Origin of the sequence: Streptomyces sp. NPDC079167, assembly GCF_040686735.1 — a bacterium.
Taxonomy (GTDB): Bacteria; Actinomycetota; Actinomycetes; order Streptomycetales; family Streptomycetaceae; genus Streptomyces.
This window is the reverse complement of sequence record NZ_JBFBLO010000028.1, coordinates 1-52,700: the sequence shown is the minus strand read 5'-3', so window position 1 is coordinate 52,700 and position 52,700 is coordinate 1. Positions and strand designations below refer to the sequence as shown.

Here is a 52,700-nt window from a genome sequence, read left to right as displayed (position 1 = left end):
TCCCACCTCCCCTCCCCCCTCCCGTCCTCTTCTGTGCTGCGGGCTGCCGGGTGGTGGTGGGGGGGGCCCCCCCCCCCCGCCGCGCCGCCGCGCCCCCCCCCCCCCCCCCCCCCCGCCGCTGTCCGGCGGGTCGGGGAGCGGATCCCGAGCCCGGCCGGGCGGATGCAACGAGCGGGTCAGCCCTGTGCGGCCCGGGCGGCCATACGGGCCTTGCGGGTCGCCAGCTTCTCGTCGAACTTCGCGGCCTCGCTGTCCAGGCCGTTCATGTACAGCCCGAGCTCCTCCTGCGCCTTCAGGCCCTCCGGGCCCAGGCCGTCGATGTCGAGGACCTTCAGGTAGCGCAGGACGGGCTGGATCACGTCGTCGTGGTGGATCCGCATGTTGTAGATCTCGCCGATCGCCATCTGCGCGGCGGCCCGCTCGAAGCCGGGCATGCCGTGTCCGGGCATCCGGAAGTTGACGACGACGTCGCGCACGGACTGCATCGTGAGGTCCGGGGCGAGCTCGAAGGCCGCGCCCAGCAGGTTGCGGTAGAAGACCATGTGCAGGTTCTCGTCGGTCGCGATCCGCGCCAGCATCCGGTCGCAGACGGGGTCGCCCGACTGGTGGCCGGTGTTGCGGTGCGAGACGCGGGTCGCGAGCTCCTGGAAGGCCACGTACGCCACGGAGTGCAGCATGGAGTGGCGGTTGTCGGACTCGAAGCCCTCCGCCATGTGCGCCATGCGGAACTGCTCCAGCTTGTCCGGGTCCACGGCGCGCGAGGTGAGCAGGTAGTCGCGCATCACGATGCCGTGCCTGCCCTCCTCGGCGGTCCAGCGGTGCACCCACGTACCCCAGGCGCCGTCGCGCCCGAAGAGGGAGGCGATCTCGTGGTGGTAGCTGGGAAGGTTGTCCTCGGTCAGCAGGTTCACGACGAGGGCGATGCGTCCGATGTCGGTGACCTTGGACTGGCCGGTCTCCCACGCCTCCCCGTCCTCGAAGAGGCCGGGGAAGTTACGGCCGTCGGAGAACGGCACGTACTCGTGGGGCATCCAGTCCTTGGCGACCTTGAGATGGCGGTTGAGTTCCTTCTCCACCACCTCTTCCAGCGCGTACAGCAGCTGGGCGTCGGTCCACGCCTTCGAACTGCCTGTGTGGGGAGAGGTGATCGTCACGGGGTGCTCCTGGGGACGGGAGAATTACCTACGGCTTCGTAGGTTACGTGACCGTAGGTTAAGGCGGCAGTAAGGCCGCGGCCAAGCCCGGTCCTCGCGGTATGCGCTCACACACCGTTATCCATGCAGGTCATGATGGTCTATGAGGGGACAAGTCAGGCGCCCGCGCTCCCGAATCCCGGCAGCTGCCCGGGAGTGGTGTCCCGGAGCCCGTTCTCGTCCAGCAGCAGCGACCGGGTGATCCCCAGCGACTTCAGGAACGCCATGTCGTGGCTCGCCACGATCAGCGCTCCCTGGTACGCCGCCAGCGCCGAGGTCAGACGGCGCACACCGGAGAGATCGAGGCTGTTCGTCGGCTCGTCCAGCATCAGCAGCCGGGGCGCAGGGTCGGCCAGCAGCAGCGCCGCCAGCGTCGCCCGGAGACGTTCGCCGCCCGAGAGCGTCCCGGCGGGACGGTCCGCGCGCCCGCCCTTGAAGAGGAAGTGTGCCAGCCGGGCCCGGATGCCGTTGTCCGTGGTGCGGGGCGAGAAGCGCGCCACGTTGTCCACCAGCGACAGGGCGTCGTCGAGGACGTCGAGACGCTGCGGCAGGAATCCCACGGGGACCTGGGCGGTGGCCTCACCCGACACCGGGTCCAGCTCGCCCGCGATCGTACGCAGCAACGTAGTCTTCCCCGCCCCGTTGCGGCCGACCAGCGCGATCCGTTCCGGGCCGCGGAGCTCCCACTCGCCCGGCACCCGCGCGCCGTGAGCGAGTTCGAGCTCGCGCAGCAACAGCACGTCGCTGCCCGGATGCACCGTTGTGTGCGGCAACTCGATCCGGATCGCCTCGTCGTCCCGCACCGCGTCGACCGCCTCGTCGAGGCGTTCCTCCGCCTCCGCCAGCCGTTCGGTGTGCATGATGCGGTGCTTGCCGGCCGACTCCTGGGCGGTCTGCTTGCGCTGGCCCATCACGGCCTTCGGCTCGCGCTTGGTGTCCCACATCTTCTGCCCGTACCGCCTGCGCCTGGCCAGTTTGACGTGGGCGTCGGCGAGTTCGCGCCGCTGCCGCCGTACGTCGGCCTCCGCGACCCGCACCATGCGCTTGGCCGCCTCCTGCTCCACGGCCAGCGCCCGCTCGTACGCCGACAGGCTGCCGCCGTACCAGGTGACCGCGCCGTCGCGGAGATCCGCGATCCGGTCCACCCGCTCCAGCAGTTCCCGGTCATGACTGACCACTACCAGCACACCGGTCCAGGCGTCGACCGCGTCGTACAGCTGCCCGCGGGCGTACAGATCGAGGTTGTTGGTCGGTTCGTCCAGCAGCAGGACGGCAGGGCGCGCCAGCAGCAGGGCGGCCAGGCGCAGCAGCACGCACTCGCCCCCGGACAGCTCGCCCACGGTGCGGTCGAGACCGACGGCGGACAGGCCAAGCTGGTCGAGTACGGCCCGTGCGCGCTCCTCGACGTCCCAGTCGTCCCCCACCGCGGCGAAGTGCTCCTCCCGGGCATCGCCCGCCTCGATGGCGTGGAGCGCCGCCCGCGTCGCGGAGACACCCAGGACCTCGTCCACCCGCAGAGCCACGTCCAGGACGAGGTCCTGCGGGAGGTAGCCGATGTCGCCGGCCGTGCCGATGTGTCCGGCCGTCGGCGTGAGCTCACCGGCTATCAGCCGCAACAGAGTGGATTTCCCGCAGCCGTTGAGACCGATCAGCCCGGTCCGGCCGGGGCCTACGGCCAGTTGGAAGTCATCGAAGACCTCGCTCCCGTCGGGCCAGGCGAACGAGAGTGAGGTGCAGTGAATATGCGTGGTGGATGCAGGCACAATGGCCTCCCGGCTGCGTCGAGAAAACACGGAGAACGGCTCGGACACCGGATGTCACGCAGGGCACGCGTGCGGCAGGGCACGCGGCGCGGAACGCGACACCTCAGATGTGGAGCAACGTCCTTCTCCGATCCGACGACAACAGGGCCGTCGACGACGCTACGAGCCCGCCGGGGGCCACGCAACCGAATACCGGAGGCGCTCCGGGAGACCGAAACGCTGTCTCAGGCGGACCCGCCCAGCAGATCGCTCAGATCGCCGTCCAGGTCCAAGAAGCGGTACTCGTCCCCCTCGGGGACCAGCTCCTGCGCCCGCTTCAGGAAGCGCCGCAGCTCGGACGTCCGGACATGGACCATGGCGATGCCCTCGACCGCGTGGAACTCCAGCACCGTACGGTCGTAACCGAACGGCCGGACCCGGACGTCACCGAGGCCGGCCGGCGTGTCCATGCCGGTGGCGAGCAGCTCACGCGAGAACTCCCAGGACACCTCGGTACCTTCGAGGGTCGCGGGTGCCGGGAACGCCATGCGGACGGCGAACGGGTCCTTGCGGTCGTAGTGCAGTGTGGCGGGCAGAGTCTCCATACGCGGCGCGGACGCGACCATACGGGCCTGCACGGACTGCTCGATAACGCTGGACAAGACCTGCTCCCTCTCGCCTCGGACAACGGTTCCCGGCACTGGAGTAGACGACGGAACGCCTCCATCCGTGCACCGGGGGGCGGCGTGAGCTGCGTCACCGCCCTGTCCCTCCCTGATCGACTGCCCCGTTCGGGGCGGCGCACCCTGGACGCGCGTCCGCCGGTGGGTTAGCTTCCAGCGCCATGAGGCCCTTGGGGAAGACGAGACGGCTGATCGCACCGCTTCTGTGCGGGGCGGCGGTGACCGCCGCACTGGCAGCGCCTGTGGCGCAGGCCACGCCGGCCGGTCACGGGGAACGGAAGCCCGAATGGGCGCTCACCACGACGGGCACGGACGCGCGCTTCCGCGGTCTCGCCGCCGTGGGCCGTGACACCGCCTGGGCCGCGGGCTCCGGGGGCACGGTGCTGCGCACCACGGACGGCGGGCGGCACTGGCGCGATGTCTCGCCGGACGACGCCGCCGGACTGGAGTTCCGGGACATCGAGGCTTTCGACAGGCGGCGGGCGGTGGCCCTGGCCATCGGCGAGGGCGAGGCGTCCCGTGTCTTCCGCACCGAGGACGGGGGCGCGACCTGGTCCGAGTCCTTCCGCAACACCGACGCCCGCGCCTTCTACGACTGTCTGACCTTCTTCGACAGCCGTCACGGTCTCGCGATGAGCGACCCTGTGGACGGGAAGTTCCGCATCCTGTCGACCTCGGACGGCGGGCGCAACTGGCGGGTCCTGCCCGATGCCGGGATGCCCGCGGCGCAGCCCGGTGAGGCCGGATTCGCGGCGAGCGGCCAGTGCCTCGTCAGCTCGGGCCGCACGGACGTCTGGCTCGCCACCGGCGGCGCGGCCGCCGCCCGGGTGCTGCACTCCGCCGACCGCGGCCTGACCTGGACGGAAGCCGGGGCGCGGATCCCGGCGGGTGACCCGGCGCGAGGCGTGTTCGGCCTCGCCTTCCGGGACCGTACGCACGGCATCGCGGTCGGCGGCGACTACCGGGCGGACCAGGCGTCGCCGGACGCCGCGTCCGCCACCGGGGACGGCGGCCGGAGCTGGCGGAGCGCGGCCACCCCGCCGACCGCCTACCGCTCAGGAGTTGCCTGGCTGCCCCGCAGCCGGGGCTCGGCACTCGCCGTGGGGCCGACCGGCACCGACCTCACCAGGGACGGCGGGCGCACCTGGCGGACCGTGGACACCGGCTCGTACGACACGGTCGACTGCGCCCCGGACGGCGGCTGCTGGGCCGCGGGCGAGCAGGGCCGGGTCGCGAGGCTGCGATAGCCGCCACGACGCGGCCGCCGTGGCCATCCTCCATGGGCGGCGACGTCATGGTCACTCCCGGCGAGCCTGGCCGGGCAGTTGCTGCCGGTACGGCGCCAGCGCGTCGGCGGTCTTCGTCGCGAGGAACTCCGTGATCCGGTAGGCGCACACCCCGTGTTCCGCGAAGGGGTCGGAAGCCGCGATCCTCTCGATCCCGGCGCGGTCCTCGCCCACCGCCAGGATCACACCGCCGTCGCGGGGATTCTTGCGCCCCGAGGCGATGAACACCCCGGCCGCGTACTGCGTGTCCAGCCAGGCCACATGCTCCGTCATGAGGGCGTCGACACGCTCGACCGGGGCTGTGTAGGTCAACTCGAGTACGAACATGCCGGCAGGCTACCGGCTGCCTAGACTGACCGGTCATGACGACTTTCCGGACGCCCGCCGACGAGGCCGAAGCCCGTGCCGTGCAGGACGCGTTGCGGGCGCGAGTGGTGCTGGACGAGCCGGGACCGCCGCCCGGCGGCGGCCGGGTCACCGGGGTCGACGTCGCGTACGACGACGAGCGCGACCTCGTCGTGGCGGCCGCCGTCGTCCTGGACGCGTCGACCCTGGAGGTGATCGCCCGCTCCACCGCGAAGGGCACGGTGACGTTTCCGTACGTCCCCGGACTTCTCGCCTTCCGTGAGATACCGGCTGTCCTCGCGGCACTGGAGGGGCTGCCGGTGGACCCGGGGCTCGTCGTCTGCGACGGCTACGGGCGGGCGCACCCGCGCAGATTCGGGCTGGCCAGCCATCTCGGCGTCCTCACCGGACTGCCGGTCATCGGCGTGGCGAAGAACCCCTTCACCTTCCGCTACGACCAACCCGGCCCCCGGCGCGGTGACTTCACCCCGCTCATGGACGGGGACGAGGAGGTGGGCAGGGCCCTGCGCACACAGGACGGCACGAAACCCGTCTTCGTCTCCGTCGGTCACCGCACCGGGCTGGACAACGCCTGCGCCCATACGCTCGCGCTGGCACGTGACTTCCGCCAGCCGGAGACCACGCGCAGGGCTGACGCCCTCTGCCGGGCCGCCCTGAAGGAAGCGATCGGCTGACGGAGGTCCCCGCCCGGGGACTGTTGCCGACTGAGTACAAATACGGATGTTGTTTGTCGAACATCAGGGGCAGGCTGGTACACATGATCGACCACCACGCACCTCAGATGAGCACCGGAACCGTACGTCTCTCCCAGCGCGGCGTCGCCGTGGGCATGACCCTGGGCGTCCTCGCGGGCGCCGGCTGGACCGTGTCCATGGTCGTCACACTGGCGTCCTGGATGCTCTGACTCACGTACGCGTGCCCGCCGGGGCTCAGCGCACCGCCGCGACCCGGAAGCGCAGCCCGGCGGCCGTCAGCCGCTCCAGCAGTGCGTCACCCATCGCCACGGCCGTCGTGACCTGACCCGACGTCGCCGGCAGGTCGTCGAGGGCGAGCGCCAGAGCCGCTTCGGCCAGCATCTTCGCCGTCTCGTCGTAGCCCGGGTCGCCGCCCGACACCTCCGTGCAGACCTGTCGGCCGCCGCCCTCCCCGATGAAGCGGACGGTGAACCAGCTCCGCTTCCTGCGCTGTTCGCCGGGTCCGGTGCCCGGCTCGACCCGGGCCGAGAGCCAGTCGCGCGCGGCGGGGATCTGGGCGGCCCCGGCCAGCAGGACCGTCGCCGCCGTGCCGCCGAGCGCCACCGGCAGGTGCTTCACCGAGGCGAAGTGCCGGTAGCGGAAGTCGGGGCCGTAGCGCTCCAGCCCTCGTGCGGACCGCTCCACCACACGGGGGTCCAGGGTCGGCAGCGGCAGCGCCCAGGTGCCGGTCTTCGGGCTGAAGTGCGGTGCCCCCTGCGGGGCGCGGGCCCTGCGGCCGACCAGGCGCGGCTCGTGCAGGCGCCGTTCACGCGCCGCCCGCGCCATCTGCGGGCCGCGGCCCATGGCGGTGAGCGCCGAGGCGAACGTACCGCCGGAGAAGACCGCGTTGGTGCGGACATAGCCGTCGACGGTGAGCGGCACTCCCTCGGGAAGCTGCTGGACCGTGAAGTAGGCGCCGAGGTCGTGCGGTACGGAGTCGAAGCCGCAGGCATGCACCAGGCGTGCCCCCGTCTCGCGGGCACGGGCGTCGTGTTCCAGGTACATCCGGTCGACGAACTCGGCCTCTCCGGTGAGGTCGGTGTAGTCGGTCCCGGCCTCCGCACAGGCGGCGACCAGCTTCTCGCCGTGCCAGAGATAAGGCCCGACCGTGGACGCCACCACGTGTGTGGACCCGGCGAGTTCGCGCAGGGCGTCGGCGTCGTCCGCGTCGGCCGTCAGCAGTGGCAGGTCCGCGCAGCGCGGGTGCTGTCCGGCGAGGCGCTCACGCAGCTGTTCCAGCTTGCCGCGGCTGCGGCCCGCCAGGGCCCAGCGGCAGCCGGCCGGCGCGTGCGCCGCGAGATATTCGGCCGTGAGCGCCCCGACGAAGCCGGTGGCTCCGAAAAGGACCACGTCATAGGGGCGTTCCGCCCCGTTCTGCCTGTTCATGAGTGCCTCCGTCTGCGCCGGCGCCGCTGTGGCAGCCAGAGGGTAGCCGAGGCGTTTGTCGTGCCGCGCGGCCGGGCGGGCTTCGATGCGAGAGGATCCGGAGGCAAAGACTAAGCGCTTGCTCGGCCAAAAGGGTTGTGCGGAGTGCGGTCGGTTCTTAGCATCATCGATGTTACATCAGTTGTGTCACACCGCTGGGGGCTTGATGGCAACGACAGGACACAGGCCGCAGGGCCCGCTGACCGGCGTGCGCGTCGTCGAACTGGCGGGCATCGGCCCCGGCCCGTTCGCCGCGATGCTCCTCGCCGACCTCGGTGCCGACGTGGTGCGCGTCGACCGGCCCGGAGGCTCGGTCATCGGCATCGAGCCCGCCTTCGACCTCACCAACCGCAACAAGCGGTCGGTCCTCGTCGATCTGAAGGACGAGGGCGGAGCCGGGCAGGTCCTCGACCTCGTCGAGCGCGCCGACGTCCTGATCGAGGGCTACCGGCCGGGCGTCGCCGAACGCCTCGGCGTCGGCCCGGACGCCTGTCTGGAACGCAATCCGCAACTCGTCTACGGACGGATGACCGGCTGGGGCCAGGACGGGCCGCTGGCCGGGCGGGCAGGGCACGACATCGGCTACATCGCCCTCACCGGGACCCTGTCCATGATCGGCAGATCCGGCGAACCGCCCACGGTCCCCGCCAACCTGGTCGGCGACTACGCGGGCGGATCGCTCTACCTCGTCGTCGGTGTGCTCGCCGCCCTCCAGCACGCCCGTACGCCGGGCGGGACAGGGCAGGTCGTCGACGCGGCCATCGTCGACGGCGCGGCCCATCTCGCCACGATGATCCACGGCATGCTGGCGGCCGGCAGCTGGCAGGACCGGCGCGGCTCCAACCTCCTCGACGGCGGTTGCCCCTTCTACGGCTCCTACGAGACCTCCGACGGCGGGTACATGGCGGTCGGGGCCCTGGAACCACGCTTCTACGAGGAGTTCGCCGGGCTTCTGGGACTCGGTGACGAGGCCCCCGACCGCAACGACCCCGGCCGCTGGGAGGAACTGCGCGCCGTGGTCGCCTCCCGTTTCAGCACCCGTACACGCGCCGAGTGGACCGAGGTCTTCGAGGGGACGGACGCCTGTGTGGCTCCCGTCCTCTCGCTCCGCGAGGCACCCCGCCACTCCCACCTCGCCGCCCGCTCCACCTACGTGGAGCACAGCGGTCTCACCCAGCCCGCCCCCGCGCCCCGCTTCTCCGCGACTCCCGTCTCCGTGCGCAGCGCACCCGCGCTGCCCGGAGCGGACACCGAGGCCGTCGCGGCGGACTGGGGTCTGCCGGGCCTGCTGACCACCGGGAAGGAAAAGACCGGCTGATGGAACTCTCCCTGCCGCTGAACTACGCGGGCGACCCGCGCGCCGCCTGCGACGAGGTCGCCGCGCTGGAGTCCGCCGGGCTCGACGCCGTATGGGTCGCCGAGGCGTACGGCTTCGACTCGCCCACCCTCATGGGCTATCTCGCCGCCCGCACCGAACGCCTGAAGATCGGCGCGGCGATCCTCAACGTCTACTCCCGGACCCCCGCCCTCATCGCCCAGACCGGCGCCGGGCTCGACGCCGTGTCCGGCGGGCGCGCCCTGCTCGGCCTCGGCGCCTCGGGTCCGCAGGTCGTGGAAGGCTGGCACGGCAAGCCCTACGACAAACCGCTCGGACGGACCCGCGAGACCGTCGAGCTCTGCCGCCGGATCTGGCGCCGTGAGGTCATCGACCACCACGGCATCACCGACATGCCCCTGCCGAAGGAGAAGGGCGGCAAGCTCGGCAAGCCGCTGAAGATCCTCACCCGGCCGGTGCGCGACACCATTCCCCTCTACGTCGCCTCGCTGGGCCCGGCCAACGTCCGGCTGACCGCCGAGGTCGCCGACGGCTGGCTGCCCACCCTCTACATCCCGGAGAAGGCCCAGCAGGTCTGGGGCACGGCACTCGCCGAGGGCAAGGCGAAGCGCGACCCCTCGCTCGGCCCCCTGCAGACCGTGGCGGGCGGCCTGCTGGCCATCGGTGACGACGCCGCCGCCGTCCGGGACCTCGCCCGGCCGCAGATCGCGCTGTACGTGGGCGGCATGGGAGCGCCCGGCAAGAACTTCTACAACGACCTCGCCGTCGCCTACGGCTACGAGAAGGAGGCCGCCACCATCCAGGAGCTCTACCTCTCCGGGAGGAAGAAGGAGGCCGAGGCGGCCGTCCCGGAGGAGTTCTGCGAGCTCATGACGCTCTGCGGCCCCGAGGGGTACGTACGGGACCGCATCGAGGCGTTCCGTGAGGCCGGCGTCACCATGCTCAACGTCACCCCTGTCGGCCCCGAGCCGGCGCGGCTGATCTCCACCGTCAAGAACTGGCTCCAGGGGGCTTGAAGTGCAGCGGCAGATCTTCACCGAAGAGCACGACGCGTTCCGCGAGACCGTCCGCACCTTCCTCGCCAAGGAGGTGCTCCCGCACTACGAGCAGTGGGAGAAGGACGGCATCGTCTCCCGCGAGGTCTGGCTCGCCGCAGGCCGCCAGGGGCTGCTCGGCCTCGCCGTCCCCGAGGAGTACGGGGGCGGCGGCAACGCGGACTTCCGTTACAGCGCCGTACTGGCCGAGGAGTTCACCCGGGCCGGGGTGTCCGGGCTGGCGCTCGGCCTGCACAACGACATCATCGGCCCCTACCTCACCGGCCTCGCCACCGAGGAGCAGAAGCGGCGCTGGCTGCCCGGCTTCTGCAGCGGCGAGACCATCACCGCCATCGCCATGACGGAACCCGGCGCGGGCTCCGACCTCCAGGGCATCCGCACGAGCGCCGAGGACAAGGGCGACCACTGGCTCCTCAACGGCTCGAAGACCTTCATCTCCAACGGCATCCTCGCCGACCTGGTGATCGTCGTCGCCAAGACCTCCCCGGAGGGCGGTGCGAAGGGCCTCTCGCTGCTCGTCGTCGAGCGCGGCGCCGAAGGCTTCGAGCGGGGCCGCAACCTCGACAAGATCGGCCAGAAGTCCCAGGACACCGCCGAGCTGTTCTTCGACGACGTACGCGTCCCCAAGGAGAACCTCCTCGGCGAGCTCGACGGCGCGTTCATCCACCTCATGACCAACCTGGCCCAGGAGCGCATGGGCATAGCGGTCGCCGGGATCGCCGCCGCCGAACACCTCCTGGAGATCACCACCCAGTACGTCAAGGAGCGCGAGGCCTTCGGGCGTCCGCTCTCCAAGCTCCAGCACATCCGCTTCGAGATCGCCGAGATGGCCACCGAGTGCGCCGTCACCCGGGCCTTCCTCGACCGGTGCATCGTCGACCACTCCGAGGGGACGCTCGACGCCGTCCACGCCTCGATGGCCAAGTGGTGGGCCACCGAGCTGCAGAAGCGCGTCGCCGACCGCTGCCTCCAACTCCACGGTGGTTACGGCTACATGACGGAATACCGGGTCGCCAAGGCGTTCACCGACGGCCGCATCCAGACCATCTACGGCGGGACGACCGAGATCATGAAGGAGATCATCGGCCGCTCGCTGCTCTCCTGACCGCCCCGCCCCGCACCGACCCCGAAAGGCAGCTGCCTTGAGTACCGAAGCATTCGTCTACGACGCGATCCGCACACCGCGCGGCCGCGGCAAGGCCAACGGCGCCCTGCACGGCACCAAGCCGATCGACCTCGTCGTCGGCCTCATCCACGAGATCCGAGACCGCTTCCCCGGCCTCGACCCCGCGGCCATCGACGACATCGTCCTCGGCGTCGTCAGCCCGCTCGGTGACCAGGGCTCCGACATCGCCCGTATCGCCGCCATCGCAGCGGGACTCCCGGACTCCGTCGCGGGCGTACAGGAGAACCGCTTCTGTGCCTCCGGCCTGGAGGCCGTCAACCTGGCCGCGGCCAAGGTGCGTTCCGGCTGGGAGGACCTCGTCCTGGCCGGTGGCGTCGAATCGATGTCCCGGGTGCCGATGGGCTCCGACGGCGGCGCCTGGGCCATGGACCCGATGACCAGCTTCGAGACCGGCTTCGCCCCGCAGGGCATCGGAGCCGACCTCATCGCCACCATCGAGGGCTTCTCGCGGCGCGACGTCGACGAGTACGCCGCCCTGTCGCAGGAGCGCGCCGCGATCGCCTGGAAGGAGGAGCGCTTCGCCCGCTCCGTCGTCCCGGTCAGGGACCGCAACGGTCTGCTCGTCCTCGACCACGACGAGCACATGCGCCCCGGTACGACCGCCGACTCCCTCGCCTCGCTCAAGCCCTCCTTCGCGACGATCGGCGAGATGGGCGGTTTCGACGCGGTGGCCCTCCAGAAGTACCACTGGGTCGAGAAGATCGACCACGTCCACCACGCGGGCAACTCCTCCGGGATCGTGGACGGCGCGGCCCTCGTCGCTATCGGCTCGAAGGAGACCGGCGAGCGCTACGGACTCACCCCCCGCGCGCGGATCGTCTCCGCCGCCGTATCCGGCTCCGAGCCGACCATCATGCTCACCGGGCCCGCCCCCGCGACCCGCAAGGCACTGGCCAAGGCCGGGCTCACCATCGACGACATCGACCTCGTCGAGATCAACGAGGCCTTCGCCGGAGTCGTCCTGCGCTTCGCCAAGGACATGGGGCTGAGCCTCGACAAGGTCAACGTCAACGGCGGCGCCATCGCGCTCGGCCACCCGCTCGGCGCGACCGGCGCGATGATCCTCGGCACGCTCATCGACGAACTGGAGCGGCAGGACAAGCGCTACGGCCTCGCCACCCTCTGCGTCGGCGGCGGCATGGGCATCGCCACCGTCATCGAGCGTCTCTGACCGTCCCGGCCCCTCTGCTTACGGAGAAAACAGCAATGACCGAGAGCACGACCATCCGCTGGGAACAGGACGAGACCGGCGTCGTCACCCTCGTACTCGACGACCCCGACCAGTCCGCCAACACGATGAACCAGGGCTTCAAGGAGTCCATCGCGGCCGTCGCCGAGCGCGCCGAGGCCGAGAAGGACTCCATCCGGGGCATCATCTACACCTCCGCCAAGAAGACCTTCTTCGCGGGCGGCGACCTCAAGGACATGATCAGGATCGGTCCCGAGAACGCCCAGGCGGCGTTCGACGCAGGGACCGCCATCAAGAACTCCCTGCGCCGCATCGAGACCCTCGGCAAGCCCGTCGTCGCCGCCATCAACGGCGCCGCGCTCGGCGGCGGTTACGAGATCGCGCTCGCCGCCCACCACCGCATCGCGCTCGACGCCCCCGGCTCCCGTATCGGTCTGCCCGAGGTCACCCTGGGCCTGCTGCCCGCCGGCGGCGGCGTGACCCGCACCGTACGGCTGATGGGCGTCACCGACGCGCTGCTGAAGGTCCTCCTCCAGGGCACCCAGTACACCCCGCAGCGGGCGCTGGAGAACGGCCTCGTGCACGAGGTCGCCGCCACCCGTGAGGAGATGCTCGACAAGGCCCGCGCCTTCATCGACGCCCACCCCGAGTCGCAGCAGCCCTGGGACGTCAAGGGCTACCGGATCCCCGGCGGAACCCCGTCCAACCCCAAGTTCGCGGCCAACCTGCCCGCCTTCCCGGCGAACCTGAAGAAGCAGCTGGCCGGCGCGCCCATGCCCGCACCCCGCAACATCATGGCCGCGGCGGTCGAAGGATCGCAGGTCGACTTCGAGACCGCGCAGACCATCGAGGCCCGCTACTTCACCGAACTGGTCACCGGCCAGGTCGCCAAGAACATGATCCAGGCCTTCTTCTTCGACCTCCAGGCCGTCAACTCCGGCGCCAGCCGCCCGGCGGGCGTCCCGGAGCGCCAGGTCCGCAAGGTCGCCGTCCTCGGTGCCGGGATGATGGGCGCGGGCATCGCCTACTCCTGCGCCCGCGCCGGCATCGAGGTCGTCCTCAAGGACGTGTCCACGGAGGCGGCCGCCAAGGGCAAGGGCTACAGCGAGAAGCTCCTCGCCAAGGCGCTGTCCCGGGGCCGTACGACCGAGGCGAAGCGGGACGAGCTGCTGGCCCGCATCACCCCGACCGGGGACCCGGCCGACCTCGCGGGCTGCGACGCCGTGATCGAGGCGGTCTTCGAGGACACCGCGCTCAAGCACAAGGTGTTCCAGGAGATCCAGGACATCGTCGACCCCGACGCGCTGCTCTGCTCCAACACCTCGACGCTCCCCATCACCGCGCTCGCCGAAGGGGTCACCCGCCCGGCGGACTTCATCGGGCTGCACTTCTTCTCGCCCGTCGACAAGATGCCGCTCGTCGAGATCATCAAGGGCGAGAAGACCGGCGACGAGGCCCTGGCACGCGCCTTCGACCTGGTGCGCCGGATCAAGAAGACCCCGATCGTCGTCAACGACTCCCGCGGCTTCTTCACCTCCCGCGTCATCGGCCACTTCATCAACGAGGGTGTCGCGATGGTCGGCGAGGGCGTCGAGCCCGCGTCGGTCGAGCAGGCGGCGGCGCAGGCCGGCTACCCGGCCAAGGTGCTCTCCCTGATGGACGAGCTGACGCTCACCCTGCCCCGCAAGATCCGCGTCGAGACCCGGCGTGCCGTCGAGGAGGCGGGCGGCACCTGGGCCACGCACCCCGCGGACGAGGTGGTCGACCGGATGGTCGACGAGTTCGGACGGCCGGGACGCAGCGGGGGAGCCGGGTTCTACGAGTACGGCGAGGACGGCAGGCGGGGCGCGCTCTGGACGGGGCTGCGTGAGCACTTCACGAAGCCCGGCACCGACATCCCCTTCGAGGACATGAAGGAGCGGATGCTCTTCTCCGAGGCGCTGGACAGCGTCCGCTGTCTGGAGGAGAACGTCCTGATGACCGTCGCCGACGCCAACATCGGCTCGATCATGGGCATCGGCTTCCCGGCGTGGACCGGTGGCGTGCTCCAGTACATCAACGGTTACGAGGGCGGCCTGCCCGGCTTCGTGGCGCGCGCCCGGCAGCTGGCCGAGCGGTACGGAGACCGCTTCCTGCCGTCCGCGTACCTCGTGGAGAAGGCCGAGAAGGGCGAGACCTTCCACGACTGACGGCAGCCCCACGGGCCGCGTTCACCCTTCCACGACCGACGGCCGCTTCACGGGCCGCGTTCACCCTTCCTCGCCCGCGGTGAACGCGGCCCGCAGCTCCTCCTTCAGCGACCGCTGGAAGGCTGTCAGCAGGGCCTGGAGCACCATCGGCTGCATATTGGCCGAGAGCGACTTCATCGCCTTCACGTGCTCCGGGTCCGACTCCCGCTCCCGGTAGGGGGTCCACACCTCGTCCCGGAAGAGCCGGGACAGCTCGTGGGCGGCCGAGCGGGTGTGCTCCAGCAGGACCGTGCGCGCGGCCAGGATGGTCTCGTGGGCGATGGGCACCTCGAGGAGCTCCACCCCGAGCCGCACCAGACCCGGATCGACCAGGAGGGGACCTCCGGCCTTGCCCGGACGTTCCAGCACTCCCATCGCCGCCAGTCGGTCGACGTCCTGCTCGCTGAGGGCCCTGCCCGCCCTTCGCTCCAGCTCCGCGCGCTCCATCTCCTCGGCCGCGTCCGGCGCCCAGGACGCCACCAGGGCGCGGTGGATGGCAAGATCCTGAGCGCTCAGGTCGGGCGGCAGCTGCTGGAGATAGCGCTCGATGGCGGCCAGTGTCATGCCCTGGTGCTGGAGCTCCTCGATCAGGGCCAGCCGGGACAGGTGGTCGTGCCCGTAGTGCCCGACGCGCCGCGGCCCGATCACCGGCGGAGGCAGCAGACCCCTGGTGCTGTAGAAGCGCACGGTGCGCACGGTGACTCCCGCGCGCGCCGCCAGTTCGTCGACGGTCAGCGTCGGCTCGTCGTTACCCGTTGCCATGGCTGCTCCTTGTCGCGGGCAGACCCGTCCTGCCGGGCCTGGGTCGATCAGGTGCAACAGTATTGCTGTATCACCACTGTTGTGAAAGTGCCGGGGGCCGCCTCCGGCCGGAAGGCGGGGCGCCGGTCCGTGCCCCGCGCGACCCTCGCGGGGAGCTGTGAGGAGCAGCCCCTCCCCATCGCCGTGCACGGGCGTCCGCCGCACTCCGGAGGGCGCCCTCGCGCGCGGGTGCCACGAGGCGTGGGACCCGCGCAGGGTCTTGTACCAATCGGGTGCAACAGTATTGCTGTCTCACCGGTGGTGTGAAAGTCTCCGGCACCATCGAAGCGCGTCATTCCCTCCGGTACGGGCCCGTACGGCGCCCGGCCGACGGCAACAGGAGACGGCCGTGACCACGATCCTGCGAGTTCCCACCGAGACCGACCGGCTCACCCTGCCGGCCCTGCTGGCGCGTAACGCCGAGGACCACGGTGACCTGCCCGCCCTCTCCTGGCGGAGCCCTGACAGCGGTGACGGATGGACCACCCTGACCTGGCGGGAGGTGCGCCGCGAGACGGCGGTGCTCGCCGCCGGGTACGCCGCCCAGGGCGTCGTACGCGGGCAGCAGGTGCTGATGATGATGGGCAACCGCCCCGAACACTGGCTCAGCGACCTGGCCCTCACACACCTCGGCGCGGTACCGGTCACCGTGTACGGCACCGCCGCCCCCGAGCAGATCGCGCACATCGCCCGGCACAGCGGTGCCCGGCTGGCGGTCGTCGAGGGGGCGCGGGAACGCGAGCGCTGGGAACCGCTCCTCGCCGACGCCACCGTCCCCCTGGAGGTACTGATCGTCGTGGAGCCGGAGGACGCCGGTGGGCACCCGGCGTACGCCTCCCTGCACGCGGCAGGACAGAAGGCCTACGACGAGGAGGAGTTCGAAGCGGTCTGGAGGGCATCGGGTGCCGACGACCCCCTCACGGTCGTCTACACCTCGGGCACCACCGGCGACCCGAAGGCCGTGCCCCTCACCCACCGCAGCGTGGTCGTCAACGCGCTCGCCCTGGACCGGGTGGTGGAGCTCCCGGACCATGTCGCGCACATCTGCTACCTTCCGTTCGCACACATCGCCGAGCGGATGCTGGGCATCTACCTGCCGGTCTTCCGGGCCTCGCACGTCCATCTCTGCGCCGACACCGCGGCTGTCGCGTCCACCGCGCGCGCCCTGCACCCCGCCCAGTTCTTCGGCGTCCCCCGGGTGTGGGAGAAGCTCGCCGCGTCCGTGAAGGCCGCGCTCGCCACCCTGTCCGAGGAGCAGCGGACAGCCATCGAGGCGGCCGGGGAGACCGCCCGCGAGCACGTGGCCTTCCGTGAGCGGGGCGAACAGCCGCCCGCGGAGCTGGAGAGCGCCTACCGCCGCGCCAAGGAGACGGTCCTCGACCCGGTGCTCTCCCTCGCCGGCTTCGAGCGGCTGGTGTGGACGGCCAGCGCCTCCGCACCCATGCCGCTGGACGTGGTGCGCTTCTGGGCGGGCTTCGGCATCGTCGTCATGGACGCCTGGGGACTCACCGAGACGGTCGGCGTGTTCACCACCAACAGCCCCTCCGGGTTCCGCCTAGGCTCCGTCGGCAGGCCGCTGGACGGGCTGGAACTGAAAATCGCCGAGGACGGCGAGATCCTGGTCCGGGGCGAGACGGTGTTCGCCGGATACCTGCGCGCCGACGGGACCGTGGAGAGGGCGCTCGACGCCGACGGGTGGTTCGCGACCGGGGACATCGGCCGGATCGACGACGACGGATACCTGTGGCTCACCGACCGCAAGAAGGAAATGATCATCACATCGACCGGGAAGAACGTCTCCCCGGCCCTGGTGGAGAACGCCCTCAAGGAACACCCGCTGATCGGCCAGGCGTTCGTCCACGGCGACGGCCACTCCTACCTGGTGGCGCTCCTCGTCCTGGACGCCGAGATGGCACCCGCCTGGGCGGCGGCCCGGGGCGTCGAGGCCGGTGAGGACATGGCGGCGCTCGCCGCCCACCCCGCCGTACGCGAGGAGGTGGACCGCGCCGTCCAGGCCGCCAACGCCCGGCTGAACCGCACCGAACAGGTCAAACGCCACCGGCTGCTGGCCAGGGAGTGGGGTCCCGACACCGGCGAGCTGACCCCCTCGCTGAAGCTGCGCCGCCGCGTCGTCCGCGAGCAGTACGCAAAGGTGCTGGACGCCCTCTACGAGGAGAGCGGCACCTGATCCGGGGCCGGTTGTCGGTGGGGGGACGTACGGTGAGGACATGTCGGGGATCACCTACGTACGGGGCGACGCCACCAGCCCCCGGGGCAAGGGCGTCAAGCTGATCGTGCACTGCTGCAACGACCTGGGCGGCTGGGGGAAGGGCTTCGTCCTGGCCCTCTCCCGCCGCTGGCCCGAGCCGGAGGCCGCCTACCGCCGCCGGCACCGCGAGCGCGCGGGCAACGACTTCGGCCTGGGCGCCGTGCAGTTCGTCCAGGCCGGCCCGTACACCTGGGTGGCCAACCTGGTCGGGCAGCGGGGGATACGCACCGGCAGCAAGGGTGTGCCGGTGCGTTACGAGGCGATCGACGCCGGCCTGGACAAGGTGGCCGCCAAGGCGGCCGAGCTGGGCGCGTCGGTCCACATGCCGAGGATCGGCTGCGGGCTGGCGGGCGGCACCTGGTCCCGGGTCGAGCCGCTCCTCACCGACCGGCTGGTGAGCCGCGGTATCGAGGTGACGGTGTACGACTTCGGCTGAGTGCCGCCCGCGTGGTGCCCTACAGTCCGTAGCTCTTGCCGATGATGTCGCGCTGGATCTCGCTCGTGCCGCCGTAGACGGTCGACACGACCGCCGCCCGCAGATGCCGCTCCATGTCGTACTCCGTCGCGTAGCCGTAGCCGCCCATCATCTGCATGCCCTCCAGAGCCGCGTGCCGCGCCGTCTCGGTGGCCTTGAGCTTCGCCATCGAGGCCTCGCGGGGGAAGAGCCGCTCCGGCTCGGCGTCGCAGGCCGCCGCCACGTCGAAGACCAGCAGCCGGGCGCACTCGATCTCGGTCGCCAGGTCGGCCAGCCGGTGCCGCAGCGCCTGGAAGGAGCCGACCGGCCGGCCGAACTGCTCGCGCCCCCGCACATACGCGACGGTGTCCTCCAGGATCCGCTCCGCCAGCCCCAGCATGTTCGCCGCCAGGAAGAGCCGCTCCGCGTTGAGGCCGGCCATCAGCTGGGTCCAGGCGCGGTCGGCCGTGCCCACCACCGCGTCGGCCGGCAGCGAGACGTCGGTGAGGAAGACGTCGTTGACCTCGCGGCCGCCCATGGTCTCGATGGGCCGGATCTCGATCCCGGGCGTCCCGGCAGGGACATGGAACATGGTCAGCCCCTCGTGCTTCGCTCCGCTCGCGTCCGTGCGGGCGACCAGCAGGATGTGCTCGGCCAGATGCGCGTTGGAGATCCAGGTCTTGTGGCCGTTGACCAGCCAGCGCCCGTCCGGCGACCGTTCGGCCCGGCACCGCAGCGCCGCCACGTCGGAACCGGCCTCCGGCTCCGACATCGCGATGGACAGCACCTGGCCGTCCACCGCACCGCCGATCGCCGCCTTGCACTGCGCCTCGCTGCCGAAACGCTCGTACGCCTTCGCCGTGATCACCGAGGTGATGAACCCGCCTGCCGGCACCAGGCCACGCGCCGTCTCCCGGAGGAAGAGGCAGGCATCCGTCATCCCGCCGCCCGAGCCACCGTAGGCCTCGGGCAGGCACACACCGAGCCAGCCCAGCTCCGCCAGCCGGGCGTACAGGGACGGCGCGTGCGGGCCGCCGGCCTCCGCCGCCAGCGCGTCGCGCTGCTCACGCGTGCCGCATTCGCGCCGGGCGAAGTCGCGCAGTGCGCTGACGAAGGCCCGCTGCTCGGCGGAGACCGAGCGGGGGAGGGCGTGGTCGGTGGACATGGAAGCCTCCAGAGGGGAGTTGCGGAGCGGAGTTGCGGAGCGCAGTCGCGGGGTTACAAAGAACCGGATCGGATAACTTTGTTGCGTTGTCGATATGGTTGAGTGGTCACGACGGACGGAGAGGGCTCATGGCGGCACCGGATACCGACGCGTCACTGCTGGCCGGGGCGCTCGGCGGGACACCACCGTCCGACGCGCTGAGCGAGCAGATCCTGGACGCCGCACGCGAGCAGTTCATGACCTTCGGGCTGCGCCGCTCGACCGTCGACGACGTGGCCAAGCGGGCCAAGGTCTCGCGGGTCACCGTGTACCGCCGGATCGGCAACAAGGACAGCCTGGTCTCCGCCTGCCTGCTGCGGGAGTACCGCAGATTCGTCCTGGACGTGGACAAGGCGGTGGCCGCGCTGCCCACCATGGAGGAGCGGCTCGTCGCCGGCTTCGTCGCCGTCCTCAAGCACATCCGTGAACATCCGCTGGTGGGCGGGTTGCTGCGGCTGGAGCCGGAGATCATGCTCCCCTTCCTCACGCTGGAGAGCGGGCCCGCCCTCCGCGCGATGCGCGGATATCTGGCCGACCGGCTCCGCCACGCCCAGCGTGCCGAAGGGCGGCCGGAGACGGACACGACACCGGTCGCCGAACTGATGGTGCGGATCACGGTCTCCTTCCTCCTCAACCCGGTGAGCTGCTTCGAGCTGGACGACGACGAGCAGGTGCGCACGTTCGCGCGGCGCTATCTGGTGCCGCTGCTCGGAGCCGGCTGACCGCCCTCAGAACCGGGCGTGCAGTTTCCTGCCCAGCTCGACGGCCCGGGCGACCTTCTCCCGGGGCGTCGCGAACGATGTCAGGTCCACCGCAGGTGCGAACCGCCGTACGGTGACCGAGTGCGGCGCCGCGAAGGACCGCAGCCCCTCCTCACCGTGGATCCGTCCGTACCCCGACTCGCCCGCGCCGCCGAACGGCAGGGAGGGGATCGCGGCGAAGCCCAGCACCGAGTTCACCGACACGGCGCCGGAGCCGAGGCGTCCGGCCAGCGCGATCCCGGCCGCCCGGGAGCGGGTGAACACGGCGGCGCCCAGGGAGTACGCCGACGCGTTGGCCCGCTCCACGGCCTCGTCCATGTCGCGCACCGGGTTCACCACGACGACCGGGCCGAAGGTCTCCTGCGTCACGGCCGGTGAGTCCTCCGGCACCCTGGAAAGGACCACTGGCCCGAGCACGCCGCTCCGCAGGGCGTCGGGCCCGCCCAGTTCGGCGGTGCCGCCGTCCACCAGGGCCTGCTTCACATGGTGCTCCACCACTCCCAGCTGGGACGGCAGGGTGAGCGGGCCGTAGGCGTCACCCGGCACCAGCGACCGCGCACGGCTCACGACGCGCACGCACAGGGCCTCGTGCACCGAGGCCACCGCGTACACCCGCTCCACGCCGGCGCAGGTCTGGCCCGCGTTGCTCATCGCGCCCCACACGATCGCGTCGGCCGCCGCGTCCAGATCGGCGTCCGCCGCGACCAGCACCGCGTCCTTGCCCCCGCACTCGGCGAGCAGCGGTGTGAGCGTGGCCGCGCAGGCGGCGGCGACCTTGCGGGCGGTGCCGGGCGAGCCCGTGAAGGCGACCTTGTCCACCCCGGACGGTCCTTCCGCGCCGGCCAGGGCGGCCCCGGTGGAGCCAGGTCCGGTGACCGTCCGCAGCAGCCCCGCGTGGTCCGGGACGGCCTCCCCGAAGCTCCGGGCCAGCAGTTCCCCCACCCCGGGCGTGAGCTCGGACGGTTTGAACACCACGGCGTTGCCCGCCGCGAGGGCGTAACCGATCGAGCCCATCGGTGTGTAGAGCGGGTAGTTCCAAGGCCCGATCACGCCGATCACCCCCAGCGGGCGGTAGGCCAGCATCGCCCGCTGATGGACCGACAGCAGGCCGGACGGCACCCGCCGGCTGCCCAGCACCCGGCGGGCGTTGCGGGCGGCCCAGTCCAGATGGACCACCGTCAGCAGCACCTCCGAGCGGGCGTCCAGCACCGGTTTGCCGGTCTCCGCCGAGATCACCTCGGCGAACTCGTCCGCGCGGCGGGCCAGTTCGCGTTTCCAGCGGAGGAGCGACGCACGCCGCTCCCGCGCCCCGAGCGCCGCCCAGGCGCGGCCGGCGCTCCTGGCCTGCGCCACTGCGGCGCGGATGTCCTCGATGCCGTGCACCGCACGGTCTGTTCCGGTCGTCATCACTTCTCCATCGGCAGTGGTTCCAGCGGGCGGCTCTGCGCCCAGTGCGGTCCGAGGTCGTCGAGCCGGTATCCGAAGGGGTAGCTGCGCGGCCGGGGACGGGAAGGCAGCCATCGGGGCCGCGCGGGCAGCAGCCGTACGCCGTGCGAGCGGGCGTGCACCAGACGGTCGGCCGCCGCACGCACCCACCGCGGCTGCTCCGGGAAGCCCAGCGCCCGCAGTAACGGCTCGTCCAGCAGGGCCAGCGAGAACCTGGCCACCCACGGGCGCAGCGGGGCCGGGTACCACGCGGCCATGACCCGGAAGGTGGCGTTGGCGACGCGCCGGTTCGCCGGGTCGTACGCGAACATACGGGCCTCGTAGGAGTCGAGCAGCTCCTCGAAACCCTCGTAGGTGCCGGGTGCGCCCTCGATGCCCATCATGGCCGCCATCCGCCGCCCCACCTCCGCCAGTGCCGCCGTCTCCTGCGCGCACAGGGGCCGCCACCCGAACCGGTCGATCCAGCGTTTGGGTCCGACGACCGTGGTGGCCAGCACATAGAGATAGTCCTCGTTCGGGATGCGGTACTTGCCGTGGATCCGGTTGAGGTGGCGGGCCGCGGCCCTGGCGCGCTCCGAATCGAAGCCCTCGGCCGCCATCTCGTATCCGAACAGGACGGTGTCGTCGTAGCGCTTCTGGCCGTTGCGCTCGAACTCCTGGGTGCGGTCGAGCAGTACGGAGATCCTCGGAACCCCGTAGTCGCGCAGGAAGGCGACGCTGATGCCCTGCCGGTAGTCCCAGGGGAACTCGTACTGGGACATCAGCCGGAGTATCTCGGCGCAGTCGCTGACGGGATCCATCCGGCGTATCTCGCGTAATCGGCTGTAGCGGCCCATGGTGTGCGCCCTCCTCCGCTCAACACATCTGCTGCGTAAGGCATATGGCCGAACCTCTCCCCATGGAGAGTCAAAGTTACAAATACTATTGACTTGTTTCACGCGGCACGTCAACACTGCGGCGTGGCCGCATACTGGAACACGAACGGTCCGAGCAGCCTCCGACCCCCGGGAGCATCAGGATGACCAGCGCGGGAGAGCCCGCACCGCCCCCGCCCGGCGGGGTGCTGTGGAGCCTTGCCGGAGACATCCGGGGTCTCCTGATGCTGCCCGCCGCCCTGACGCTCCAGGTCGCCCGTCCGGCCGTCGGCGCCGGCGTCGACGATCACTCGGTCTTCCGTACGGACCCCTGGGGGCGCGGCGAGCGGTCGCTGAGCTCGCTCCTGCTCTGGGTGTACGGCGGCGAGGCCGCCGCCGAGGAGGGGCGCCGGCTCAGGAAGCTCCACCGTACGATCCAGGGGACCGACACCCGCGGCCGCCGCTACCACGCGCTGACCCCCGCCAACTACGCGTGGGTGCACGCCACGGGCTTCCCCGTCTACCAGCACGCGTCGCGCTATCTGGTCCGCCCGCTCACCGACGCGCAGGAACGCGCCCTGTACGGGGAGTGGCTCCAGGTCGGCCGGATCCTCGGTATCGACGACCGGGACATGCCGCAGACCATCGAGGAGTTCTGGCCGTACTACCGCACGATGCTGGCCGACGAGGTGGAGGCCACCGTCGTCGTACGGGAACTGGTCGCCACGGACGCTCCCGTACCGCCGCCCGACCGTGGGCCCCTCGCCCTGCGCCTGGTCCTGAAGGTGCTGTGGCCCGTGCTCCTCCCGCCGCTGGCGCGGTTCCGCAGCTTCCTCACCGTCGGGCTGATGCCGCCGGACGCCCGCGAGGCCATCGGGCTCGACTGGACCCCGGACCAGGAGCGCCGCCTGCGGCGCTTCGGCGCCGTGGTGCGGCGGATCGTGCCCCTGCTCCCGGAGCGCCTGCGCTATCTGCCGCTCGCCAGGTCGGCGCGGGCCGGGTGGCGGGCCTCGGGAGGGCTCAGGCCGAGGTCCGGCGGACCAGTTCGGTCGGGGTGATCACGGACTCGGGCCATGTCCCGGTGTCACTGTTCAGCCGTTCCATCAGCAGTCGCACCATCAACCGCCCCATGCCCTCCACGTCCTGACGGACCGTCGTCAGCGGGGGCACGGTGGCCTCCGCCACCGAGGTCATGTCGTCGAAGCCGACCACCGCCACGTCCTCCGGCACCCTGACGCCCCGCTCGCGCAGCACCCGCAGGGCGCCCGACGCCATCAGGTCGTTGGACACGAAGACGGCGTCGAGGTCCGGATGGGCGTCCAGCAGGCCCGCCATGGCCCGGGCTCCGCCCTCCGCGGTGAAGTCGCCGTCCGCGACGAGTTCCGCCCCCGCGTCCGGGAGCACGTCGTGGTACCCGTCGATCCGGTCGAGTGCCGACGTCTGGTCGCGGGGCCCGGCGATGTGCGCGATGCGCCGCCGGCCGAGCGAGACCAGATGACGCACGGCCTCGCGGGCGCCGCCCCGGTTGTCGCAGTCGACGTACGGCACCTGCGCCGTGCCCTCACGCGCCGCGGGGTGTTCGGGGCGGCCCCCGTAGACCGTCGGGACCCGGAAGCGCCGGATGATGGCGGGCAGTTCGTCGTCGGTGTGCAGGGAGAAGGCCAGTACGCCGTCCACGTGACCGCCGGCCAGATAGCGGGTGACCCGGTCGAAGTCGCCGCTGCCCTCCACCAGGAGCAGAACGAGCTGTGCGTCGTGGGCGTTGAGCTCGCGGCTGATCCCGCGGATCTGGCGGGAGAAGAAGGGGTCGGAGAAGATACGGAACTCGGGCTCGTCGATGATCACGGCGACAGCGCCGTTGCGCCGGGTGACCAGCGTCCGCGCGGCGTGGTTCGGGATGTAGCCGAGCTCGTCGACCGCCTTGCGCACCTGGTCCACCAGCGGCTGACGTACGCCCGCACCGCCGTTGACGACACGGGACGCCGTGGCCCTGGACACTCCGGCGCGGGCAGCCACGGCCTCCAGGGTGGGCCGGGCGTCACGGTGCTGATCGGGGGTCGGGTCGGGCAAGGGTCGCTCCTCGTACACGTGCGCCCGGGGCTGGGAACGGCTGGAACCGGTGGGTTCGGGCACGGACGCCGTCAGCCTATCGGCCCGGCCGGAGCCGGCCGACGCCGGAGACGCGGACGCGTTCACTCCGTAAACGGTCGCGCGTGTACCGCTCGGCGTTCCCGGAAGATGCGCGGCGAGTGTGGTACTGCCTACGGAGAGCGAAATATTCGCATTGCGTGAAAGGTGCCATTTGTGTCACACGAAGAGCAGAGAACGGGTGGGCGAGGGGGGTATCTGCCGGTGACGGCGGATCTGCCCACCGATCCGCACCACGGCCGCCGTCCCACGACCGACCGGGTGGTGTTCGGCGTCTCCGCAGTGCTCACCATCGCCTTCGTGATCTGGGGTGCCACGGCCACCGACTCACTGACGGACGTCTCCAGCACGCTGCTCAACGGACTCATCCACAACGGCGGCTGGGCCTTCATGCTGGCGGCCTCCGGCTTCGTGGTTTTCGCCCTCTGGCTCGCGATCAGCCGTTACGGGAGGATCTCGCTCGGCCAGGAAGGGGAGAAGCCCGAATTCAGGACGGTCTCCTGGGTCGCGATGATGTTCAGCGCCGGCATGGGCATCGGCCTGATGTTCTACGGAGTGAGCGAACCGCTGGCCCATTTCGTCAATCCGCCCCCGGGCACGCACCCCGCCGACGCCGCCGAGGCCATGCAGACGGCGATGGCGACCACCCTCTTCCACTGGACGCTCCACCCCTGGGCGATCTACGCGGTCGTCGGGCTGGCCATCGCCTACAGCGCCTACCGGCGGCACCGGCGGCAGACCATCAGCGCGGTGTTCATCCCGCTCATCGGCGAGCGGCACTCCCACGGGGTCGTCGGCCGCGTCATCGACATCCTCGCCATCTTCGCGACGCTCTTCGGCTCCGCGGCCTCACTGGGTCTCGGGGCTCTGCAGATCGGCAGCGGCTTCCAGGAGCTCGACTGGATGGAGAAGACCGGGACCGGCCTGCTGGTCGCGATCATCGCGGTCCTGACGGCAGCCTTCGTCGCATCGGCGGTCTCCGGTGTGGAGAGGGGCATCCAGTGGCTCTCCAACATCAACATGGTGCTCGCGCTGATCCTGGTGATCTTCGTGTTCGTCGTCGGCCCCACCATCATCATCCTGGACCTGCTGCCCACCTCGGTCGCGGCGTACTTCGGTGACCTCGCCCAGCTCGCCGGCCGGACCGAGGCGACGGGAGAGGGCGAAGTCGCCGACTGGCTCGCGAGCTGGACCGTCTTCTACTGGGCGTGGTGGATCTCCTGGACGCCCTTCGTCGGCATGTTCATCGCGAGGATCAGCCGCGGCCGCACGATCCGGCAGTTCGTCGGCGGCGTGATCCTGGTGCCCAGCACGGTCAGCCTCGTCTGGTTCGCCGTCTTCGGCGGCTCGGCGATCGAACTGCAGAGGGACGGAAAGCTCGGGGACGTCGGTGACACCCCGGAGGCTCAGCTCTTCGGGGTCCTCCACGAATATCCGATCGCCACCGTGATGAGCATCCTCGTCATGATCCTCGTCGGCATCTTCTTCGTCTCCGGCGCCGACGCCGCCTCCATCGTGATGGGGACGCTCTCCCAGAAGGGCGTCCTCGAACCGGCGAAGTGGGTCGTGATCTTCTGGGGTGTCGTCACCGGGGCCGTCGCGGCGATCATGCTGCTCATCGGCGACGGGCAGGGGGACGCCCTGGCGGGCCTCCAGAACCTGACCATCCTGGTGGCCGCCCCCTTCACCATCGTGATGATCGGGATGTGCGTCGCGCTCATGAGGGACCTCCGTCAGGACCCGATGATCGTCCGCAGGGAGTTCGGCGTGGAGGCCGTCGAGTCCGCCGTCATCGAGGGGCACGCCAAGTACGCCGGGGACTTCGAGATCCGGATCGGGCCCGGCACCGCGGAGATCACCACCGACGAACGCCACAAGCACGACCCGCCGGCCTGACGGGATCGCGGCTCAGCACACCAGCTGGGCCGCCGTCCGCGCACAGCCCCGGGCCACCGTCACCCCGGCGCCCCCGTGGCCGTAGTTGTGCACCAGCAGCCCGCCGCCCGGCAGCTCCTCCGCCTCGATGCGTACCCCGGCGTCACGGGCCGGCCGCAGCCCGACCCGGTGGCCGATGACCCGGGCCCCCGCGATCTCCGGCCGGATCCGCGCGCACCGCGCCACGATCTCCGCGGCCGTACGCGGATCGGGAGCGGTGCGCGCGTCGTCCGTCTCCGCCGTGCCGCCCAGCACCAGCCCGCCCGGCTGCGGGAAGAGATACGTCGTCGCGCTCGACGCCGGATCCGCCTCGGTGAACCACTCCTCGATTCCGGGGTTCTCCACCACCACCAACTGTCCGCGCACAGGCCGCACCCCCGCGTCGGGAACCAGTTCGCGCGCGCCGAGCCCGGTGCAGTTCACGACCACCCGCGCCTCGGCCGCCGCCTCCGCGAAGCCACGTACCGTACGCCGCTCGACCACGCCCCCCGCGGCGGACAGCCTGCCCTCCAGCCAGCGCAGATGGGCCGGCATGTCGATCAGCGGAAGCGTGACCCGCAGCCCCTCCGCCACCTCGGACGCGCCCTCCAGGGCCCGGGCCCACGGCCCGAGCGCGGCCAGGCGTTCGCCCCCGTGCACCCCGGCGACCATACGGACGCCCGTCTCGGCGGGGGCGGCGGCCAGTTCCTCGTACACCCGGAGCGTTTCGAGCGACCAGTCACCCACCAGCGCCTCCGGCTCGATGCGGTACGGCCACCAGAGCGCGCCGGCCACGGCCGAGGTCGTGGCCGCCGCCGGGTCCCTGGACCAGACGCGCACCCGCAGGCCGCGCTCCGCCAGCAGCAAAGCCGTGGTCAGCCCGCTGACCCCGCCGCCCACCACGATCACGTCCGCCACCGTGTTCACCCCTGTCTCCATGCCGTCCCGCGCGCGCCGGGGACGGGAGGCCCATGCTCGCACCCCCGTCCGGCGGGAGGACCGGCCCCCGCGGTTGGTTAGGATCAGCACCCTGATGACTGCCACCCTCGTCGCCAAGGAACTCGCCGCCGGGCACGGCGACCGCACACTCTTCGCGGGACTCGACCTCGTGGTCGCGCCCGGCGACGTGATCGGTCTCGTCGGAGCCAACGGCGCCGGCAAATCCTCGCTGCTCCGCCTGCTCGCGGGGCTCGACCGGCCGGAGGAGGGCGAGCTGAGGCTCTCCCCGCCCACCGCGACCGTCGGACACCTTCCGCAGGAGCCCGAGCGCCGCGCGGGTGAGTCCGTACGGGAGTTCCTCGCCCGCCGCACCGGGGTCGCCGACGCCCAGGCCGCCATGGACGCCGCCACCCAGGCCCTGGTCGACGGAGCGCCCGGCGCCGACGACGCGTACTCCGAGACGCTGGAGCGCTGGCTCGCGCTCGGCGGCGCCGACCTGGACGAACGCGCCGAGGAGGTCGCCGCCGACCTCGGCCTGACCATCGGCCTCGACCTCCCGATGACGGCCCTCTCCGGCGGCCAGGCGGCCCGCGCCGGCCTGGCCTCGCTGCTGCTGTCGCGCTACGACGTCTTCCTGCTCGACGAGCCCACCAACGACCTGGACCTCGACGGCCTGGAGCGCCTGGAGCGTTTCGTGTCAGGACTGCGCGCGGGCACCGTCGTCGTCAGCCACGACCGCGAGTTCCTGATGCGTACGGTCACCAAGGTCCTGGAACTCGATCTGGCCCAGCAGGAGATCAATCTCTACGGCGGCGGTTACGCCTCCTACCTGGAGGAGCGCGAACGCGCCCGCACCCACGCCCGCGAGGAGTTCGAGGAGTACGCCGACAAGCGCTCCGCGCTCGAGGGCCGCGCCCAGATGCAGCGGGGCTGGATGGACAAGGGCGTCAAGAACGCCCGCCGCAAGGCCACCGACAACGACAAGATCGGCCGCAAGTTCCGCAGTGAGGCCAGCGAGAAGCAGGCCGCCAAGGCCAAGCAGACGCAGCGCATGATCGAGCGCCTCGACGTCGTCGAGGAACCCCGCAAGGAGTGGGAGCTGCGGATGGAGATCGCCTCCGCGCCGCGCTCCGGTTCCGTCGTGGCCACGCTCCGCGACGCCGCAGTCGTCCGCGGGGACTTCTCCTTCGGGCCGGCCACCCTGCAGATCGACTGGGCCGACCGGGTCGCCATCACCGGGGCCAACGGGGCGGGCAAGTCCACCCTGCTCGCCGCCCTCCTCGGACGGCTCCCCCTCGACGCGGGCCACGCCTCGCTCGGCTCGGGCGTCGTGGTGGGCGAGGTCGACCAGGCCCGCGAGCTGTTCCACGGCACGGAGAGCCTGCTGGACGCCTTCTGCGCGGCCGTCCCCGACACCGAGCCCGCCGAGGTGCGCACGCTGCTCGCCAAGTTCGGCCTGCGCGCCGGCCACGTGCTGCGGCCCGCCACGACGCTCTCCCCGGGCGAGCGCACCCGTGCGGGGCTCGCGCTCCTCCAGGGGAGGGGCGTCAACCTGCTCGTGCTGGACGAACCGACGAACCACCTGGACCTGCCGGCGATCGAACAGCTGGAGTCGGCGCTGGAGGCGTACACCGGGACGCTGCTGCTGGTGACGCACGACCGGCGGATGCTCGATGCCGTCCGCACGACCCGTCGTGTCGAGGTCTCCGACGGCAAGGTCACCGAGTCCGGCTGACCGCGAGGGGCCCGTCCCTCCCGGGGAGGGACGGGCCCGGCCGGTCCGCGTGTCAGTCGACGTAACTGATCTCGGACGAGGAGTAGATGCAGTTGGTGCCGTCCGCACCCGAGCCGATCTCGCTCGGCTCGCCGCTCGTCGTTCCCTTGTACTTGGTGCAGATCTTCATGTCACGGTCGCCGTCCTCGTAGATCGTGACATCCGAGATCCGGGCCGTGTCGCCGTAGTTCGTGTTGATGCCGACCAGGCTCGTGCCGGGGGCCGTCGCCCAGATGTTCTGGAGCTGGATGTGCCGGGCGTTCTGGGTGGAGCAGTTGCCGCAGGAACGGACCAGCTTGCCGAAGTCGTCGACCTGGAAGTTCTTCACGACCAGGGTGCCGACTCCGTTGTGCTGGAACACCTTGTCCTCGGCCAGCCTCGCGCCGCCGCCGTCGATCGTGCGGACCGTCGAGGAGGAGCCGCCGCGGAAGGTCGCGGCGTCCTCGCCCACGTCCTCCCACCAGACGTTCTTGATCGTGCAGGTGCCCGCGCAGTGCACTCCGTCGGCGGCCGGGGCACCCAGGATGACGTTCTGCAGGGTGGCGCCGTCCGCCAGCTTGATCATCGGCGGCTGGTCCTCGTCCTGACCGCCGCTGCCCAGGTCACCGCTGCCGTACAGCCGCTTCATGCCCCCGTCGTACGTGCCCGAGACCTCGATGGTCGACGAGACGGCCTGGCTGCCGTTGGCGGCCGGCCACGACGGCCGGTCCGTGGGCGGGTCGGTCGGCGGGTCCGTCGGGTCGGTGGGCGGGTCCGTCGGAACGGTGCCCGAGGCGGTGAAGGTCCAGCTCTTGCTCGTCACCGAGTCGCAGGAGTTCTGCTGGACCAGGGCGCCGGACGCCGTCGAGCTGTCCTTCACGTTCAGGCACTTGCCGCCGTTGCTGTTGACGACCCGGTAGGTGTTGCCGCTGACCGCGGTCAGGGTCCAGACCTGGGTGGCCGCACCGCTGCAGTTCTGCTGCTCCACGGCCTTGCCGGCACTCGTGGAGGCGCCCCGCACTCCGGCGCACTTGGCACTGTTCGCCGCGGCCAGGGTGTAGCCGCTGCCCGAGGCGGTGAGCTTCCAGGTCTGTGCGGCGGCGCCGCTGCACGCGCTCTGCGCGAGCTGCGTCCCCGCGGAGGTGCTGGAGCCCGGCACTCCCAGACACAGACCGCTGGCGGCGTTCGCCAGGCTGTACGAGCCTGCGGCGGGAGCTGCCGAGGCGGATCCGGTGGCGAAGAGTGCGGTGAGCCCTGCGGCGAGCAGGGAGACGATGGCGACGAGGGTGGCGGCCGCGCGGCCGCCCCGTCTTCTGACCTGCTGATTCTCTGTATTCACTAGGCATCCCTTTCACCGCCTGCGGTATTCTCCGCAGGCACCTGACGGTGGGTGGTGCGGTGGTTGGCGCAGTGGTGAAGCCGTCTCCGGTTCTGATGCAGAAATCTGCATGATGAACTGAGTTCGCGTACATGAATCGCCGTGACCGTACGTCACTCATCCGTAGCGGTCAATACAGCGGGACGGACGATCAGTAACGGCGACGGGCGGGCAGGAGAAGCTCCTGCCCGCCCGTCGCCGTGGTCCCGCTCAGCGCTTGCGGCCGCCCGAGTCGGAGCCGCCCAGTCCGGCCCGCCGCAGCGCGTCCGCCATCGCGCTGTTGGCCGGCGCGGCCGCCGGACGCGGGGCGCCACCACTCCGGCCGCCACCTCCGCGCCGGTCGCGGCCCTGGCCGCCGGCCTGGCGGGCCCCCTGGCCACCGCCCTGCGCCTGCCGCTGGCGCGGGGGCCGCTCCCCGCCGCCGCCCTGGCCGCCCTTCTCGCGCCGGGGCCCCTGTCCGCCGCTCCGGTCCGCCCCGGCCTCGTCGTCGAGCCGCAGGGTCAGGGAGACGCGCTTGCGCGGGATGTCGACGTCCATGACCTTCACCTTGACGATGTCACCCGGTTTCACGACGTCCCTCGGGTCCTTGACGAACGTCCGCGACATCGCCGACACGTGGACCAGACCGTCCTGGTGGACACCGATGTCCACGAACGCGCCGAACGCCGCGACATTCGTGACGACACCCTCCAGCACCATTCCGGGAGTCAGGTCCCCGAGCTTCTCGACGCCCTCCTTGAAGGTGGCCGTCCGGAAGGCGGGCCGGGGATCCCGGCCCGGCTTCTCCAGCTCCTTCAGGATGTCCGTGACCGTCGGCAGACCGAACTTCTCGTCCACGAAGTCGTCCGGCCGCAACGACCGGAGAACCTCGGTGCTGCCGATCAGCGAGGCCACGTCACCGCCCGTCCGCTTCACCATCGTCCGCACCACGGGGTACGCCTCGGGATGCACGCTCGACGCGTCCAGCGGGTCGTCCCCGCCCCGGATCCGCAGGAAGCCCGCGCACTGCTCGTACGCCTTCGGGCCCAGCCGTGCCACGTCCTTGAGCGCCCGGCGGGAGCGGAACGGGCCGTTGGTGTCCCGGTGGGCCACGATGTTCTCCGCCAGCCCGGAGCCGATGCCCGACACCCGCGAAAGCAGCGGTGCGGACGCCGTGTTGACGTCGACGCCGACGCCGTTCACACAGTCCTCGACCACGGCGTCCAGGGAGCGCGACAGCTTCACCTCGGACAGGTCGTGCTGGTACTGGCCGACGCCGATCGACTTCGGGTCGATCTTCACCAGCTCGGCCAGCGGGTCCTGGAGCCGGCGCGCGATGGAGACCGCTCCGCGCAACGACACGTCCATGTGCGGGAGTTCCTGCGAGGCGAAGGCCGACGCCGAGTACACGGAGGCGCCCGCCTCCGAGACCATCACCTTGGTGAGGCCCAGCTCCGGGTGCCTGTCGCAGAGCTCACCCGCGAGCTTGTCGGTCTCGCGGGAAGCGGTGCCGTTCCCGATCGCGATCAGGTCGACCTGGTGTTCCCTGGCCAGCCGCTCCAGTGTGGCGAGCGACTGGTCCCACTTGTTCGCGGGCACATGCGGGTGGATGACATCCGTCGCGACGACCTTGCCGGTCGCGTCCACGACGGCGACCTTCACACCCGTACGGAATCCGGGGTCGAGCCCCAGCGTCGCCCGGGTGCCGGCCGGGGCGGCGAGCAGCAGATCACGCAGGTTCGACGCGAAGACGCGCACGGCCTCGTCCTCCGCTGCGGTGCGCAGCCGCAGCCGCAGGTCGATCCCCAGGTGCACGAGGATCCGGGTCCGCCAGGCCCAGCGGACCGTGTCGCCCAGCCATTTGTCCCCCGGCCGGCCGCGGTCCGCGACCCCGAACCGGCGGGCGATCATGTTCTCGTACGAGGAGGGGCCGGGCTGCTCCGACGGCTCCTCCGGCTCCAGGACCAGGTCGAGGACGTCCTCCTTCTCACCCCGGAGCATCGCGAGGACGCGGTGCGAGGGAAGCGCCGTGAAGGGCTCGGCGAAGTCGAAGTAGTCGGCGAACTTCGCGCCCGCCTCCTCCTTGCCGTCCCGCACCTTCGCGAGGACCCTGCCGCGCGACCACATGCGCTCACGCAGTTCGCCGGTCAGATCGGCGTCCTCCGAGAAGCGCTCGGCCAGGACCGCCCGGGCACCCTCCAGCGCCGCAGCCGGATCCGCCACGCCCTTCCCGGGGTCGACGAACGCCGCGGCGGCGACGAGCGGATCCACGGACGGGTCGCCGAGCAGCCCGTCGGCCAGGGGCTCCAGGCCGGCCTCGCGCGCGATCTGCGCCTTCGTCCGGCGCTTCGGCTTGAACGGCAGGTAGATGTCCTCCAGCCGCGCCTTGGTGTCGGCCGCCCGGATCCGCGCCTCCAGGGTGGCGTCGAGCTTGCCCTGCTCACGGACGGACTCGAGGACCGCCGTGCGGCGGTCCTCGAGTTCTCGCAGATACCTCAGCCTCTCCTCGAGCGTGCGCAGTTGCGCATCGTCGAGCATCTCGGTCGCTTCCTTGCGGTAGCGCGCGATGAACGGCACGGTCGACCCGCCGTCGAGCAAGTCGACGGCCGCCTTCACCTGACGCTCACGTACGCCGAGCTCCTCGGCGATCCTGCCTTCGATGGACGTCGTCACGGTTTTCCCGACTCGCCTTCTCGTACTGGCTGTGCTGGCTGTGCCACTGGGGTGGTCCACACCCGGTGGGCCCCTTCGCCTGCATTGTGCCGGGTGGCCGGGGGCCGTGTCGCGTGACCTGCTCGGACACGGCCCCGACGTCGTGCCGGAGGGTTCGGTCAGGCGCGCCGGGTCCTGCCGCTGCGCGACGCGCCGCCGAAGAGGCTCGCCAGGAGCCGGAAGGGCAGAGTCACCACGGTGGCAATGGCCGAGCCGACGGTACTCAGAGCGTTTGCGATCGCACGGAACACGGTGTGCCTCCTTCGTAGGGTGTGTCCTGCGCCTGGCCGGTTCTCCGCGTCGTAAACGTGTGCGGGCTCAGCCCTTGCCGACCAGATCGTCCGGGAACGCGCCCGCCGAGGCGGCGGCGAACAGGAATCCCCGGCCCAGCTCGGTGAGCCTCTCCACGCCGTCGGCGCCCAGGTGCTCGTACGGCGCGGCGTCCATCCGGTCCGTCGCCTCCTCCAGATCCGCCCTGAGCGCGGTGCCCGCCTCGGTCAGCTCGCCCGCCGCGTCCAGGACACCCCGGCCGCGCAGCCGCTCCACCGCCGCGTCCCAGTCGGTACGCCGCCACCCACGGGTGGCGAGGATCCAGCGCGGCGCCATGCCCCTGCCGGTGGCGGTGTGGCTCACCAGGGCCTCGACGGGGTCGAGACCGGCCGCCAGGAGGGCGGCCAGGTGCCCGTCGCCGCGGTGCTCGCGCAGCAGCGTCGCCGCGTGCCAGTAGGCCAGGTGCGGCTGTTCCGGCACCTCCAGATCCGCGTGCGCGGCGTACAGGGGCCGGGCGTGGCGGGTGCATGCCTCGGCGGCCGTCAGGGCCAGGCGGGCCGCCTCCGCCATCCCGGGGGACGCGAGGGTCTCCTCGCCGAGCACCCGGCGCAGGGTCGAGTCGGCGGCCCGCAGACGGGCGTCCAGTGCCGCCCGGGGGGTGATGTCCGACCAGACGGCAGGCAGATGGCGGGCCACCAGCTCGTGGTTGAAGTTGTAGAAGGTCGCGGTGACCGCACCCGCTCCCGCCGCACCCAGGGCCGCGCCGCGCGCGGCGAAGTAGACCCGGCTCTCGTCGTCGACGCCGAGCTCCCCGAACTCCTTGCCGAGGTCGGGGGAGAAGTAGACACAGGAGTGCAGCGGATTGAGCGCGTTGTGGCAGCGGCGTCCGGCACGTGGCGGAAGAGTACTCATGCCCGCACGTTACCGACTGGTCGGTACGCGGTACAGGGCCGGAGCGGCCGTGAGGCACTCATGGCAGGAAAGGTGGGAAACTCGTCATTGCGGCCATCGGTCCGTCCGCCCAGGATGAAGGGCATGCAGCAGCGATCCGTACTCGTCGTCCTCTTCGAGGGCGTCCAGAGCCTCGATGTGAGCGGCCCGATGGAGGTCTTCGCGGGTGCTTCCCGCTTCCCCGGCGTCGCCTATGACCTGCGGACCGCCTCGCTCGACGGAGCGCCGGTCCGCTGCTCCAGCGGCCTCACGCTGGTCCCCGACGGCAGGCTCGCGGACGCCCCGGCGCCTGATCTGCTCCTCGTGCCGGGAGGCGCGGGCACGAGGACACCTGCCCCCGAGCTGGTCGACTGGATCCGCACCCACGGCCCCCGGGCGCGGCAGCTGGTGTCGGTGTGCACCGGCGCGCTCCTCCTCGCCGAGGCCGGCCAGCTCGACGGTCACCGGGTGACCACCCACTGGTCCGTCTGCGAGGCGCTCGCCAGGGCGTACCCGGCGGTGCGCGTGGACCCCGACCCGATCTTCGTACGCGACGGACGGCTGGCGACCTCCGCCGGCGTCACCGCCGGCATCGACCTCGCGCTCGCCCTGGTCGAGGAGGAACACGGACGGGACGTGGCGCTCACCGTCGCCCGCCATCTCGTGGTCTTCCTCCGGCGCCCCGGCAACCAGGCGCAGTTCAGCGCCCAGCTCACCGCACAGACCGCCGTACGTGAACCCCTCCGCGAGCTCCAGCACTGGATCTCCGAGCACCCGGACGCCGACCTCTCGGTGGAGGCACTCGCGGAACGCGCGCGGCTCTCGCCCCGCCACTTCGCCCGCGCCTTCCAGGCCGAGACAGGTCTCACCCCCGGCCGGTACGTCGAGCGCGTACGCCTCGAACAGGCCCGTCGCCTGCTGGAGGACACGACCGACGGCGTCACCGGGATCTCCCGGGCCAGCGGTTACGGCACCCCGGAAGCGATGCGGCGCGCCTTCGTCAAGGCCCTCGGGACCGCGCCCGCCGAATACCGGCGCCGCTTCCGTTCCCAGCCCGCCTGAAAAGCCCCGGCCACCACAGCACCGACGGAAGGAACACCCGTGCAGATCGCCATCGTCCTCTTCGACCGCTTCACCGCACTCGACGCGGTGGGCCCGTACGAGATGCTCAGCCGGGCCCCTGGCGCCGAGCCCGTCTTCGTCGCCGAGCGGCCAGGACCCGTGCGCAACGACAGCGGCAGCCTCTCGCTCGTCGCCGACCGGGCTCTCGCCGACGTGCCCGCCCCCGACGTGGTGCTCGTGCCGGGAGGACCCGGCCAGAGCGACCAGATGGAGAACGGGACGCTGCTCGGCTGGCTCCGGACGGCGGACGCCACCAGCACCTGGACGACCTCTGTCTGCACGGGCTCCCTGCTGCTCGCCGCCGCCGGGCTGCTCACCGGCCGGCGCGCCACCTCGCACTGGCTGGCCCTCGACGTCCTGAAGGTTTTCGGGGCCGAGCCGACGGACGAGCGGGTGGTGACCGACGGGAAGTACGTCACCGCCGCCGGTGTCTCCTCCGGCATCGACATGGGTCTGACCCTGCTCGGCAGGATCGCGGGTGACGACCACGCCCGGACCGTCCAGCTGCTGACCGAGTACGACCCCCAGCCGCCCTACGACTGCGGTTCGCCGGCGAAGGCTCCGGCGGCCATGGTCGAGGAGTGGCGGGCGAAGAGCCGCTTCATCCGGGAGTAGGCGCGGCCCCGGCATCCGCCGTCGTCCAGGTGAAGCGGGGGGTGCGGCGCTCCAGGAAGGCGGCGACCCCCTCGGCGGTGTCGCCGCTGCCGCGTGCCTGCCGCGCCCAGTGCGCGTCCCGGTCCTCGCGGCCGTCGGCGAACTCCTTCGCCGCGGCCTGGGTCAGCTGCGAACGCGACGCGATGACCCGCGCGAACGCGGAGACGCGGGCCGCCAGCCCGCCCTCCGGCAGGACCTCGTCCACCAGCCCCGTGCGCAGCGCCCGCTCCGTCCCGATCAGCTCCCCGGAGAACAGCAGGAACTTCGCGGTGGCCGGGCCGACCAGCGCGACCAGCCGGCGCGTGGACGACGAGGGATAGACGATCCCGAGCTTGGCCGGGGTGACGCCGAAGGAAGCGCCCTCCTCGGCGAACCGCAGGTCGCAGGCGGCCGCCAGCTGGCTGCCGCCGCCCACGCAGTACCCGCGTACGGCGGCCAGCGTGGGCCGCGGGAAGGCCGCCAGGGCCTCCTCCGCCCGGACGGCCAGCGACTGCGGCCGCCCGCCGGGGTCCTGGAGGGAGGCGATGTCCGCGCCCGCGCAGAAGGTGTCACCGGCGCCGGTGAGCACGAGGACCCGCACGCCGGGGTCGGCGGCCAGCCCCTCCAGCAGCACGGGCAGCGTCTGCCACATGTCCGCGCTCATGGCGTTGCGCTTGGCGGGGTTGCTGATGACGACGGTGGCGACGCCGTCCACGACCGAGTGCTCCAGTCGCGGCTCCGTCCGAACCGCCTGCTCCCTGAGGTCCATGTGCCGGATGTTATCCGTGCGGCCCCGACCGGTGAACCGGCCGCTCCCGGCGACGGCGGGCGACGGGGCGTCAGTCCGGTGACGGACCGGATGATGCCCGAAGAGGGCGAGAAGCAGTCCAATCACCTGACGCTGTCATACTCACCCGGTCAAATTGCTCCCAGAAATGACCACTTGTGGTCAGTGCCGCAGTCCGGACCACACTCTTCCCGACACTCATTACTCGATGGTCAGTGACATGCGAATCGAGAGCGGGTGGCGGTCCATGGAGAGCCGTGGGAGTGTTCCGGCCCATCCCGTGTCGTACGAGGGGGTGTGGCGCTTCACAGCCCCCGCCGTCGACGTCTCGGTACCACAGGCGCGGCACGCCGTCCGGGACCTGCTCGACCGGCAGGGCGTGCCCGTCGGGGACGACATCCTCCAGGGGCTGCTGCTGATCGTGTCCGAACTGGTCACCAACGCGGTCCGGCACGCGGCACTGCTCTCGCCCGAGCTGGCCGTCGAGGTCGCCATCGGCGCGGAATGGATCCGGGTCTCCGTCGAGGACAACCACCCCTACCGTCCCACGGCGCTGGTCACCGACTACGCGCAGACCGGCGGCCGCGGACTGCTCCTGGTCCGTGAGATCACCGCCGAGGCGGGTGGCACCTGCGACGTGGAGCACACCGCGGGGGGCGGCAAGATCATCTGGGCGGCGCTGCCCCTGAAGACGCAGCTCTGACCGCCCCCGGCAGCGCGAGCGGCCTCACCAGCCCGCGGACCGTCCCGTCAGCTCCCTGACCGCGGGCCGCGCGGCATCCAGCACGGTCATGAACCACGCCGAGAACGGCGCGGCGGCGTGCCGCTCCGCGAGCTCACCGGCGGTCACGAAGGCCGTCTCACCGACCTCCTCCTCGTCCGGCCGCAGCCGCTCCTGCACCAGGCCGACGAAGAGGTGGTTGAACTCCTGCTCGACCAGGCCGGACGCCGGATCGGGATGGTTGTAGCGGACCGTGCCCGCCGCGGCGAGCAGCGAGGGCGAGACCCCCAGCTCCTCGTACGTACGCCGGGCGGCAGCCGCGAACGGTGCCTCGCCCGGGTACGGGTGGCCGCAGCAGGTGTTCGACCACACTCCGGGGGAGTGGTACTTGCCGAGCGCCCGGCGCTGCAGCAGCAACCGCCCCTGCTCGTCGAAGAGGAAGACGGAGAACGCCCGGTGGAGCTGGCCGGGGGCCTGGTGCGCGGCGAGCTTCTCCGCGGTGCCGATGGTGGTGCCGTTCTCGTCGACCAGTTCGAGCATGATCGCGTCTGCTGTGCCGTTCGACGAGCTGTTCGCCGCGGTTGCTGGTGTGGTCGGCATACCCATCCTTCGCTTTGGTTCCCCGCCTCGTGCGCCGGGCCCCTCGAGTGCGGTCAAGTCTGCCGTACAAAAGCCGCTTGTCCGCACTTCGGGTGCTGGCATGTCCGTCCTGCCGCGCAGGAGGGGCGCAACAGGACGGACCCGGCGTCAGGCCGAGCCGGGGACCCTTGGGCAGGAGGGCGCCGGCCGCGGCCCTCAGTGGCAGAGCCGCGCTTCGTGCTCCTGGTGCCCGCTGGGCTCCAGCTGGAAGGTGCAGTGTTCGACGTCGAAGTGGCTGCCGAGGCAGCTCTGGAGGTCGTGCAGGAGCTTCTCGTGCCCGATCGAGTCCAGCATCTCCTGGTGCACCACCACGTGGGCGGAGAGGACGGGCATGCCCGAGGTGATCGTCCAGGCGTGCAGGTCGTGGACGTCCAGCACACCGGGGAGGGCCGTGATGTGGGCGCGCACCTCGTCCATGTCGACCCCCTTGGGCGCGAACTCCAGCAGTACGTCGAGCGTCTCCCTCAGCAGCTTCACCGTACGGGGGACGATCATCAGGCCGATCAGCAGCGAGGCGATGGGGTCGGCGGCCTGCCAGCCGGTGGCCATGATGATGCCTGCCGCCACCAGCACCGTCACAGAGCCGAGCGTGTCGGCGACGACCTCCAGATAGGCCCCCCGCACGTTGAGGCTGTCCCGCTGCCCGCGCATCAGCAGGGACAGGGAGACGACGTTGGCGACCAGACCGACGGCGGCGAACGCGATGGCCAGGCCGCCCCGGGTCTCGGCCGGGGTGATGAAGCGCTCGACCGCCTCGAAGACCAGATAGCCGCCGACGCCCAGCAGCAGCAGACAGTTGGCCAGCGCGGCCAGGATCTCGGCTCGGGCGAAACCGAAGGTGCGATTGGGACCCGCGGGCCTGTTGGCGAAGTGGATGGCCAGCAGGGCCATGCCCAGTCCCACCGCGTCGGTGGCCATATGGGCCGCGTCCGCGATCAGGGCGAGAGAGTCCGCCAGCAGCCCGCCGACGATCTCCATGACCATGACGCCGAGCGTGATGCCCAGGGCGACCCGGAGGCGGCCCCGGTACGCGGCGGCGGCCGTCCCCGTGGGGGGCGGCCCTCCGTGCGTGTGCCCGTGATCGTGGCCAGCCCCCATGTGAACGCCTCCGTACAGCCGTCGTGCCCCTCGGACACGTCTGACGCGCCTCGCCGATGCGGCCAGTGAACTACGGGGGCGGGGTAAGGGGCAACACGGCACTGAACACCGTTGTCATGTGCTCTGACCTGCGAAAACGATCGCAGGTCAGCGTGTCGCCGGGGCCCTGCCCCTCACCGCGCTGCGCGGGCCTCGGGGTGCTGGAGGCACCAGCCCTCCCAGGCCGACTCCACCATCTCGCGGACGTCCCGGCGGGCCGTCCAGCCCAGCTCCTCGGTCATCCTGGCCGCGGACGCGACCGCCCGGGCCGCGTCCCCGGGCCTGCGCGGCTCGACCACCGGCTCCGTGCGCAGGCCGGTGACCTCGCCCACCAGCTCGGCGAGCCGGCGCACGGACACGCCCTCGCCCCGGCCGATGTTCACCGTGAGGTCACCGCCGTCCGAGGTCGTGGCCAGGTGCCTGGCGACCGCGAGGTGCGCCTCCGCCAGATCGGCGACATGGACGTAGTCGCGTACGCAGGTGCCGTCCGGCGTCGGATAGTCGTCACCGAAGACCCGCGGCGCCTCGCCCCGCGTCAGCCGGTCGAAGAACATCGGTACGACGTTGTAGACCCCCGTGTCGGACAGCCCGGGCTCGGCCGACCCCGCCACGTTGAAGTAGCGCAGGCAGGCCGTCGAGACGCCGTGGGCCCGCCCCGTCGCGCGCACCAGCCACTCCCCGGCGAGCTTGGTCTCGCCGTACGGATTGATCGGTGCGCACGGAGTCTCCTCCGTGATGAGATCCACGTCCGGGACGCCGTACACCGCCGCGGACGAGGAGAGGAGGAAGCGCGGCACCCCCGCCGCGACCACGGCCTCCAGCAGTACCCCGAGCCCGGCCACGTTCTCCCGGTAGTAGAGCAGTGGCTTCTCGACGGACTCGCCGACCTGCTTCTTCGCCGCGAGATGCAGCACACCCGTGACCGCGTGTTCCGCCAGGACCCTGTCGAGGAGCCCGCGGTCCGAGGCCGAGCCGCGCACCAGCACGACGTCCGCGGGCAGCCGCGCCTCGATGCCCGTCGAGAGGTCGTCGAGCACGACGACCTCTTCCCCGGCCCGCGTCATGGCCTTCACCACATGTGCCCCGATGTAACCGGCTCCGCCAGTGATCAACCACGTCATGCACGTCAGCTTATGCGTTCGCCCGACGCGGTTTGTGGGGCGAGGCCTTGATCGACGATGATGATCGCGAACGGCGCCGCATGATGGCCGATTCGGCCGAACGGAGCACGAACGGGCGGTGAACTCGGTCTTCCGTTCATCCGATAGCCTCAGCCGACGCGCCACCGGCCCACCTCCGGGCCGCAGGTGTCCGCGCGCCGTTCCCGTTTCAGTGCCAAGGAGTGAGTTCGTCTGTCGACCGCCATCCTCACCGGTGCGCCGGTACCCGGATCGTCGCTCGAGGACGATCTGCGGTCACTCGGCTTCGACGTGACTGCCGCAGCCGACGCCTCCGAGGCCGCCGACCTGCTCGCAGCAGTCCCCGCGAGCAGGCGCGTCGCGCTCGTGGACCCCCGTTTCGTCGGCCATGTCCACGCGCTCAGGCTCGGACTCACCGACCCCCGCTTCGCCGCCGCGTCGATCCCCGGAGCGCTCACCGCGCAGCCCGAGGCCCGCCCGGCGCTGCTCCGCGCGCTGCAGCGGGCCGTGGCCGCCGTCGGCGCGGGAAGCCCCGTCGCGCCTCCCGGCCTCGAACCCGTCGCCGAGGACCGCACCGTGCCCGGCCGGCTGGCCGTCGCGCTGGACGCGGAGGGCACCGCGGTGCAGCGCCCCGAGCTCGGTTCCCTCACCGCCGCCGTGCCCACCGGGCCCGAGGAGCGTGGCGCCGCGCAGGCCGCCGTCTCCGCCGTCGACGACGAAGCCGTTCGGCTGCGCAGCGCGGTCAAGGCCCACGACGGCTTCTTCACCACGTTCTTCATCAGCCCGTACTCCCGTTACATCGCCCGCTGGTGCGCCCGCCGGGGCCTCACCCCGAACCAGGTCACCACCGCCTCGCTGATCACCGCGCTCATCGCGGCCGGCAGCGCGGCGACCGGCACCCGCGGCGGCTATGTCGCGGCCGGGATACTCCTGCTCTTCTCCTTCGTCCTGGACTGCACCGACGGGCAGCTCGCCCGCTACTCGCTCCAGTACTCGACGATGGGTGCCTGGCTGGACGCCACCTTCGACCGGGCCAAGGAGTACGCGTACTACGCGGGGCTCGCCCTCGGCGCCGCCCGGGGCGGCGACGACGTATGGGTCCTCGCGCTCGGCGCGATGGTGCTCCAGGCCTGCCGCCATGTCGTCGACTTCTCGTTCAACGAGGCCAACCACGACGCGGTCTCCAACACCAGCCCCACCGCCGCGCTCTCCGACAAGCTCGACAGCGTCGGCTGGACGGTCTGGCTGCGCCGGATGATAGTGCTGCCCATCGGCGAACGCTGGGCCATGATCGCCGTGCTCACCGCCGTGACCACACCCCGGATCGTCTTCTACGCCCTGCTCATCGGCTGCGCCCTGGCCGCCTGCTACACCACGGCGGGCCGGCTGCTGCGCTCGCTGACCCGTAAGGCCCGGCGCACCGACCGCGCCGCCCGCGCCCTGGCCGAGCTGGCCGACTCCGGTCCGGTCGCCCAGGCCGTCGCCGCCGTGCTCCGGCGCCCGGGCGGCGGCTTCACGGCCCCGCTCCTGGCGTTCGCCGGGGCGCTGGTCATGGTCGCCGCGGCACTGTTCGCCCCCTACGGCGGCTGGCTGACCGTGGGCGCCGCCGCGGTGTACGCGGCCCTCTCGGGACTGGCCGTCTCCAGGCCGCTCAAGGGCGCGCTCGACTGGCTCGTCCCCCCGCTCTTCCGGGCCGCCGAATACTGCACGATCCTGGTGCTGGCCGCCCGCAGTGACGTACCGCACGCCGTTCCTGCGGCATTCGGCCTGGTTTCGGCCGTCGCCTACCATCACTACGACACGGTGTACCGCATCCGGGGCGGCACCGGAGCGCCGCCCCAGTGGCTGGTGCGCACCATCGGCGGGCACGAGGGCCGGACCCTGGTCGTGGCCGTACTCGCCGCCGTACTGACCTCCGGTTCAGGTTTCACCACGGCGCTGACCGCGCTCGCGGCCGCCGTGGCTCTGGTGGTGCTCGTGGAGTCCATCCGCTTCTGGGTGTCGTCCTCGGCCCCCGCCGTACACGACGAAGGAGAACTCGCATGATCGGCCTCGTACTGGCTGCAGGTGCCGGACGCCGTCTGCGTCCCTACACGGACACGCTGCCCAAGGCCCTGGTCCCGGTGGACGGCGAGAAGACGGTCCTGGACCTGACACTGGCCAACTTCGCCGAGGTCGGACTCACCGAGGTCGCGGTCGTCGTCGGCTACCGCAAGGAGGCGGTCTACGCCCGCAAGGCCGAGTTCGAGGCGAAGTACGGCGTGACGCTGACCCTCATCGACAACGACAAGGCCGAGGAGTGGAACAACGCCTACTCCCTCTGGTGCGCGCGTGAGGTCCTGAAGCAGGGCGTCATCCTCGCCAACGGCGACACCGTGCACCCGGTCTCCGTCGAGAAGACCCTCCTGGACGCACGCGGCAAGGGCCAGAAGATCATCCTCGCCCTCGACACGGTGAAGACCCTCGCCGACGAGGAGATGAAGGTCATCACCGAGGACGGCAAGGGCGTCAGCCGGATCACCAAGCTGATGGACCCGGCCACCGCGACCGGCGAGTACATCGGCGTGACGCTGATCGAGCCCGAGGCGGCCGAGGAGCTCGCCGACGCGCTGAGGACCACCTTCGAGCGCGACCCCGACCTCTACTACGAGGACGGCTACCAGGAGCTCGTGAACCGCGGTTTCACCGTCGACGTCGCGCCCATCGGCGAGGTGACCTGGGTGGAGATCGACAACCACGACGATCTCGCCAGGGGCAGGGAGATCGCGTGCCGGTACTGACCCGCCTCATCCCGTCCCCGGTCGTCGTCGACATCAGGCGCGGCGCGATGGACGATCTGGCCGGTCTCCTCGCCGACCAGCGGATCTCCGCCTCGGGCAAGCTCGCCATCGCGATCAGCGGAGGCTCCGGGCGCGCCCTGCGCGAGAGGCTCGCCCCGGTGCTGCCGGGCGCCGACTGGTACCCCGTCGCCGACGGCACGATCGACTCCGCGGTGCGGCTGGCCGACGGCATCAAGGGCAACCGCTACGACGCCGTGGTCGGCCTCGGCGGCGGAAAGATCATCGACGTGGCGAAGTACGCCGCGGCGCGCGTGGGCATGCCCATGGTCGCCGTCGCGACGAACCTCTCCCACGACGGGCTCTGCTCCCCGGTCGCCACCCTGGACAACGACAACGGACGGGGCTCCTACGGGGTCCCCACCCCGATCGCCGTCGTCATCGACCTCGACGTGATCCGCGAGGCGCCCGCGCGCTACGTGCGCTCCGGCATCGGCGACGCGGTCTCCAACATCTCGTGCGTCGCCGACTGGGAGCTCGCCCACGAGGTGCGCGGCGAGGACATCGACGGCCTCGCGGCCGCCATGGCCCGCCAGGCGGGCGAGGCGGTCCTGCGCCACCCCGGCGGGGTCGGCGACGACGCCTTCCTCAAGGTGCTGGCCGAAGGGCTCGTCCTGACCGGCATCTCGATGTCGATCGCGGGGGACTCGCGTCCCGCCTCGGGCGGATGCCACGAGATCAACCACGCCTTCGACCTGCTGTACCCGAAGCGCGCGGCCAGCCACGGCGAGCAGGTCGGCCTCGGCGCCTGCTTCGCGATGCACCTGCGGGGCGCGCACGAGGAGTCGCTGCTCATGGCGTCCGTACTGCGGCGCCACGGGCTGCCGGTGCTGCCCGACGAGATCGGCTTCACCCCCGAAGAATTCGTGCGGGCCGTGGACTACGCCCCGCAGACGCGCCCGGGACGCTTCACGATCCTGGAGCACCTCAACTTTTCCACCGACCAGATCAGGGACGCGTACGCCGACTATGCAAAAGCCATCCATAGCTGAACTCCGTCCGGTCGTGCACCCTCCGGGCGTGAAGGACCGGCGCAGTGGTGAGCACTGGGCGGGTCGGCTCTACATGCGCGAGATCTCGCTGCGCATCACCCGGCGCCTGGTGACCACCAAGGTCACGCCCAACCAGCTGACCTACGTGATGACCGTCGCCGGCGTGCTCGCGGCGCCCGCCCTGCTGGTCCCGGGTATCCCCGGGGCCCTGCTCGGCGTGGTCGCGGTCCAGCTCTACCTGCTGTTCGACTGTGTCGACGGCGAGGTGGCCCGCTGGAAGAAGCAGTACTCGCTGGGCGGGGTCTACCTGGACCGGGTGGCCGCCTATCTGTGCGACGCGGCGGTGCTGGTCGGCTTCGGTCTGCGCGCCGCCGATCTGTGGGGCCCCGGGCGCATCGACTGGCTGTGGGCCTTCCTGGGCACCCTCGCCGCGCTGGGCGCCATCCTGATCAAGGCGGAGACCGACCTCGTCGGCGTCGCCCGTCACCAGGGCGGGCTGCCGCCCGTCAAGGAAGCCGCTTCCGAGCCGCGCTCCTCCGGTATGGCGTTCGCCCGACGGGCCGCCGGCGCGCTCAAGTTCCACCGGCTGATCCTCGGCATCGAGGCGTCCTTCGTGATCCTCGTGGTGGCCGTGCTCGATGTGGTCAGGGACGACCTCTTCTTCAGCCGCCTCGCGGTCGCGGTCATGGCCGGCATCGCCCTTCTCCAGACCGTCCTGCACCTGGTGTCGATCCTGGCGTCCAGCAGGCTGAAGTGAGCTCACCCATGAAACTCGGCGCGGTCATCATCACCATGGGCAACCGCCCCGACGAACTGCGCGCCCTTCTCGATTCGGTCGCCAAGCAGGACGGCGACCGGATCGAGGTGGTCGTCGTCGGCAACGGCGCCCCGGTACCCGACGTCCCCCCGGGCGTACGGACCGTCGAGCTGCCCGAGAATCTGGGGATCCCCGGCGGCCGCAACGTCGGCATCGAGGCCTTCGGCCCGTCCGGAGCCGATGTGGACGCCCTGCTCTTCCTCGACGACGACGGGCATCTGCCGAACACCGACACCGCCGAGCTCTGCCGCCAGGCGTTCGAGGCGGACCCGAAGCTCGGAATCGTCACCTTCCGCATCGCGGACCCCGAGACCGGCGTCACCCAGCGACGGCACGTGCCGAGGCTGCGGGCCTCGGACCCGATGCGCTCCTCCCGCGTGACGACGTTCCTCGGCGGCGCGAACGCGGTGCGGAGCCAGGTGATCGCCGAGGCAGGCCCCCTCCCCGCCGAGTTCTTCTACGCGCACGAGGAGACCGACCTCGCGTGGCGGGCCCTGGACGCCGGCTGGATGATCGAGTACCGCTCGGACATGGTGCTCAACCACCCCACGACCGCTCCCTCGCGGCACGCGGTCTACCACCGCATGGTGGCCCGCAACCGCGTCTGGCTCGCCCGCCGCAACCTGCCCGCACCGCTGGTCCCCCTCTACGTCGGGGTCTGGCTGCTCCTCACGCTGGTCCGCAGGCCCTCCCTGCCCGCCCTCAAAGCATGGTTCGGGGGCTTCCGGGAAGGCTGGACCAAGCCCTGCGGGCCCCGGCGCCCCATGAGGTGGCGTACGGTATGGCGGCTGACCAGGCTGGGCCGGCCACCGGTGATCTGAGAGGCTCTCCTCTGAGACCATGAACCGTATTCATCCAGTACGGGGAACCTGTCCGCCTAGGCCGCGCCCGCGACCGGCTGCGCATTGTGAAGACGAGAGTTCTTAACTGTGAGTGACACGACCCATGACGGCGGGATTGCGCTGAGCAGCCCGCCGTCCGCCGACGAGGGACTGAGCGCGTCCCAGCTGGCCGACAAGTACGGCTTGACGGTAAGCGGCGCCCGGCCAGGGCTGTTCGCGTACATCCGGCAGCTCTGGGGCCGTCGGCATTTCATCCTGGCGTTCTCGAGGGCGAAGCTGACCGCGCAGTACAGCCAGGCCAAGCTCGGCCAGCTGTGGCAGGTCGCCACGCCGCTGCTGAACGCCCTGGTCTACTTCCTGATCTTCGGGCTGATCCTGGGCACCCGGAAGGGGATGACCCAGGAGGTCTTCATCCCGTTCCTGGTGACCGGTGTCTTCGTCTTCACCTTCACCCAGAGCTCGGTCATGGCGGGGGTGCGCTCCATCTCCGGCAACCTCGGCCTGGTCAGGGCGCTGCACTTCCCCCGGGCGTCGCTGCCCGTCTCCTTCTCCCTCCAGCAGCTCCAGCAGCTGCTGTACTCGATGATCGTGCTGATCGCCGTGGCGGTGGGCTTCGGCAGCTACCCGGCGCTCTCCTGGCTGCTCGTCGTCCCGGCGCTGGCCATGCAGTTCCTCTTCAACACCGGCCTGGCGCTCGTCATGGCACGGCTGGGCAGCAAGACACCTGACCTCGCCCAGCTGATGCCGTTCGTGATGCGTACCTGGATGTACGCCTCGGGCGTCATGTTCTCGATTCCCGTGATGCTGGCGGACAAGCCGCAGTGGATCGCCGACGTACTGCAGTACAACCCGGCGGCCATTTACATGGACCTCGTCCGCTTCGCCCTGATCGACGGCTACGGCTCGGAGAACCTGCCGCAGCACGTCTGGGCCGTCGGGCTCGCCTGGGCGCTCGTGGTGGGCGTCGTGGGCTTCGTGTACTTCTGGAAGGCAGAGGAACGGTACGGCCGTGGCTGAGGAAAAGTCCCAGGGACACATCCCCACCGTGATCGCGGACGACGTGCACATCGTGTACAGGGTCAACGGCACCGGTGGCGGCAAGGGAAGCGCCACCGCGGCGCTGAGCCGGATCATGCGCCGTGGCAAGGGCGAACCGCGCGGTGTGCGCAAGGTGCACGCGGTGCGGGGCGTCTCCTTCACCGCCTACCGAGGCCAGGCCATCGGACTTATCGGAACCAACGGTTCCGGCAAGTCCACCCTGCTGCGGGCCATCGCCGGCCTGCTGCCGACGGAGCACGGCAAGGTGTACACCGACGGCCAGCCGTCGCTGCTCGGTGTCAACGCGGCCCTGATGAGCGATCTGACCGGTGAGCGCAACGTCGTGCTCGGCGGCCTCGCCATGGGCATGAGCCGCGAGGAGATCCGCGCGCGGTACGAGGACATCGTGGACTTCTCCGGCATCAACGAGAAGGGCGACTTCATCACGCTGCCCATGCGGACGTACTCGTCCGGCATGGCGGCCAGGCTGCGCTTCTCCATCGCGGCCGCGAAGAACCACGACGTCCTCATGATCGACGAGGCCCTGGCCACCGGCGACCGGAAGTTCCGGGTCCGCTCCGAGGAGCGGATCCGCGAGCTGCGCAAGGAGGCCGGCACCGTCTTCCTGGTCAGCCACAACAACAAGACCATCAGGGACACCTGTGACCGGGTCCTGTGGCTGGAGAAGGGCGAGCTCCTGATGGACGGCCCCACCGAAGAGGTGCTGAAGGCCTACGAGCGGGAGACGGGCAAGTAGGCCCGTCGCGTCGTGCGGCCCCCGCCGGAGCGCAGCGGCGGGGGCCGTACGGTGTGCGGGCCCGCGCGGGCGGACCAGCGGGGGCGGTAGGCGCCCCGGATGGATCTCCTCCCGGCGGATGACGTCAAGTGCTCTGGATCCGGGGAAAGTTGACGGCGGCCGATGCGTGGCACGAAGGCGTGCTGCACCCCGGCGCGGTCCTGTGAGCCGTACAACGTAAGCTGTAACGGTGCTGATTCGCGGCTATGTGGGGTGATACGCCCCCGCGCATCGCCCGTTGTGTGCGTGTCGCACTCGGCCGGACGAGCGGCGTGTCCGAAAAGGGATGTTTTGGGTCAGCAGTGTAGAACGGGAGATATGACGGCAATGATGGAAAATCTCCAGCTCCGACGTGGTTTCGCCGTCCCCGCGTCAGGCGGTACGCAGTGACCCGTACCCAGCAGGCGCGCGCCGACGCCGCCACCGCCACGCTCGACAAGGCCGCCGACGAGAACTTCCCCGTGGCCCCCTTCTTCCTGCCCCGCGCATGGCGCGACGACCTGATGGCCGTCTACGGATTCGCCCGCCTCGTCGACGACATCGGTGACGGCGACCTGGCTCCCGGCGGCGCCGACGCCCGCCACCTCGGCCTCGAACCCGGACAGGCCGAGGACCGCCTCGCCGCTCTGGACGCGCTCGAAGCCGATCTGTACCGCGTCTTCCGGTCCACGGGCGACGGCCCGCACCACCCCCTGATGCGCGCCCTGCGCCCCACCGTGCGGCGCCGCGCGCTCACCCCCGAACCCTTCCTCGGGCTCGTCGAGGCCAACCGGCAGGACCAGAAGGTCCGCCGCTACGGGACCTACGAGGACCTGCTGGCCTACTGCGAGCTCTCCGCCAACCCCGTCGGCCGCCTCGTCCTGCAGATCACCGGCACCGCGAGCCCCGAGCGGATCCGCCGCTCCGACGCCGTCTGCACCGCGCTGCAGATCGCCGAGCACCTCCAGGACGTCGCCGAGGACCTCGGACGCGACCGGATCTATCTGCCCGCCGAGGACATGGCCCGCTTCCACGTCGGCGAACGGGACCTGGCGGCACCGTCCGCGGGCGCGGCTGTGCGCGCGCTGATCGCGTTCGAGGCGGAGCGCGCCCGTGACCTGCTGGACGAGGGGATCCCCCTGGTGGGCAGCGTCCACGGCCGGCTCAGGCTGCTGCTCGCCGGATTCGTCGGCGGAGGACGGGCCGCCCTCGGCGCGGTCACCGCCGCCGGCTTCGACGTACTGCCCGGACCGCCCAGACCCACCGCGCCCAGACTGCTGCGCGAAGTGGGAGACGTCCTGCGAAGAGCGCACAGAGAGGGGTGAGCCGGACCGTGGAGGGACAGACGACGTACATGTCGGCACCGGTACAGGCCGCATACAGCTACTGCGAGGCCGTGACCGGACAGCAGGCCCGCAACTTCGCGTACGGCATCCGACTGCTGCCGTACGAGAAGCGGCAGGCCATGTCGGCGTTGTACGCCTTCTCCCGTCGGGTCGACGACATCGGCGACGGCGAACTGGACGCGGAGACGAAGCGCACCCGGCTGGAGGACACCCGGGGACTGCTCGTCCGGATCCGGGACAACGCGGTCGACGAGGACGACACCGACCCGGTCGCGGTCGCCCTGGCCGACGCCGCGCACCGGTTCCCGCTGCCGCTCGGCGGTCTCGACGAGCTCATCGACGGCGTACTGATGGACGTGCGCGGGGCGACCTACGAGACCTGGGACGACCTCAAGGCGTACTGCCGGTGCGTCGCGGGTGCCATCGGGCGGCTCAGCCTGGGCGTCTTCGGGGCGGAAGCGGGCGCGCCCGGTGCCGAACGGGCCTCGGAGTACGCCGACACCCTCGGCCTCGCGCTCCAGCTCACCAACATCCTGCGCGACGTCCGCGAGGACGCGGGCAACGGGCGTACGTACCTCCCCGCCGACGACCTCGCGAAATTCGGCTGTTCCGCCGGATTCCACCGGGCCACCCCGCCCCCCGGGTCCGACTTCGCCGGCCTGGTGCACTTCGAGGTCCGGCGCGCCCGGGCGCTCTTCGCCGAGGGCTACCGGCTGCTGCCCATGCTGGACCGGCGCAGCGGCGCCTGTGTGGCCGCCATGGCCGGCATCTACCGCCGGCTCCTCGACCGGATCGAACGCGATCCCGAGGCGGTCCTGCGCGGCAGGGTCTCGCTGCCCGGACATGAGAAGGCGTACGTTGCGGTGCGCGGCCTGTCGGGTCTCGACGCGCGTTACATCTCACGCCGGACGGCGAGGGGGAGGGTCTGATGACGGGTCCGGTCCGGGTCCGGGGACGGGCAACCCCGAGGCGTCGCGGTGCGTCCCTGTCTGCGACGACACGGCGAAGGGAGCAGGCATGACCGGCCGGAACCCCCGGTCCTCCCGGGCAGTGGTCGTCGGCGGCGGACTCGCGGGCGTCACCTCGGCGCTGCGTCTCGCCGACGCGGGGCTTGACGTGACCCTGCTCGAAGGCCGGCCCAGGCTCGGCGGTCTCGCCTTCTCCTTCCGGCGCGGCGACCTGTCCGTCGACAACGGCCAGCACGTCTACCTCCGCTGCTGCACGGGCTACCGCTGGTTCCTGGACCGGATCGAAGGAGCCCACCTCGCCCCGCTGCAGGACCGCCTCGACGTGCCCGTACTCGACGTGGGCCGGCCCGCCGGACCGCGCCTGGGCCGGTTGCGCCGCACCGGACTGCCCGTGCCGCTGCACCTCGCCGGCGGGCTCGCCGCCTATCCGCACCTCTCGCTCGCAGAGAAGGCGGGCGTCGCCCGAGCCGCCCTGGCGCTGGGCCGGCTCGACCCCGCCGACCCCGCGCTCGACGGCATCGACTTCGCCACGTGGCTCCGCCGCCAGGGACAGTCGAGCCGCGCCATCGAGGCCCTCTGGGACCTCGTCGGCGTCGCCACGCTCAACGCCACCGCGCCGAACGCCTCCATGGCGCTGGCCGCCATGGTCTTCAAGACGGGGCTCCTCTCCGAGCCGGGCGCCGCCGACATCGGCTGGGCGGCCGTGCCGCTCGGGGACCTCCACGACACCCTCGCCCGCAAGGCGCTCGAGTCGGCGGGCGTCGAGATCCGCGTACGCACCCGGGCCGGCTCCCTCACCCGTGCCGAGGACGGCCGCTGGGCCGTCGGGACCGACGGCGAACTGTTCGAGGCGGACACCGTCGTCCTCGCCGTGCCGCAGGGGGAGACCCACCGGCTGCTGCCCGACGGCGCGCTCGACGACCCCGGCCGGCTGCTCGGCCTCACCGACGCACCGATCCTCAACGTGCACGTCGTCTACGACCGCAAGGTACTGCGCAGACCGTTCTTCGCCGCGCTCGGCTCACCCGTGCAGTGGGTCTTCGACCGCACGGCGTCCTCGGGACTCCAGGGCGCGGGACAGTACCTCGCGGTGTCCCAGTCCGCGGCGCAGGACGAGATCGACCTGCCCGTCGCCGAACTGCGCAAGCGTTACCTGCCCGAGCTCGAACGGCTCCTCCCGGCGGCGCGAGGAGCCGGGATCCGCGACTTCTTCGTCACCCGGGAACGCACCGCCACCTTCGCACCCACGCCGGGCGTGGGCCGCCTGCGGCCCGGCACGCACACCCGCGTACCCGGGCTGCACCTGGCGGGAGCATGGACCGCCACCGGCTGGCCCGCCACGATGGAGGGTGCCGTCCGCAGTGGCTTCAGTGCCGCGGACGCCGCGCTCCAGGCCCTCGGCCGGCCACACGAACATCCGCTGCAGGAGGCGGCATGAGCAGTACCACCGGAACAAGAGGAGAGTCTGTGACCCCGGCGAATCCGGCTTACGACACCGTGGCGGACACCACGGACGTCACCGCGCTTCTGGAGCGCGGAAGGGCCCTGTCAGCGCCGGTGCTGCGAGCTGCCGTGGACCGGCTGGCGCCGCCCATGGACACCGTCGCGGCCTATCACTTCGGCTGGATCGATGCCCAGGGCAGGCCGGCCGACGGTGACGGCGGCAAGGCCGTGCGTCCCGCACTGGCCCTGCTGTCCGCGGAAGCGGCGGGCGCCCCGGCAGAGGCCGGCGTTCCCGGAGCCGTAGCTGTCGAACTCGTGCACAACTTCTCGCTGCTGCACGACGACCTGATGGACGGCGACGAGCAGCGCCGGCACCGTGACACCGTGTGGAAGGTGCACGGCCCCGCCCAGGCGATCCTCGTCGGCGACGCGCTCTTCGCGCTGGCCAACGAGATCCTGCTGGAGCTCGGCACCGTCGACGCCGGCCGGGCCGCCCGCCGGCTGACCACGGCCAGCCGCAAGCTGATCGACGGTCAGGCCCAGGACATCTCCTACGAGCACCGCGAGCGGGTTACCGTCGAGGAGTGCCTGGAGATGGAGGGCAACAAGACGGGCGCCCTGCTCGCCTGCGCCGTCTCCATCGGCGCCGTGCTCGGCGGAGCCGACGACCGCACGGCCGACGTCCTGGAGGCGTACGGCTACCACCTCGGCCTCGCCTTCCAGGCGGTCGACGACCTGCTCGGGATCTGGGGCGACCCGGAGTCCACGGGCAAGCAGACGTGGAGCGATCTGCGCCAGCGCAAGAAGTCACTGCCCGTCGTGGCCGCGCTCGCCGCGGGCGGACCCGCCTCGGAACGCCTGGGCGAGCTGCTCGCCGCCGACGCGAAGAGCAACGACTTCGACAGCTTCTCCGAAGAGGAGTTCGCCGCCCGTGCGGCACTCATCGAGGAGGCGGGCGGCCGTGAGTGGACCGCCCAGGAAGCCCGCCGTCAGCACGCGGTAGCCATCGAGGCGCTGCACGGCGTCGACATGCCGGAACGAGTGCGGGCGCAGCTCACCGAGCTCGCCGACTTCGTGGTCGTACGAAAGAGATGATGACCATCCAGATATGACTCGCAGTCGCCGGCGGGCGCCCCACGGGGCCGCACCCACGCCTGCGTGCCGCAGTCGTGGACGACGACGGGTCCGCCCGACCGCAGCGCCCGCCACAGCCCGGTGTAGTGCGCGGC

47 protein-coding genes and 1 pseudogene are annotated in these 52,700 nt (G+C 71.4%); 28 read left to right on the top strand and 20 right to left on the bottom strand.

The features are described 5' to 3' along the window. Positions 1-176 precede the first annotated feature (176 nt). The 3 genes from AB0P41_RS34695 to AB0P41_RS34685 form a co-directional block, all read right to left on the bottom strand. Complete coding sequence (locus AB0P41_RS34695) at positions 177-1,154, bottom strand: acyl-ACP desaturase (RefSeq protein WP_104783507.1); 978 nt, start codon at positions 1,152-1,154, stop codon at positions 177-179. A 155-nt stretch (positions 1,155-1,309) separates the two neighbouring features. Beyond that, complete coding sequence (locus AB0P41_RS34690) at positions 1,310-2,956, bottom strand: ATP-binding cassette domain-containing protein (RefSeq protein ID WP_365936051.1); 1,647 nt, start codon at positions 2,954-2,956, stop codon at positions 1,310-1,312. A gap of 224 nt (positions 2,957-3,180) precedes the next feature. Then, positions 3,181-3,597, bottom strand: a complete 417-nt coding sequence (locus AB0P41_RS34685; RefSeq protein ID WP_356715919.1) for an SsgA family sporulation/cell division regulator — start codon at positions 3,595-3,597, stop codon at positions 3,181-3,183. 182 nt (positions 3,598-3,779) lie between these two features. On the opposite strand from AB0P41_RS34685, the gene AB0P41_RS34680 reads away from it, so the two are divergent. Beyond that, positions 3,780-4,865 (top strand): oxidoreductase, encoded by a 1,086-nt coding sequence (locus AB0P41_RS34680; RefSeq protein WP_365936050.1) that lies wholly within the window; start codon positions 3,780-3,782, stop codon positions 4,863-4,865. A gap of 51 nt (positions 4,866-4,916) precedes the next feature. Here the strand turns inward: AB0P41_RS34680 and AB0P41_RS34675 are convergent, their stop codons facing one another. Then, complete coding sequence (locus AB0P41_RS34675; protein ID WP_365936049.1) at positions 4,917-5,231, bottom strand: YciI family protein; 315 nt, start codon at positions 5,229-5,231, stop codon at positions 4,917-4,919. A 35-nt stretch (positions 5,232-5,266) separates the two neighbouring features. Here AB0P41_RS34675 and AB0P41_RS34670 point away from each other — a divergent pair, with 35 nt between their 5' ends. Together AB0P41_RS34670 and AB0P41_RS34665 are read left to right on the top strand one after the other, a co-directional pair. After that, entirely contained in the window at positions 5,267-5,944 is a 678-nt protein-coding gene (locus AB0P41_RS34670; RefSeq protein WP_365936048.1) for an endonuclease V, read from the top strand. A gap of 107 nt (positions 5,945-6,051) precedes the next feature. Further along, a complete protein-coding gene (locus AB0P41_RS34665) occupies positions 6,052-6,174 on the top strand; it encodes a hypothetical protein (protein WP_258310186.1) in 123 nt (40 codons plus the stop codon). Between the two features lie 25 nt (positions 6,175-6,199). Here AB0P41_RS34665 and AB0P41_RS34660 read toward each other — a convergent pair whose 3' ends face one another. Further along, positions 6,200-7,390 (bottom strand): saccharopine dehydrogenase NADP-binding domain-containing protein, encoded by a 1,191-nt coding sequence (locus tag AB0P41_RS34660; RefSeq protein WP_356715912.1) that lies wholly within the window; start codon positions 7,388-7,390, stop codon positions 6,200-6,202. A gap of 205 nt (positions 7,391-7,595) precedes the next feature. Here AB0P41_RS34660 and AB0P41_RS34655 point away from each other — a divergent pair, with 205 nt between their 5' ends. From AB0P41_RS34655 to AB0P41_RS34635, 5 genes are read left to right on the top strand one after another with little or no spacing between them, the layout of a single operon-like run. Continuing rightward, complete coding sequence (locus tag AB0P41_RS34655; RefSeq protein WP_365936047.1) at positions 7,596-8,747, top strand: CaiB/BaiF CoA-transferase family protein; 1,152 nt, start codon at positions 7,596-7,598, stop codon at positions 8,745-8,747. Next, positions 8,747-9,781: an LLM class F420-dependent oxidoreductase gene (locus AB0P41_RS34650; protein WP_356715909.1), complete on the top strand. Its 1,035-nt coding sequence runs from the start codon at positions 8,747-8,749 to the stop codon at positions 9,779-9,781. Before AB0P41_RS34655 ends, AB0P41_RS34650 begins: the two co-directional genes overlap by 1 nt. A 1-nt stretch (position 9,782) precedes the next feature. Then, a complete protein-coding gene (locus AB0P41_RS34645) occupies positions 9,783-10,925 on the top strand; it encodes an acyl-CoA dehydrogenase family protein (RefSeq protein ID WP_356715907.1) in 1,143 nt (380 codons plus the stop codon). A gap of 37 nt (positions 10,926-10,962) precedes the next feature. Next, the gene (locus AB0P41_RS34640) at positions 10,963-12,177 is read left to right on the top strand and encodes an acetyl-CoA C-acetyltransferase (RefSeq protein WP_356715905.1); all 1,215 of its coding nucleotides are present in this window, start codon (positions 10,963-10,965) and stop codon (positions 12,175-12,177) included. Positions 12,178-12,212: 35 nt separating this feature from the next. Then, positions 12,213-14,384: a 3-hydroxyacyl-CoA dehydrogenase NAD-binding domain-containing protein gene (locus AB0P41_RS34635; RefSeq protein WP_356715903.1), complete on the top strand. Its 2,172-nt coding sequence runs from the start codon at positions 12,213-12,215 to the stop codon at positions 14,382-14,384. 60 nt (positions 14,385-14,444) lie between these two features. Here AB0P41_RS34635 and AB0P41_RS34630 read toward each other — a convergent pair whose 3' ends face one another. After that, positions 14,445-15,185: a MerR family transcriptional regulator gene (locus tag AB0P41_RS34630; RefSeq protein ID WP_356715901.1), complete on the bottom strand. Its 741-nt coding sequence runs from the start codon at positions 15,183-15,185 to the stop codon at positions 14,445-14,447. Positions 15,186-15,573: 388 nt separating this feature from the next. On the opposite strand from AB0P41_RS34630, the gene AB0P41_RS34625 reads away from it, so the two are divergent. After that, complete coding sequence (locus AB0P41_RS34625; RefSeq protein WP_356715899.1) at positions 15,574-17,412, top strand: AMP-dependent synthetase/ligase; 1,839 nt, start codon at positions 15,574-15,576, stop codon at positions 17,410-17,412. A gap of 40 nt (positions 17,413-17,452) precedes the next feature. Next, positions 17,453-17,929: a macro domain-containing protein gene (locus tag AB0P41_RS34620; RefSeq protein WP_356715897.1), complete on the top strand. Its 477-nt coding sequence runs from the start codon at positions 17,453-17,455 to the stop codon at positions 17,927-17,929. A 19-nt stretch (positions 17,930-17,948) separates the two neighbouring features. Here AB0P41_RS34620 and AB0P41_RS34615 read toward each other — a convergent pair whose 3' ends face one another. Next, positions 17,949-19,112 (bottom strand): acyl-CoA dehydrogenase family protein, encoded by a 1,164-nt coding sequence (locus AB0P41_RS34615; RefSeq protein WP_356715895.1) that lies wholly within the window; start codon positions 19,110-19,112, stop codon positions 17,949-17,951. A 128-nt stretch (positions 19,113-19,240) separates the two neighbouring features. Between AB0P41_RS34615 and AB0P41_RS34610 the strand changes: the two genes are divergently transcribed. Beyond that, positions 19,241-19,873 (top strand): TetR/AcrR family transcriptional regulator, encoded by a 633-nt coding sequence (locus tag AB0P41_RS34610; protein WP_356715893.1) that lies wholly within the window; start codon positions 19,241-19,243, stop codon positions 19,871-19,873. A gap of 6 nt (positions 19,874-19,879) precedes the next feature. Here AB0P41_RS34610 and AB0P41_RS34605 read toward each other — a convergent pair whose 3' ends face one another. Together AB0P41_RS34605 and AB0P41_RS34600 are read right to left on the bottom strand one after the other, a co-directional pair. After that, positions 19,880-21,319, bottom strand: coding sequence for an aldehyde dehydrogenase family protein (locus AB0P41_RS34605; protein ID WP_365936046.1), 1,440 nt, complete (start codon positions 21,317-21,319; stop codon positions 19,880-19,882). After that, the gene (locus AB0P41_RS34600) at positions 21,319-22,194 is read right to left on the bottom strand and encodes an oxygenase MpaB family protein (RefSeq protein WP_365936045.1); all 876 of its coding nucleotides are present in this window, start codon (positions 22,192-22,194) and stop codon (positions 21,319-21,321) included. Before AB0P41_RS34600 ends, AB0P41_RS34605 begins: the two co-directional genes overlap by 1 nt. A gap of 182 nt (positions 22,195-22,376) precedes the next feature. Between AB0P41_RS34600 and AB0P41_RS34595 the strand changes: the two genes are divergently transcribed. Further along, positions 22,377-23,270: an oxygenase MpaB family protein gene (locus AB0P41_RS34595; RefSeq protein ID WP_365936044.1), complete on the top strand. Its 894-nt coding sequence runs from the start codon at positions 22,377-22,379 to the stop codon at positions 23,268-23,270. On the opposite strand, the gene AB0P41_RS34590 is transcribed toward AB0P41_RS34595, so the two are convergent. Beyond that, positions 23,233-24,282, bottom strand: a complete 1,050-nt coding sequence (locus AB0P41_RS34590; RefSeq protein WP_356715885.1) for a LacI family DNA-binding transcriptional regulator — start codon at positions 24,280-24,282, stop codon at positions 23,233-23,235. The two genes, AB0P41_RS34595 and AB0P41_RS34590, sit on opposite strands and share 38 nt — an antisense overlap. Positions 24,283-24,516: 234 nt before the next feature. Between AB0P41_RS34590 and AB0P41_RS34585 the strand changes: the two genes are divergently transcribed. Continuing rightward, positions 24,517-26,256, top strand: coding sequence for a BCCT family transporter (locus AB0P41_RS34585; protein WP_365936043.1), 1,740 nt, complete (start codon positions 24,517-24,519; stop codon positions 26,254-26,256). A 12-nt stretch (positions 26,257-26,268) separates the two neighbouring features. Here AB0P41_RS34585 and AB0P41_RS34580 read toward each other — a convergent pair whose 3' ends face one another. Then, positions 26,269-27,201, bottom strand: a complete 933-nt coding sequence (locus AB0P41_RS34580; RefSeq protein WP_365936042.1) for an FAD-dependent oxidoreductase — start codon at positions 27,199-27,201, stop codon at positions 26,269-26,271. 106 nt (positions 27,202-27,307) lie between these two features. On the opposite strand from AB0P41_RS34580, the gene AB0P41_RS34575 reads away from it, so the two are divergent. Next, the gene (locus AB0P41_RS34575; protein WP_356715880.1) at positions 27,308-28,948 is read left to right on the top strand and encodes an ABC-F family ATP-binding cassette domain-containing protein; all 1,641 of its coding nucleotides are present in this window, start codon (positions 27,308-27,310) and stop codon (positions 28,946-28,948) included. A gap of 52 nt (positions 28,949-29,000) precedes the next feature. Here the strand turns inward: AB0P41_RS34575 and AB0P41_RS34570 are convergent, their stop codons facing one another. The 4 genes from AB0P41_RS34570 to AB0P41_RS34555 form a co-directional block, all read right to left on the bottom strand. Further along, a complete protein-coding gene (locus tag AB0P41_RS34570; RefSeq protein ID WP_365936041.1) occupies positions 29,001-30,305 on the bottom strand; it encodes a pectate lyase in 1,305 nt (434 codons plus the stop codon). Between the two features lie 249 nt (positions 30,306-30,554). Next, positions 30,555-32,996 carry a Tex family protein gene (locus AB0P41_RS34565; RefSeq protein ID WP_365936040.1) on the bottom strand — a complete coding sequence of 814 codons (2,442 nt, stop codon included), beginning with the start codon at positions 32,994-32,996 and terminating at the stop codon, positions 30,555-30,557. A gap of 158 nt (positions 32,997-33,154) precedes the next feature. Beyond that, on the bottom strand, positions 33,155-33,286 hold the full coding sequence (locus tag AB0P41_RS34560; RefSeq protein ID WP_356715874.1) for an LPFR motif small protein: 132 nt from the start codon (positions 33,284-33,286) through the stop codon (positions 33,155-33,157). Positions 33,287-33,353: 67 nt separating this feature from the next. Then, positions 33,354-34,217 carry a hypothetical protein gene (locus AB0P41_RS34555; RefSeq protein ID WP_365936039.1) on the bottom strand — a complete coding sequence of 288 codons (864 nt, stop codon included), beginning with the start codon at positions 34,215-34,217 and terminating at the stop codon, positions 33,354-33,356. Positions 34,218-34,340: 123 nt separating this feature from the next. On the opposite strand from AB0P41_RS34555, the gene AB0P41_RS34550 reads away from it, so the two are divergent. Together AB0P41_RS34550 and AB0P41_RS34545 are read left to right on the top strand one after the other, a co-directional pair. Further along, entirely contained in the window at positions 34,341-35,297 is a 957-nt protein-coding gene (locus tag AB0P41_RS34550) for a GlxA family transcriptional regulator (protein WP_365936038.1), read from the top strand. A 39-nt stretch (positions 35,298-35,336) separates the two neighbouring features. Continuing rightward, positions 35,337-35,972 (top strand): DJ-1/PfpI family protein, encoded by a 636-nt coding sequence (locus AB0P41_RS34545; protein ID WP_365936037.1) that lies wholly within the window; start codon positions 35,337-35,339, stop codon positions 35,970-35,972. Here the strand turns inward: AB0P41_RS34545 and AB0P41_RS34540 are convergent. Further along, the gene (locus tag AB0P41_RS34540; protein WP_365936036.1) at positions 35,959-36,759 is read right to left on the bottom strand and encodes an enoyl-CoA hydratase-related protein; all 801 of its coding nucleotides are present in this window, start codon (positions 36,757-36,759) and stop codon (positions 35,959-35,961) included. The two genes, AB0P41_RS34545 and AB0P41_RS34540, sit on opposite strands and share 14 nt — an antisense overlap. A 265-nt stretch (positions 36,760-37,024) precedes the next feature. Between AB0P41_RS34540 and AB0P41_RS34535 the strand changes: the two genes are divergently transcribed. Continuing rightward, positions 37,025-37,480, top strand: a complete 456-nt coding sequence (locus tag AB0P41_RS34535) for an ATP-binding protein (protein WP_356715966.1) — start codon at positions 37,025-37,027, stop codon at positions 37,478-37,480. Between the two features lie 24 nt (positions 37,481-37,504). Here the strand turns inward: AB0P41_RS34535 and idi are convergent, their stop codons facing one another. The 3 genes from idi to galE form a co-directional block, all read right to left on the bottom strand. After that, positions 37,505-38,098, bottom strand: a complete 594-nt coding sequence (gene idi / locus AB0P41_RS34530) for an isopentenyl-diphosphate Delta-isomerase (RefSeq protein ID WP_356715865.1) — start codon at positions 38,096-38,098, stop codon at positions 37,505-37,507. A 195-nt stretch (positions 38,099-38,293) separates the two neighbouring features. Continuing rightward, positions 38,294-39,235 (bottom strand): cation diffusion facilitator family transporter, encoded by a 942-nt coding sequence (locus tag AB0P41_RS34525; protein WP_365936035.1) that lies wholly within the window; start codon positions 39,233-39,235, stop codon positions 38,294-38,296. Between the two features lie 173 nt (positions 39,236-39,408). After that, positions 39,409-40,395 (bottom strand): UDP-glucose 4-epimerase GalE, encoded by a 987-nt coding sequence (gene galE / locus AB0P41_RS34520; RefSeq protein WP_356715861.1) that lies wholly within the window; start codon positions 40,393-40,395, stop codon positions 39,409-39,411. Between the two features lie 309 nt (positions 40,396-40,704). On the opposite strand from galE, the gene AB0P41_RS34515 reads away from it, so the two are divergent. The 11 genes from AB0P41_RS34515 to AB0P41_RS34465 all read left to right on the top strand — a co-directional run bounded on the left by AB0P41_RS34515 (position 40,705) and on the right by AB0P41_RS34465 (position 52,566). Next, complete coding sequence (locus AB0P41_RS34515; protein WP_356715859.1) at positions 40,705-42,459, top strand: DUF5941 domain-containing protein; 1,755 nt, start codon at positions 40,705-40,707, stop codon at positions 42,457-42,459. Then, a complete protein-coding gene (locus tag AB0P41_RS34510; RefSeq protein ID WP_356715857.1) occupies positions 42,456-43,193 on the top strand; it encodes a phosphocholine cytidylyltransferase family protein in 738 nt (245 codons plus the stop codon). Before AB0P41_RS34515 ends, AB0P41_RS34510 begins: the two co-directional genes overlap by 4 nt. Continuing rightward, on the top strand, positions 43,181-44,242 hold the full coding sequence (locus tag AB0P41_RS34505) for an iron-containing alcohol dehydrogenase family protein (RefSeq protein ID WP_356715855.1): 1,062 nt from the start codon (positions 43,181-43,183) through the stop codon (positions 44,240-44,242). The genes AB0P41_RS34510 and AB0P41_RS34505 overlap by 13 nt, the downstream gene beginning before the upstream one ends. Further along, positions 44,220-44,999: a CDP-alcohol phosphatidyltransferase family protein gene (locus tag AB0P41_RS34500; RefSeq protein ID WP_356715853.1), complete on the top strand. Its 780-nt coding sequence runs from the start codon at positions 44,220-44,222 to the stop codon at positions 44,997-44,999. The genes AB0P41_RS34505 and AB0P41_RS34500 overlap by 23 nt, the downstream gene beginning before the upstream one ends. 8 nt (positions 45,000-45,007) lie before the next feature. After that, positions 45,008-45,880, top strand: a complete 873-nt coding sequence (locus AB0P41_RS34495) for a glycosyltransferase family 2 protein (protein ID WP_365936034.1) — start codon at positions 45,008-45,010, stop codon at positions 45,878-45,880. 108 nt (positions 45,881-45,988) lie between these two features. Next, positions 45,989-46,918 (top strand): ABC transporter permease, encoded by a 930-nt coding sequence (locus tag AB0P41_RS34490; RefSeq protein WP_356715850.1) that lies wholly within the window; start codon positions 45,989-45,991, stop codon positions 46,916-46,918. After that, positions 46,911-47,696 (top strand): ABC transporter ATP-binding protein, encoded by a 786-nt coding sequence (locus AB0P41_RS34485; protein ID WP_356715848.1) that lies wholly within the window; start codon positions 46,911-46,913, stop codon positions 47,694-47,696. The genes AB0P41_RS34490 and AB0P41_RS34485 overlap by 8 nt, the downstream gene beginning before the upstream one ends. A 425-nt stretch (positions 47,697-48,121) precedes the next feature. Continuing rightward, positions 48,122-49,039 carry a squalene synthase HpnC gene (gene hpnC, locus AB0P41_RS34480; protein WP_356715846.1) on the top strand — a complete coding sequence of 306 codons (918 nt, stop codon included), beginning with the start codon at positions 48,122-48,124 and terminating at the stop codon, positions 49,037-49,039. A gap of 29 nt (positions 49,040-49,068) precedes the next feature. After that, on the top strand, positions 49,069-49,989 hold the full coding sequence (hpnD, locus tag AB0P41_RS34475; RefSeq protein WP_356715844.1) for a presqualene diphosphate synthase HpnD: 921 nt from the start codon (positions 49,069-49,071) through the stop codon (positions 49,987-49,989). A gap of 88 nt (positions 49,990-50,077) precedes the next feature. After that, the gene (gene hpnE, locus AB0P41_RS34470) at positions 50,078-51,466 is read left to right on the top strand and encodes a hydroxysqualene dehydroxylase HpnE (protein ID WP_365936033.1); all 1,389 of its coding nucleotides are present in this window, start codon (positions 50,078-50,080) and stop codon (positions 51,464-51,466) included. Next, positions 51,463-52,566 (top strand): polyprenyl synthetase family protein, encoded by a 1,104-nt coding sequence (locus AB0P41_RS34465; protein WP_356715840.1) that lies wholly within the window; start codon positions 51,463-51,465, stop codon positions 52,564-52,566. The genes hpnE and AB0P41_RS34465 overlap by 4 nt, the downstream gene beginning before the upstream one ends. Before the next feature lie 47 nt (positions 52,567-52,613). Here AB0P41_RS34465 and AB0P41_RS34460 read toward each other — a convergent pair. Then, positions 52,614-52,700, bottom strand: a pseudogene (locus AB0P41_RS34460) (ATP-binding protein); the annotation flags it as partial.

Coding starts and splice junctions, on each gene's coding strand:
- AB0P41_RS34680 (WP_365936050.1), top strand. CDS start 3,780: ATGAGGCCCTTGGGGAAGACGAGACGGCTGATCGCACCGCTTCTGTGC.
- AB0P41_RS34675 (WP_365936049.1), bottom strand. CDS start 5,231: ATGTTCGTACTCGAGTTGACCTACACAGCCCCGGTCGAGCGTGTCGAC.
- AB0P41_RS34670 (WP_365936048.1), top strand. CDS start 5,267: ATGACGACTTTCCGGACGCCCGCCGACGAGGCCGAAGCCCGTGCCGTG.
- AB0P41_RS34665 (WP_258310186.1), top strand. CDS start 6,052: ATGAGCACCGGAACCGTACGTCTCTCCCAGCGCGGCGTCGCCGTGGGC.
- AB0P41_RS34660 (WP_356715912.1), bottom strand. CDS start 7,390: ATGAACAGGCAGAACGGGGCGGAACGCCCCTATGACGTGGTCCTTTTC.
- AB0P41_RS34655 (WP_365936047.1), top strand. CDS start 7,596: ATGGCAACGACAGGACACAGGCCGCAGGGCCCGCTGACCGGCGTGCGC.
- AB0P41_RS34650 (WP_356715909.1), top strand. CDS start 8,747: ATGGAACTCTCCCTGCCGCTGAACTACGCGGGCGACCCGCGCGCCGCC.
- AB0P41_RS34635 (WP_356715903.1), top strand. CDS start 12,213: ATGACCGAGAGCACGACCATCCGCTGGGAACAGGACGAGACCGGCGTC.
- AB0P41_RS34630 (WP_356715901.1), bottom strand. CDS start 15,185: ATGGCAACGGGTAACGACGAGCCGACGCTGACCGTCGACGAACTGGCG.
- AB0P41_RS34620 (WP_356715897.1), top strand. CDS start 17,453: ATGTCGGGGATCACCTACGTACGGGGCGACGCCACCAGCCCCCGGGGC.
- AB0P41_RS34615 (WP_356715895.1), bottom strand. CDS start 19,112: ATGTCCACCGACCACGCCCTCCCCCGCTCGGTCTCCGCCGAGCAGCGG.
- AB0P41_RS34610 (WP_356715893.1), top strand. CDS start 19,241: ATGGCGGCACCGGATACCGACGCGTCACTGCTGGCCGGGGCGCTCGGC.
- AB0P41_RS34605 (WP_365936046.1), bottom strand. CDS start 21,319: ATGACGACCGGAACAGACCGTGCGGTGCACGGCATCGAGGACATCCGC.
- AB0P41_RS34600 (WP_365936045.1), bottom strand. CDS start 22,194: ATGGGCCGCTACAGCCGATTACGCGAGATACGCCGGATGGATCCCGTC.
- AB0P41_RS34595 (WP_365936044.1), top strand. CDS start 22,377: ATGACCAGCGCGGGAGAGCCCGCACCGCCCCCGCCCGGCGGGGTGCTG.
- AB0P41_RS34575 (WP_356715880.1), top strand. CDS start 27,308: ATGACTGCCACCCTCGTCGCCAAGGAACTCGCCGCCGGGCACGGCGAC.
- AB0P41_RS34555 (WP_365936039.1), bottom strand. CDS start 34,217: ATGAGTACTCTTCCGCCACGTGCCGGACGCCGCTGCCACAACGCGCTC.
- AB0P41_RS34550 (WP_365936038.1), top strand. CDS start 34,341: ATGCAGCAGCGATCCGTACTCGTCGTCCTCTTCGAGGGCGTCCAGAGC.
- AB0P41_RS34540 (WP_365936036.1), bottom strand. CDS start 36,759: ATGGACCTCAGGGAGCAGGCGGTTCGGACGGAGCCGCGACTGGAGCAC.
- AB0P41_RS34535 (WP_356715966.1), top strand. CDS start 37,025: ATGGAGAGCCGTGGGAGTGTTCCGGCCCATCCCGTGTCGTACGAGGGG.
- idi (WP_356715865.1), bottom strand. CDS start 38,098: ATGCCGACCACACCAGCAACCGCGGCGAACAGCTCGTCGAACGGCACA.
- AB0P41_RS34525 (WP_365936035.1), bottom strand. CDS start 39,235: ATGGGGGCTGGCCACGATCACGGGCACACGCACGGAGGGCCGCCCCCC.
- galE (WP_356715861.1), bottom strand. CDS start 40,395: ATGACGTGGTTGATCACTGGCGGAGCCGGTTACATCGGGGCACATGTG.
- AB0P41_RS34510 (WP_356715857.1), top strand. CDS start 42,456: ATGATCGGCCTCGTACTGGCTGCAGGTGCCGGACGCCGTCTGCGTCCC.
- AB0P41_RS34500 (WP_356715853.1), top strand. CDS start 44,220: ATGCAAAAGCCATCCATAGCTGAACTCCGTCCGGTCGTGCACCCTCCG.
- AB0P41_RS34495 (WP_365936034.1), top strand. CDS start 45,008: ATGAAACTCGGCGCGGTCATCATCACCATGGGCAACCGCCCCGACGAA.
- hpnD (WP_356715844.1), top strand. CDS start 49,069: ATGTCGGCACCGGTACAGGCCGCATACAGCTACTGCGAGGCCGTGACC.
- hpnE (WP_365936033.1), top strand. CDS start 50,078: ATGACCGGCCGGAACCCCCGGTCCTCCCGGGCAGTGGTCGTCGGCGGC.
- AB0P41_RS34465 (WP_356715840.1), top strand. CDS start 51,463: ATGAGCAGTACCACCGGAACAAGAGGAGAGTCTGTGACCCCGGCGAAT.